This is a genomic window from Amycolatopsis cynarae (assembly GCF_026802195.1).
GTDB classification, from domain to species: Bacteria; Actinomycetota; Actinomycetes; order Mycobacteriales; family Pseudonocardiaceae; genus Amycolatopsis_E; species Amycolatopsis_E rhizosphaerae.
Genome location: NZ_CP113836.1, coordinates 4012897 through 4068333 on the forward strand (window position 1 = coordinate 4012897; position 55437 = coordinate 4068333).

At 71.0% G+C, this 55437-nt stretch carries 58 protein-coding genes (2 of these 58 cut by a window edge); 34 read left to right on the top strand and 24 right to left on the bottom strand.

The window, feature by feature from the left end; genetic code table 11:
* Both ORV05_RS19130 and ORV05_RS19135 read left to right on the top strand, forming a co-directional pair.
* On the top strand, positions 1 to 375 hold the end of the coding sequence (locus tag ORV05_RS19130) for a styrene monooxygenase/indole monooxygenase family protein (protein WP_268440859.1). The gene continues 858 nt to the left of window position 1, outside the view; only the last 375 of its 1233 coding nucleotides appear in the window; the start codon falls outside the window, past its left edge; the stop codon is at positions 373 to 375.
* A gap of 7 nt (positions 376 to 382) precedes the next feature.
* Positions 383 to 817 carry a protein-tyrosine phosphatase family protein gene (locus ORV05_RS19135; RefSeq protein WP_268440861.1) on the top strand — a complete coding sequence of 145 codons (435 nt, stop codon included), beginning with the start codon at positions 383 to 385 and terminating at the stop codon, positions 815 to 817.
* Between the two features lie 164 nt (positions 818 to 981).
* Here the strand turns inward: ORV05_RS19135 and ORV05_RS19140 are convergent, their stop codons facing one another.
* Both ORV05_RS19140 and ORV05_RS19145 read right to left on the bottom strand, forming a co-directional pair.
* On the bottom strand, positions 982 to 2199 hold the full coding sequence (locus ORV05_RS19140; protein WP_268440863.1) for an FAD-dependent monooxygenase: 1218 nt from the start codon (positions 2197 to 2199) through the stop codon (positions 982 to 984).
* Positions 2196 to 2654: a GbsR/MarR family transcriptional regulator gene (locus ORV05_RS19145; RefSeq protein ID WP_268440865.1), complete on the bottom strand. Its 459-nt coding sequence runs from the start codon at positions 2652 to 2654 to the stop codon at positions 2196 to 2198. Before ORV05_RS19145 ends, ORV05_RS19140 begins: the two co-directional genes overlap by 4 nt.
* Before the next feature lie 584 nt (positions 2655 to 3238).
* Between ORV05_RS19145 and ORV05_RS19150 the strand changes: the two genes are divergently transcribed.
* Positions 3239 to 4363, top strand: coding sequence for a S1C family serine protease (locus ORV05_RS19150; protein WP_268440867.1), 1125 nt, complete (start codon positions 3239 to 3241; stop codon positions 4361 to 4363).
* A gap of 44 nt (positions 4364 to 4407) precedes the next feature.
* On the opposite strand, the gene ORV05_RS19155 is transcribed toward ORV05_RS19150, so the two are convergent.
* Entirely contained in the window at positions 4408 to 4824 is a 417-nt protein-coding gene (locus tag ORV05_RS19155; RefSeq protein ID WP_268440869.1) for an archease, read from the bottom strand.
* Between the two features lie 138 nt (positions 4825 to 4962).
* Between ORV05_RS19155 and ORV05_RS19160 the strand changes: the two genes are divergently transcribed.
* Entirely contained in the window at positions 4963 to 6078 is a 1116-nt protein-coding gene (locus tag ORV05_RS19160; RefSeq protein ID WP_268440871.1) for a WD40/YVTN/BNR-like repeat-containing protein, read from the top strand.
* Positions 6075 to 6371, top strand: coding sequence for a MoaD/ThiS family protein (locus tag ORV05_RS19165; protein WP_268440873.1), 297 nt, complete (start codon positions 6075 to 6077; stop codon positions 6369 to 6371). The genes ORV05_RS19160 and ORV05_RS19165 overlap by 4 nt, the downstream gene beginning before the upstream one ends.
* A 14-nt stretch (positions 6372 to 6385) precedes the next feature.
* Here the strand turns inward: ORV05_RS19165 and ORV05_RS19170 are convergent, their stop codons facing one another.
* The gene (locus ORV05_RS19170; protein ID WP_268440875.1) at positions 6386 to 6790 is read right to left on the bottom strand and encodes a DUF6098 family protein; all 405 of its coding nucleotides are present in this window, start codon (positions 6788 to 6790) and stop codon (positions 6386 to 6388) included.
* Between the two features lie 190 nt (positions 6791 to 6980).
* Here ORV05_RS19170 and ORV05_RS19175 point away from each other — a divergent pair, with 190 nt between their 5' ends.
* Positions 6981 to 7196: a hypothetical protein gene (locus tag ORV05_RS19175; protein ID WP_268440877.1), complete on the top strand. Its 216-nt coding sequence runs from the start codon at positions 6981 to 6983 to the stop codon at positions 7194 to 7196.
* Between the two features lie 20 nt (positions 7197 to 7216).
* Here ORV05_RS19175 and ORV05_RS19180 read toward each other — a convergent pair whose 3' ends face one another.
* The 4 genes from ORV05_RS19180 to ORV05_RS19195 form a co-directional block, all read right to left on the bottom strand.
* Positions 7217 to 8395, bottom strand: a complete 1179-nt coding sequence (locus ORV05_RS19180) for an ROK family transcriptional regulator (RefSeq protein ID WP_268440879.1) — start codon at positions 8393 to 8395, stop codon at positions 7217 to 7219.
* Positions 8396 to 8441: 46 nt separating this feature from the next.
* Complete coding sequence (locus tag ORV05_RS19185; protein ID WP_268440881.1) at positions 8442 to 9884, bottom strand: sugar ABC transporter permease; 1443 nt, start codon at positions 9882 to 9884, stop codon at positions 8442 to 8444.
* Between the two features lie 13 nt (positions 9885 to 9897).
* Complete coding sequence (locus ORV05_RS19190; protein WP_268440883.1) at positions 9898 to 10671, bottom strand: ATP-binding cassette domain-containing protein; 774 nt, start codon at positions 10669 to 10671, stop codon at positions 9898 to 9900.
* An 86-nt stretch (positions 10672 to 10757) separates the two neighbouring features.
* A complete protein-coding gene (locus ORV05_RS19195) occupies positions 10758 to 11882 on the bottom strand; it encodes a sugar ABC transporter substrate-binding protein (protein ID WP_268440885.1) in 1125 nt (374 codons plus the stop codon).
* A gap of 225 nt (positions 11883 to 12107) precedes the next feature.
* Between ORV05_RS19195 and ORV05_RS19200 the strand changes: the two genes are divergently transcribed.
* The 4 genes from ORV05_RS19200 to ORV05_RS19215 all read left to right on the top strand — a co-directional run bounded on the left by ORV05_RS19200 (position 12108) and on the right by ORV05_RS19215 (position 16536).
* Positions 12108 to 13907, top strand: coding sequence for a gamma-glutamyltransferase family protein (locus ORV05_RS19200; RefSeq protein WP_268440887.1), 1800 nt, complete (start codon positions 12108 to 12110; stop codon positions 13905 to 13907).
* Between the two features lie 579 nt (positions 13908 to 14486).
* A complete protein-coding gene (locus tag ORV05_RS19205; RefSeq protein WP_326938069.1) occupies positions 14487 to 15509 on the top strand; it encodes a globin domain-containing protein in 1023 nt (340 codons plus the stop codon).
* 12 nt (positions 15510 to 15521) lie between these two features.
* Entirely contained in the window at positions 15522 to 16172 is a 651-nt protein-coding gene (locus tag ORV05_RS19210) for a DivIVA domain-containing protein (RefSeq protein ID WP_268440889.1), read from the top strand.
* On the top strand, positions 16156 to 16536 hold the full coding sequence (locus ORV05_RS19215; RefSeq protein WP_268440891.1) for a group I truncated hemoglobin: 381 nt from the start codon (positions 16156 to 16158) through the stop codon (positions 16534 to 16536). Before ORV05_RS19210 ends, ORV05_RS19215 begins: the two co-directional genes overlap by 17 nt.
* Positions 16537 to 16575: 39 nt before the next feature.
* On the opposite strand, the gene ORV05_RS19220 is transcribed toward ORV05_RS19215, so the two are convergent.
* Positions 16576 to 17238 (bottom strand): FadR/GntR family transcriptional regulator, encoded by a 663-nt coding sequence (locus tag ORV05_RS19220; protein WP_144592968.1) that lies wholly within the window; start codon positions 17236 to 17238, stop codon positions 16576 to 16578.
* 103 nt (positions 17239 to 17341) lie between these two features.
* Here ORV05_RS19220 and ORV05_RS19225 point away from each other — a divergent pair, with 103 nt between their 5' ends.
* The 3 genes from ORV05_RS19225 to ORV05_RS19235 all read left to right on the top strand — a co-directional run bounded on the left by ORV05_RS19225 (position 17342) and on the right by ORV05_RS19235 (position 20432).
* The gene (locus tag ORV05_RS19225) at positions 17342 to 18754 is read left to right on the top strand and encodes a sialate:H+ symport family MFS transporter (RefSeq protein ID WP_268759819.1); all 1413 of its coding nucleotides are present in this window, start codon (positions 17342 to 17344) and stop codon (positions 18752 to 18754) included.
* Between the two features lie 116 nt (positions 18755 to 18870).
* Complete coding sequence (locus tag ORV05_RS19230) at positions 18871 to 19734, top strand: SAM-dependent methyltransferase (protein WP_268440893.1); 864 nt, start codon at positions 18871 to 18873, stop codon at positions 19732 to 19734.
* Between the two features lie 83 nt (positions 19735 to 19817).
* Positions 19818 to 20432, top strand: coding sequence for an FMN-binding negative transcriptional regulator (locus ORV05_RS19235; protein ID WP_268440895.1), 615 nt, complete (start codon positions 19818 to 19820; stop codon positions 20430 to 20432).
* 516 nt (positions 20433 to 20948) lie between these two features.
* Here the strand turns inward: ORV05_RS19235 and ORV05_RS19240 are convergent.
* A complete protein-coding gene (locus ORV05_RS19240; RefSeq protein WP_268440897.1) occupies positions 20949 to 21734 on the bottom strand; it encodes a rhomboid family intramembrane serine protease in 786 nt (261 codons plus the stop codon).
* Positions 21735 to 21864: 130 nt separating this feature from the next.
* Here ORV05_RS19240 and ORV05_RS19245 point away from each other — a divergent pair, with 130 nt between their 5' ends.
* Positions 21865 to 22914 (top strand): hypothetical protein, encoded by a 1050-nt coding sequence (locus ORV05_RS19245; RefSeq protein WP_268440899.1) that lies wholly within the window; start codon positions 21865 to 21867, stop codon positions 22912 to 22914.
* 25 nt (positions 22915 to 22939) lie between these two features.
* Positions 22940 to 23881, top strand: coding sequence for a ribose-phosphate diphosphokinase (locus ORV05_RS19250; RefSeq protein ID WP_268440901.1), 942 nt, complete (start codon positions 22940 to 22942; stop codon positions 23879 to 23881).
* A 6-nt stretch (positions 23882 to 23887) separates the two neighbouring features.
* Here ORV05_RS19250 and ORV05_RS19255 read toward each other — a convergent pair whose 3' ends face one another.
* Positions 23888 to 24874, bottom strand: a complete 987-nt coding sequence (locus ORV05_RS19255; RefSeq protein WP_268440903.1) for an alpha/beta hydrolase family esterase — start codon at positions 24872 to 24874, stop codon at positions 23888 to 23890.
* Positions 24875 to 25020: 146 nt separating this feature from the next.
* On the opposite strand from ORV05_RS19255, the gene ORV05_RS19260 reads away from it, so the two are divergent.
* From ORV05_RS19260 to ORV05_RS19280, 5 genes are read left to right on the top strand one after another with little or no spacing between them, the layout of a single operon-like run.
* Positions 25021 to 26502, top strand: coding sequence for a class I adenylate-forming enzyme family protein (locus ORV05_RS19260; RefSeq protein ID WP_268440905.1), 1482 nt, complete (start codon positions 25021 to 25023; stop codon positions 26500 to 26502).
* Positions 26499 to 27665 carry an acyltransferase gene (locus tag ORV05_RS19265; RefSeq protein WP_268440907.1) on the top strand — a complete coding sequence of 389 codons (1167 nt, stop codon included), beginning with the start codon at positions 26499 to 26501 and terminating at the stop codon, positions 27663 to 27665. The genes ORV05_RS19260 and ORV05_RS19265 overlap by 4 nt, the downstream gene beginning before the upstream one ends.
* Positions 27662 to 28420 carry a phosphosulfolactate synthase gene (locus tag ORV05_RS19270; protein WP_268440909.1) on the top strand — a complete coding sequence of 253 codons (759 nt, stop codon included), beginning with the start codon at positions 27662 to 27664 and terminating at the stop codon, positions 28418 to 28420. The genes ORV05_RS19265 and ORV05_RS19270 overlap by 4 nt, the downstream gene beginning before the upstream one ends.
* A 19-nt stretch (positions 28421 to 28439) precedes the next feature.
* Complete coding sequence (locus ORV05_RS19275) at positions 28440 to 28838, top strand: VOC family protein (protein WP_268440911.1); 399 nt, start codon at positions 28440 to 28442, stop codon at positions 28836 to 28838.
* Positions 28838 to 29452: a histidine phosphatase family protein gene (locus ORV05_RS19280; RefSeq protein ID WP_268440913.1), complete on the top strand. Its 615-nt coding sequence runs from the start codon at positions 28838 to 28840 to the stop codon at positions 29450 to 29452. The genes ORV05_RS19275 and ORV05_RS19280 overlap by 1 nt, the downstream gene beginning before the upstream one ends.
* On the opposite strand, the gene ORV05_RS19285 is transcribed toward ORV05_RS19280, so the two are convergent.
* Positions 29449 to 29919, bottom strand: a complete 471-nt coding sequence (locus ORV05_RS19285; protein WP_268440915.1) for an SRPBCC family protein — start codon at positions 29917 to 29919, stop codon at positions 29449 to 29451. The genes ORV05_RS19280 and ORV05_RS19285 overlap by 4 nt on opposite strands.
* A gap of 206 nt (positions 29920 to 30125) precedes the next feature.
* Between ORV05_RS19285 and ORV05_RS19290 the strand changes: the two genes are divergently transcribed.
* A complete protein-coding gene (locus tag ORV05_RS19290; protein WP_268440917.1) occupies positions 30126 to 32372 on the top strand; it encodes a tetratricopeptide repeat protein in 2247 nt (748 codons plus the stop codon).
* Between the two features lie 119 nt (positions 32373 to 32491).
* A complete protein-coding gene (locus ORV05_RS19295) occupies positions 32492 to 33112 on the top strand; it encodes an L-threonylcarbamoyladenylate synthase (protein WP_268440919.1) in 621 nt (206 codons plus the stop codon).
* 65 nt (positions 33113 to 33177) lie between these two features.
* On the opposite strand, the gene ORV05_RS19300 is transcribed toward ORV05_RS19295, so the two are convergent.
* Positions 33178 to 33795, bottom strand: a complete 618-nt coding sequence (locus ORV05_RS19300; protein ID WP_268440921.1) for a CGNR zinc finger domain-containing protein — start codon at positions 33793 to 33795, stop codon at positions 33178 to 33180.
* A 103-nt stretch (positions 33796 to 33898) separates the two neighbouring features.
* Between ORV05_RS19300 and ORV05_RS19305 the strand changes: the two genes are divergently transcribed.
* Together ORV05_RS19305 and ORV05_RS19310 are read left to right on the top strand one after the other, a co-directional pair.
* The gene (locus ORV05_RS19305) at positions 33899 to 34309 is read left to right on the top strand and encodes a carboxymuconolactone decarboxylase family protein (protein WP_268440923.1); all 411 of its coding nucleotides are present in this window, start codon (positions 33899 to 33901) and stop codon (positions 34307 to 34309) included.
* On the top strand, positions 34306 to 35211 hold the full coding sequence (locus ORV05_RS19310) for a phosphotriesterase family protein (RefSeq protein ID WP_268440925.1): 906 nt from the start codon (positions 34306 to 34308) through the stop codon (positions 35209 to 35211). Before ORV05_RS19305 ends, ORV05_RS19310 begins: the two co-directional genes overlap by 4 nt.
* Before the next feature lie 46 nt (positions 35212 to 35257).
* Here ORV05_RS19310 and ORV05_RS19315 read toward each other — a convergent pair whose 3' ends face one another.
* Complete coding sequence (locus ORV05_RS19315) at positions 35258 to 36082, bottom strand: oxygenase MpaB family protein (protein ID WP_268440927.1); 825 nt, start codon at positions 36080 to 36082, stop codon at positions 35258 to 35260.
* 88 nt (positions 36083 to 36170) lie between these two features.
* Here ORV05_RS19315 and ORV05_RS19320 point away from each other — a divergent pair, with 88 nt between their 5' ends.
* The 4 genes from ORV05_RS19320 (at position 36171) to ORV05_RS19335 (ending at position 40943) form a co-directional block, all read left to right on the top strand.
* On the top strand, positions 36171 to 36809 hold the full coding sequence (locus ORV05_RS19320) for a TetR/AcrR family transcriptional regulator (protein ID WP_268440929.1): 639 nt from the start codon (positions 36171 to 36173) through the stop codon (positions 36807 to 36809).
* Positions 36810 to 36902: 93 nt separating this feature from the next.
* Positions 36903 to 37568: a TetR/AcrR family transcriptional regulator gene (locus ORV05_RS19325; RefSeq protein WP_268440931.1), complete on the top strand. Its 666-nt coding sequence runs from the start codon at positions 36903 to 36905 to the stop codon at positions 37566 to 37568.
* Positions 37569 to 37657: 89 nt separating this feature from the next.
* The gene (locus ORV05_RS19330) at positions 37658 to 39448 is read left to right on the top strand and encodes an acyclic terpene utilization AtuA family protein (RefSeq protein ID WP_268440933.1); all 1791 of its coding nucleotides are present in this window, start codon (positions 37658 to 37660) and stop codon (positions 39446 to 39448) included.
* Complete coding sequence (locus tag ORV05_RS19335) at positions 39435 to 40943, top strand: CoA transferase (RefSeq protein ID WP_268440935.1); 1509 nt, start codon at positions 39435 to 39437, stop codon at positions 40941 to 40943. Before ORV05_RS19330 ends, ORV05_RS19335 begins: the two co-directional genes overlap by 14 nt.
* On the opposite strand, the gene ORV05_RS36370 is transcribed toward ORV05_RS19335, so the two are convergent.
* Entirely contained in the window at positions 40933 to 41136 is a 204-nt protein-coding gene (locus ORV05_RS36370) for a hypothetical protein (RefSeq protein ID WP_326938070.1), read from the bottom strand. The genes ORV05_RS19335 and ORV05_RS36370 overlap by 11 nt on opposite strands.
* A gap of 124 nt (positions 41137 to 41260) precedes the next feature.
* Here ORV05_RS36370 and ORV05_RS19345 point away from each other — a divergent pair, with 124 nt between their 5' ends.
* Positions 41261 to 42157, top strand: coding sequence for an oxygenase MpaB family protein (locus ORV05_RS19345; RefSeq protein WP_268440937.1), 897 nt, complete (start codon positions 41261 to 41263; stop codon positions 42155 to 42157).
* A gap of 53 nt (positions 42158 to 42210) precedes the next feature.
* Here ORV05_RS19345 and ORV05_RS19350 read toward each other — a convergent pair whose 3' ends face one another.
* A complete protein-coding gene (locus ORV05_RS19350) occupies positions 42211 to 43917 on the bottom strand; it encodes an AMP-dependent synthetase/ligase (RefSeq protein ID WP_268440939.1) in 1707 nt (568 codons plus the stop codon).
* A gap of 90 nt (positions 43918 to 44007) precedes the next feature.
* On the opposite strand from ORV05_RS19350, the gene ORV05_RS19355 reads away from it, so the two are divergent.
* Positions 44008 to 44622, top strand: a complete 615-nt coding sequence (locus tag ORV05_RS19355) for a TetR/AcrR family transcriptional regulator (RefSeq protein WP_268440941.1) — start codon at positions 44008 to 44010, stop codon at positions 44620 to 44622.
* Between the two features lie 42 nt (positions 44623 to 44664).
* On the opposite strand, the gene ORV05_RS19360 is transcribed toward ORV05_RS19355, so the two are convergent.
* Entirely contained in the window at positions 44665 to 45069 is a 405-nt protein-coding gene (locus tag ORV05_RS19360) for a hypothetical protein (protein ID WP_268440943.1), read from the bottom strand.
* A gap of 154 nt (positions 45070 to 45223) precedes the next feature.
* Between ORV05_RS19360 and ORV05_RS19365 the strand changes: the two genes are divergently transcribed.
* Complete coding sequence (locus tag ORV05_RS19365; protein WP_268440945.1) at positions 45224 to 45949, top strand: GAF and ANTAR domain-containing protein; 726 nt, start codon at positions 45224 to 45226, stop codon at positions 45947 to 45949.
* A gap of 41 nt (positions 45950 to 45990) precedes the next feature.
* On the opposite strand, the gene ORV05_RS19370 is transcribed toward ORV05_RS19365, so the two are convergent.
* Positions 45991 to 46395 (bottom strand): MarR family winged helix-turn-helix transcriptional regulator, encoded by a 405-nt coding sequence (locus ORV05_RS19370; protein WP_268759820.1) that lies wholly within the window; start codon positions 46393 to 46395, stop codon positions 45991 to 45993.
* Positions 46396 to 46540: 145 nt separating this feature from the next.
* Here ORV05_RS19370 and ORV05_RS19375 point away from each other — a divergent pair, with 145 nt between their 5' ends.
* Both ORV05_RS19375 and ORV05_RS19380 read left to right on the top strand, forming a co-directional pair.
* Entirely contained in the window at positions 46541 to 47098 is a 558-nt protein-coding gene (locus tag ORV05_RS19375; RefSeq protein ID WP_268440947.1) for a YceI family protein, read from the top strand.
* Between the two features lie 60 nt (positions 47099 to 47158).
* On the top strand, positions 47159 to 47743 hold the full coding sequence (locus tag ORV05_RS19380) for an SAV_915 family protein (protein WP_268440948.1): 585 nt from the start codon (positions 47159 to 47161) through the stop codon (positions 47741 to 47743).
* An 87-nt stretch (positions 47744 to 47830) separates the two neighbouring features.
* Here ORV05_RS19380 and ORV05_RS19385 read toward each other — a convergent pair whose 3' ends face one another.
* The 4 genes from ORV05_RS19385 to ORV05_RS19400 all read right to left on the bottom strand — a co-directional run bounded on the left by ORV05_RS19385 (position 47831) and on the right by ORV05_RS19400 (position 52219).
* Complete coding sequence (locus ORV05_RS19385; RefSeq protein ID WP_268440950.1) at positions 47831 to 48640, bottom strand: FAD binding domain-containing protein; 810 nt, start codon at positions 48638 to 48640, stop codon at positions 47831 to 47833.
* Entirely contained in the window at positions 48637 to 49107 is a 471-nt protein-coding gene (locus ORV05_RS19390) for a (2Fe-2S)-binding protein (RefSeq protein WP_268440951.1), read from the bottom strand. Before ORV05_RS19390 ends, ORV05_RS19385 begins: the two co-directional genes overlap by 4 nt.
* On the bottom strand, positions 49104 to 51362 hold the full coding sequence (locus tag ORV05_RS19395; RefSeq protein ID WP_268440952.1) for a xanthine dehydrogenase family protein molybdopterin-binding subunit: 2259 nt from the start codon (positions 51360 to 51362) through the stop codon (positions 49104 to 49106). Before ORV05_RS19395 ends, ORV05_RS19390 begins: the two co-directional genes overlap by 4 nt.
* A gap of 92 nt (positions 51363 to 51454) precedes the next feature.
* On the bottom strand, positions 51455 to 52219 hold the full coding sequence (locus ORV05_RS19400) for a sulfite exporter TauE/SafE family protein (RefSeq protein WP_268440954.1): 765 nt from the start codon (positions 52217 to 52219) through the stop codon (positions 51455 to 51457).
* 185 nt (positions 52220 to 52404) lie between these two features.
* Between ORV05_RS19400 and ORV05_RS19405 the strand changes: the two genes are divergently transcribed.
* A complete protein-coding gene (locus ORV05_RS19405) occupies positions 52405 to 53280 on the top strand; it encodes an LLM class F420-dependent oxidoreductase (RefSeq protein WP_268440956.1) in 876 nt (291 codons plus the stop codon).
* Here the strand turns inward: ORV05_RS19405 and ORV05_RS19410 are convergent.
* Both ORV05_RS19410 and ORV05_RS19415 read right to left on the bottom strand, forming a co-directional pair.
* Entirely contained in the window at positions 53241 to 54677 is a 1437-nt protein-coding gene (locus ORV05_RS19410) for an ATP-binding protein (protein WP_268440958.1), read from the bottom strand. The two genes, ORV05_RS19405 and ORV05_RS19410, sit on opposite strands and share 40 nt — an antisense overlap.
* A gap of 67 nt (positions 54678 to 54744) precedes the next feature.
* On the bottom strand, positions 54745 to 55437 hold the 3' end of the coding sequence (locus ORV05_RS19415) for an FAD-dependent oxidoreductase (RefSeq protein ID WP_268440959.1). It continues 963 nt past the right edge of the window; the window shows 693 of its 1656 coding nt (coding positions 964–1656); its start codon lies beyond the right edge, outside the window; its stop codon occupies positions 54745 to 54747.

A 55437-nucleotide genomic window follows, 5' to 3' on the forward strand; every position in this document is an offset into this window, starting at 1 on the left:
TCGGGCACGTTCGTGCTCGGCATGGCGGACGTGGTGGTGGCCAACGACCCGGTGACCGGGCAGGGCGCGAACAACGCGACCAAATGCGCGCAGTCCTATTTGGACAGTATTCTGGCGCATGGAGACCGGCCGTTCGACCGCGAGTGGATGCACGGGACGTTCGAGCGCTACTGGAACTACGCCCAGCACGTCACCCGGCTGACCAACACGATGCTGCTGCCTCCGTCCGAATCCGTCATGAGGATCCTGCAGACCGCGCAGACCAACGAGGCGGTGGCCAACCGCTTCGCGCACGGCTTCAACGACCCGGCCTCGATGCAGGACTGGTTCTTCGAGGCGGAGAAGACGGACGCCTACCTGGCTTCGTTCTCCTGAGTCGGCCGTGGCGCACACCTGGGAACCGGGCACCACGGGACTGTTGCGGCTGCCTTCGGGCAGGCTGGTCCGCGGCCGGGGGCTGCGCAAGCCGTTCCCCGAAGGCCAGCGGCCGGCCTTCGCGCTCTACCTGCTCGGGCGCCGGCCGCCGGAGGTCGAATGGGAGTACCGGTGGGTGCGCTGGCCCGACTTCCGGCTCCCGGCCGATCGCGGCGCCGCGGCCGTCGCGTTCGGTGAGGCGTGGGAGCGCTGCGCGAGCGAGCGCGTCGAGGTCGCGTGCGAGGGCGGCAACGGGCGCACCGGCACGGCACTGGCCTGCATCGCCGTGCTCGACGGCGTCCCGGCGAGCGAGGCCGTCGCCTACGTCCGCGAGCACTACTCGCCGCGCGCCGTGGAGACCCTCTGGCAGCGCCGCTACGTCCGCCGCTTCGGCGCCGTCTGACCCGCACCACGGCTAGGTGATGTCTCCCAAGCGGCGGAGCCGCTTGCTGTGGGCCGCCAAGCGGCACCGCTGCGGGTTCTGACGTGGTTCCTCGCAAGAACAGCACCGCCAGCGCTTCGTGAATTGGCATTCATGAGGAGGCGATCTCACAGCGAGGGACCCCGTCAGGTTCCGCCACCCGCACCGCCACGCAAACCACTTCCAAAACAGGGTCTCGCGGGTGGGGTCCAGTCCCAGAGGCGGGCGGCCTTGCGGGCGGCGACAGCGCCACCCGCCAGCCGGGTGAGGCGGGTCATCAGGCCATACGTGAGCGGGTTGGTGGACAGGCTGATTTTCGGGTCCTGCCGGGCGGTGCGCCACACCGCCTGGCTGCGGGGACGCCGGGCCCGGTCGTAGCGGGCCAGTGCGGTGGGGATGTCGGTGGCGTGGGTGAGTTCGGCGGCGAGGACGGTCGCGTCCTCCAGTGCCTGGCAGGCGCCCTGTGCGAGGAACGGGGTCATCGCGTGGGCCGCGTCGCCGAGCAGCGCGACCCGTCCGTCCACGTAGGACGGTAGCGGTTCGAGGTCGAAGATGTCGTGGCGGAGCACGGAACCGGCCGGGGTCGCGGCGAGCAGGGCCGGGACCGGGTCGTGCCAGTCCCCGACCCGGCGGCGGACCTCGGCGAGGTCCTCGCCGTAGCGCACGCCGGGCTGGTCCTGCCGGACCGTGAGGAACCAGAACACCCGCTCCCCGGCCAGCGGGTGCGCGCCGAACCTCGCGCCGCGTCCCCAGGTCTGGAACCCACGGAATCCGTTGTCCGGCCGCACCGCCCCCGGTTCGGTCACCCCGCGCCAGCACAGGATCCGCTGGAAGACCGGCGCCGGTGTGTCCGGCCAGACCGAGCGGCGCACCGCACTGCGCATCCCGTCCGCCCCGACGAGCAGGTCGGCCCGGGCCGTACGCGGCCCGGCCGGAGTGTGGTAGCGCACGGTCACTCCACGATCGGACTGCTCGACGCCGGTCACCTCGGCGGCGGTGCGCACCACGTCGTCAGGCAGGTGCCCGGCCAGCACGCCCAGCAGGTCGGCGCGGTGGTTGGCCAGCAGCGGGGTGTCCCGCCCTGGCCGGAACCGCATCAGGTAGCCGCCGTCCGGGGTGCGCAGCGTGGCGCCTGCCTCGGTCGGCACCGAGACCGCCCGGAACCCCTCACCGACGCCCAGCGCGTCCGCCGCGCGCACCGCGTTCGGCGCGAACGACCAGCCCGCACCGGCTTCACGGAGTCCGGGTGCGCGTTCCAGCACGGTGACCGTCCACCCCGCCCGGCGCAGACCGATCGCCGCGGCGAGCCCGCCGATACCGCCACCGGCGACCAGTGCCGTGTTGTCGTTGCCCGGTGTTGTCATTGCTTCCTCCCCGCCGAAGGACGCGGCGTTTCCGCGAAGAGCCTGATCATCCAGTCATAGACGTCGTGCGCCACCCTCAGCCGTTCGGCGCGATCGCTGCCGGCCCCCGCCAGTGCCATGCCGTCGGCGGCGAGGTCGCGGAAGTCGACCAGACCGGCAAGACGCCGGCGGATCACGGTCTCCCAGGCGTCGTCGTCCACCCGGTAGTAGTGGGTCCGCTCGCCGGGACGGCTGCGCCGGCGCACGAACTTCGCGTCCGTCAGTAGCCGCATGTTCGTGGCCAGCGATGCCTTGCTCGCGCCGATCGCTGCCGCGATCTGTCCCGCGGACTGCTCCGGCGGGTCGCAGATCATCAGCCAGCCCAGGATCCGCCCGGCAATCGGCGGCACCCCGTACTCCTCCGCGCAGAACATCGCCATGCGTTCGACCCACTCGAGCACCCGCTGCTCCGCCACCCGAACCACCCTTCGCCCTTGTTCAGCAAGTTCAGTATGTACTGAACTTACTATTAACAGCAAGACAATGAGCGAGCGGGTCCCCTGCGGCTGCGGGGCGCCGTGCGTTGATGTGCCGATTGTCACAGGAGTTTTTGCTGCGCCGAGGGTGGCGTGATGCTCGTGCTACGCCTCGCACTCACCAGAAGAAGAACCGGGGGCCGGGAAAAGCCACCCTTGCCGGGTGCGTTCGTGTTCCGCGGTGAAACCGGCGTCGCGGCCGGACGCCGGAACAGGCTTCGGGCGCGAATCCCCTTGTGGTAGCGCGACGCGGCCCCGCTCCCCCTCCCACGCCACAGAGATCCCCGATCGGGTCCCCGGACGGCAGTGGCGTGGACCATGACGTCGCCCTCCGCCGCCCCTCACTTCTCCCATCCGGGTGAAGGGTCCGGTCCGGATCGTCAGGCGCGGAGAAGCGAATGTGGTGCTCCCTCCTCGTGCCCTGCGTACGGCCACCACAGCCCAGCGTGACGACCAAGACGCTTCCCGGCCGCTTCACGAAAGCTGCGCAGGCGGTTTCGGGCCGTGGGGCGTTCACTGGAACCATGAGCTATTACCAGCCGCCCTCACGGCCGGGTTCGCCCCGGCCGCTCCGGACGCTCGGTCTCGTGCTCGGTGCGGTCCTGGCGACCGTGCTGCTCGGATTCGCCTTCCTCGTCGCCGCGACGCCCCAGTCCGTTCCCGGCCATGCCCAGCTGAGCCTCGCGCAGCACAGCGGCACCGGTCAGCAGGTCGCGGCGCCGCTGAGCACCCAGGCGATCGCCAACAAGGTCAATCCGGGCCTGGTGAACATCAACACCACCCTCGGCTACCGGGGCCAGCAGGCCGCGGGTACCGGCATGGTGCTGACCCCGAACGGCGAAGTACTCACCAACAACCACGTGGTCGCCGGGGCCACCAGCATCCGGGCGACCGACGTGGGCAACGGCAGGACCTACGGGGCCACGGTCATCGGCTACGACCGCACCCGCGACGTCGCCGTGCTCAGGCTGGACGGCGCGTCCGGGCTGGCCACCGTCCCCCTCGGCGACTCGTCCCGGGTCGCGGTCGGGGACTCCATCGTGGCGCTCGGCAACGCGGGCGGCGCCGGGGGCACGCCGGTCCCCGCTCCCGGCAAGGTGAGCGCACTGAACCAGTCGGTCAGCGCCCTCGACGAGTCCACCGGCAACACCGAACAGCTCAACGGGCTGATCCAGGTCAGCGCCAACATCCAGTCCGGTGACTCGGGCGGGGCGCTGGCAGGCGGCACCGGCAGGGTGATCGGCATGACCACCGCCGCCGCCACCGGCGGGCCCGGCGGCGAAGGCGGCGGCATCGGCTATGCCATCCCCATCAACCAGGCGCTGAGCGTCGCCCGGCAGATCGTGTCCGGGGCGGCGTCGGAAACGGTGCACCTCGGGAAGTCGGCCTTCCTCGGCGTCGCGATCAGCGACTCCATCTCGGGCGCGGTGATCCAGCAGGTCGTCGCGGGCGGCCCGGCCGCACACGCGGGAATCGCCGTGGGCGACACGCTCACCACCTTCGACGGCCATGCCGTCGACTCGGCCTCCACGCTGACCGGCCTGATGGATCGCTTCCACCCGGGCGACAAGGTCGGTGTGGGCTGGCTCAACCAGGCCGGCCGCGAGCGCAGCGCCACCGTCACCCTCGCCGAAGGCCCCGTCGGCTGACGCGGGCTCCAGCGCGGTGACGTGACGGGAGGCGTGGCACGGCTTCACAGGTCGATGGTGGCGAGGCAGCGCCAGATGCCCGCCTCGTCCTCGGCGAAGCGAAGGCCGTGCCACGCCACCGCCTTCGGCGCCGGGCCGGTGATCTCGGCCTCCCGCCGGTCCACCACCGCCAGCCGCGCCTCGACCCCGGTGTCACTCCACAGCACCCGCACCCCGACCGGAAGCACGTCCTCGGTGTCGAGCCGGTAGATGATCTCGTCGAGCAGCGCGATCAGCGCCTCCTCCCCGGTGCCGACCAGCAGGTCCGCGCTGATGGTGCGGGTGGGCGCCCGGCCGGTGACGACGGCGAAGCTTTCCACCAGTGCCAGGGCCGCCTCGGCCAGGCAGTCCTCCCTGGTCGGCCCCCAGGCCTCGATCCTCAGGCCCGCGGTGCGCGGAAGGGCGCGATGCCCGGCGGTCATCCCGTCACCACCCCACGTCCGGCGAGGTACGCATGCGGCCCGGATACCCGCCCCCGGACTCCCCGAAAGCGCAAGATTGGAGAAGACGGCCTGCCGGGCGGTGCCTAGGTTGGGGGGAGGTTTCCGAAAGGAGTGGCGATGACCGGCGTACGGGTACTGGTCGGCACGCGCAAGGGCGCCTTCGTGCTGACCTCGGACGGCAAGCGCCGCGAGTGGGAGATCAGCGGCCCCCACTTCGGCGGCTGGGAGATCTACCACGTCACCGGCTCCCCGGCCGATCCGGACCGGTTGTTCGCCTCGCAGTCCAACTCCTGGTTCGGCCAGGTCGTCCAGCGCTCCGACGACGGCGGCCGCACCTGGCGGCCCATGGGCAACGAGTTCACCTACGAGGGGCAGCCGGGCACGCACCAGTGGTACGACGGCACGCCGCATCCCTGGGAATTCGCGCGGGTGTGGCACTTCGAGCCCTCCCCGGCCGATCCGGATCTGGTGTACGCGGGGGTGGAGGACGCCGCGCTGTTCCGGTCCGTCGACGGCGGCGCGTCCTGGCAGGAACTGCCGGGCCTGCGCAACCACGGCTCCGGGCCGCACTGGCAGCCCGGGGCCGGGGGCATGTGCCTGCACACGATCAAGCTGGACCCGGCCGATCCCGCGCGGATCTTCGTGGCCATCTCCGCCGCCGGCGCCTTCCGCAGCGACGACACCGGCAAGACCTGGCAGCCGATCAACCAGGGCCTTCGCTCCCAGGGCATCCCGGATCCCGACGCCGAGGTCGGGCACTGCGTCCACCGGCTCGCGCAGCACCCGGCCCGCCCGGACACGCTCTACATGCAGAAACACTGGGACGTGATGCGCTCCGACGACGCCGGGGAGCACTGGCGGGAAATCAGCGGGGACCTGCCCACCGACTTCGGCTTCGCCATCGACGTGCACGCCCACGATCCGGACACCGTCTACGTGGTGCCCATCAAGAGCGACCACGAGCACTTCCCGCCCGAAGGCAGGCTGCGCGTGTACCGCAGCCGCAGCGGCGGCGAGGAATGGGAACCGCTCACCGAGGGCCTGCCCCAGCGTGACTGCTACGTGAACGTCCTGCGTGACGCGATGGCGGTGGATTCCCTGGACGACTGCGGTGTGTACTTCGGCACCACCGGCGGCCAGGTCTACGCCTCCCCCGACGCCGGGAACACGTGGGCGCCGATCGTGCGGGACCTGCCCGCCGTGCTGTCGGTGGAGGTGCAGACGCTGCCATGATCCGGGTCGTGCTGCCGGCTCACCTGCGGATCCTGGCCCGGATCGACGGTGAGGTCCGCCTCGAACTCGACGGGGAAGTCACCCTCCAGGCGGTGCTCGACGCGCTGGAGGCGCGATACCCGATGCTGCGGGGCACGATCCGGGACCGGACCAGCAGGAAACGCCGGGCCTTCGTCCGGTTCTTCGCCTGCGAAGAGGACCTCTCCCACGAGCCACCGGACACGCCCCTGCCCGCACCGGTGGTCAGCGGGCACGAGCCGTTCCTCGTCGTGGGCGCGATGGCGGGCGGCTGAGCGGAGGGCCGGGGTCAGTGCGTGGCCCGGCCCGCGTCGAGGTTGCCCTGGTACCGCTCCCGCGCCTCGTGCAAGAGAGCGGGAGCCAGCCACGCGACGGGGTGAACGTCGTCGAGCAGGGGCTCGTTGTCGGGCCCGAAGTCGACCTCCCGGCCGGTCAGCGCCCAGGGCCGCGCGCCTTCGCGCAGTTCCCGCAGGTACTGGCAGACGCGCCGGGCCAGCCAGTCCTCCGCGGGCAGCGTCCACCATCGGGGCGGGTTCAGCGAGTTCGCCGGAATCCCCGGCAGGGGCAGGCCGCTCTCGTGATCCGTGCTCTGCCGCTGCGCGTCCGCCTCCGGACCGGACGAGTACCGCACATACAGCGTCTTTTCCGTGCTGAGCAGCTCGGCCAGTTCGGCCAGGGTGTACACGGTGAACACCGGCGAAGGGTGCCCGCCGGTACCTTCCCTAACCGCCGAAAGGGTTATGTTCTGTGAATTCCACCACCGCGCGTGGCCGCCCGGCTCTACGATGTCGTCACGGCGTCCCAGTCCCCGACCAACCCTCCGGGACAGCCGAAAGGTCGTGATTGCAGTGTCAGAGCGCATGCCGGAGCGCACGTCAGAGCGCATGTCGGAAAGTCCCTTGAAGGGCCTGCCGGAGGACACCGGCGAAAGACCCGTACCCCGGTCCGGGGATTCCTGGGAAGAGTTGCTGGAGCACTACCGGCACACCGCGGTCCAGACCCTGGCCCGCCACCTTCGCGGCGGCACGCGGTGCCGTGCCTGCGACCAGCCATGGCCCTGCCGGGCGGCCTGCGCCGCCGAAGCCACCCTCGAACTCTGAAACCGCGGGTGCGCCGGGGCTCACCAGTCGGCGAGCACGGTTTCGAAGGCCAGTTCGGCGGCGCCCAGCAGCTTCGCGTCGGAACCGAGTGAAGAGGTCACCACGCGGGTGCCGCCCACGGCACGGCTGACCAGGCTGCGCTCCCGCACCACCTGCTCGACCCGTTCGACCAGTACCGGGGGCAGCGCGGTGAACAGGTCCCCGAGGACGACGAGCTGCGGGCACAGCAGATTTACCACGTTGCCCAGGCCGAGCGCGAGCCACTCGGCGAACTCGTCCAGCCGGGCCAGTGCCTCGTCGCCGCCTGCCGTCACGGTCCGCAGTTCGGCCACGATGGTGCCCATCGGCGACTCCTCGTCGAGCCCCAGCGCCCGGCACAGGGCCCGCTCCCCCACCTCGGTCTCCCAGCAGCCGTAGGAACCGCAGTAGCAGCGCCGCCCGCGGGGCCGCACCACCATGTGCCCGACCTCGCCGATGTGGTGGCCGCCCGCGCCGCGCATGGACACCCCGTTGGAGATCACCCCGCCGCCGACGCCGACGTCCGCACTGATGTAGACCACGTCCTCGGCGTTGCGGGCGGCGCCGCGCAGGTGCTCGGCGAGCGCGCCGAGCTCCGCGTCATTGCCCACGTGAACGGGCAGTTTCAGCGAGTGGGACAGCCAGCCGCCGAACGGGACGTCGGTCCAGTGCAGGTTCGGCGCCTCGTGCACGAAGCCGTCGGTGTGGCGGACCACGCCGGGCACCGACAGCCCGATCGCGACCGGAGCGACGTGCTGCTCGGCGACCAGCGGGGCGAAGTAGTCCACGATCCGGGTGAACACCTCGACCGGTTCCCGGTTGCCCGCCCGCAGGCGCCAGCTGTCCCGGCCGAGGATCTGACCGCCGATGCCGACCAGCGCCATCGCCGCCCGGTCCACCCGGATGTCGATGGCCAGCACCACCGCCGCCTGCGGCTGCGGCAGCACCAGCAGCGACGGGCGGCCCGCCCCGCTGCGCTGGGCGGGCACCCGTTCTTCGACCACGCCGTCCTCGGCCAGGCCGTCCACCAGTGCCTTGATGGTGCTGCGGTTCAACCCGAGCGTGGTGGCCAGGCTGGCCCGGGTGGAGGGCCCGTCGACGTGCAACCGGCGCAGCAGGGCGGCACGGTTGTGGCGACGAACGTCGTCCGGGCGAGCCCCGGCTGTCGGTGTGCTCGTCACCTCGGTTTCCCTGCTCCTGCTCTGCTCACCGGGCCACGGGCCGACGTCAGCGCGCTACCGCGGCGCGCTTGCGGGACAGTGCGTCCACAGTAGCGGCCACCAGCAGCACGAGCCCGGTGATGATGTTCACTGTGGCCGCCTTGTACCCGAGCAGGCCCAGACCATTCTGGACGGTCGTGAGCACCAGGCCGCCGATGACCGCGTCCCGCATCCGGCCGCGCCCGCCGAACAGCGAGGTACCGCCGATCACCGCCGCGCCCACCGCGAACAGCAGGGTGTTGCCGTTGCCCGCGTTGCCGTCCACCGAACCGACCTTGGAGCTGTAGACGATCGCGCCGATGGCGGCCACCGCCGAGCAGATGACGAACACGCTCATCCGGATCTTGTCCACCTTGACGCCCGCGCGCCGCGCCGCTTCCCGGTTGCCGCCGACCGCGTACACGTGCCGCCCGTACCGCGTGCGGTCGAGCACGAAGGTGCCCACCACCAGCAGCACCAGGATGATCGGCACCACGTAGGGCACGCCCTGGATGGTGGTGCGGTCCGGATTGGGCGACCGGTTGAGCGTGAGCAGGTAGGTGGCCACCGCGCCGAGCACCACCACGGCGCCCACCTTGATCGAGATCAGCGTGGTGGGCTGGGCGACCAGGCCGTTGCGGAGCCGCGAGAAATGGCGGAACAGCACCACGACCGCGTAACCACCGCCGGCCACCACGAACAGGATCCAGCTGCCCAGCACGTTCAGGTTGCCGTTGGCCACGTCGAAGAGCACCTGGCTGTCGCGGATGGGGATGGTGCCGCCCTCCCCGACCAGCGCCAGCACCACGCCGTACCAGGCGATGAACAGCGCCAGCGTCACCACGAACGACGGGATGCCGATCTTGGACACCAGCGCGCCGGTGATCCCGCCGATCACGGCGCCCACGCAGACCGCCAGCAGCATCTCGACCCAGGCGTTGGGCGCCACGCCCAGCAGGAAGATCAGCATCGCGACCAGGGACAGCGCCATGCCGATCCAGATCCGCATCAGGCCGCACAGCAGCGCCGAGACCGCCGCCGCGATCACGAAGCCGAAGAACATCGTGTCGCCCATGGCACCCAGCAGGTTGCCGTGCTGGGTGAAGTGCAGCGCCAGCACCGAGGCCGCCACACCGGAGGCGGTCCCCGCCGACAGGTCGATCTCGCCGAGCAGCAGGACCGGGACGATGCCCATCGCGATGATGGTCTGGCCGCCGCCCTGCGCGAACAGGTTGGCGATGTTGTTCAGCGTCAGGAAGGTGTCGGACAGGCCGGTGAAGACCAGCACGAGCACCAGCAGGCCGAGCAGCGCTGGCACCGCGCCGAGCTCACCGCCGCGCAGACGGCGGAAGTAGTCGCCGATCGCCTCGGCTGTGCTGCGGGAAGTGGTGTCGATGCCGAAGTCCGCGATCGCGCTTTCGGCTGCCGAGGGCTCGCCGGGCTTCCCGGCCTTGGTCGGTGTTTCAGTCATGTCTCTTCCTCGCCTACACGGCCGCGACTTCGGGCCGGGCCAGGCCGAGATCGCCCGACCGGCCGGCGGTGATCAGCTCGACCACCTGGTTGTTGGTGACGTCCTTGGTCGCGACATCCGCGGCCAGCCTGCCGAGGTAGAGGACCGCGATGCGGTCGGCCACCTCGAACACGTCGTTCATGTTGTGGCTGATCAGCACTACGCCCAGGCCCTGCTCGGCAAGGCGGCGCACCAGGTCGAGCACCTGGCGGGTCTGCGCCACACCCAGTGCGGCGGTGGGCTCGTCGAGCAGCACCACCTTGCTGTTCCACAGCACGGCCTTCGCGATGGCGACGGTCTGCCGCTGCCCGCCGGACAGCGCCGAAACGGGGGTGCGCACGGACTTGACGGTGCGCACCGACAGCGAGGCCAGGGTCTTGCGGGCGGCCAGTTCCATGGACGCCTCGTCGAGCAGGCCCGCCTTGGTGCGCTCCCGGCCCAGGAACATGTTCTGCACGATGTCCAGGTTGTCGGCGAGCGCGAGGTCCTGGTAGACGACCTCGATGCCCAGGGCCGCCGCCTCGCGGGGATTGTGGATGTGCACCGGGTTGCCCTCGAAGAGGACCTCGCCGCTGTCCACCCCGTGGATCCCGGCGATGCACTTGACCAGCGTCGACTTCCCGGCGCCGTTGTCGCCGACGAGCGCGGTCACCTCACCCGGCCGCACCGACAGATCCACGTCGTGCAGTACGTGGACGGGTCCGAAACTCTTGTTCACACCGCGCAGCGCGAGGATCGGCTCGTTCACCGCGGGAACCTCCACATCGTCGGGGGCACTGCGCGGGATGCCGTCCGGCGCTGGACCGGGCCGGCATCCCGTGCGGTGCGGTTGTCTTACGAAATTCCGAGCTGGGCGCAGACCGCGGCGGCGTCGTCGGTGCAGATGTCACTGGCCTTGACGTAGCCCTGGTCGACCACGATCTTGACGTTCTGCTTGGTGACCGACTGCGGCGTGAGCAGCACGGACTTCACCGTACGGTTGCCCTTGGGGTCGTTCGCGGTCACCTTGGCGATGCCGTCGGCGGTCGCGGTGTCGTTCTTGATCAGCGCGGCGGCCAGCTGCGCGGCGGCGTCGGCCTCCTGCTGGATCGGCTTGAACACCGTCGAGTACTGGGTGCCCTGCAGGATGGCCTTGAGGCCCGCGGCGCTGGCGTCCTGCCCGGTCACCGGGACCTTGCCCGCCAGGCCGTTCTTCTGCAGCACGGTGATGATGGCACCGGCGAGGCCGTCGTTGGAAGCGAGCACGCCGTCCACCTTGCCGCCGTTGGCCGACAGCAACTGCTCGAAGGTGTTGCCGCCCTTCTGGTTGTCCCAGCCGTCGATGGCCTGGCTGGCGACCTTCTTCAGCGCGCCGGACGCGTAGAGCGGTCCGACGATGTTCTCCTGCCCGTTGTGGAACAGGGTGGCGTTGTTGTCGGTGGGCGATCCTTCGATCTCGATCACCTGGGCGCCGGGCTTGCCCGCCAGCGCGTCCTTGAGCGCGGTGCCCTGGAGTTCGCCGACCCGGGTGTTGTCGAAGCTGACGTAGTAGTCGGCGCTGCCGCCGAGGTTGAGCCGGTCGTAGTCGATGACGGGCACGCCCTGCTGCTTGGCCTTGCGCTCCACGGTGGCGCCCACGTCGCCGTCGGGGGCGGCGATGATGAGGACCTTCACGCCCTGGCTGAGCATGTTGTCCGCGTACTGCGAGAACTTCTGGTTGTCGCCCTGGGCGTTCTCGATGATCGGGTTGAGGCCCGCCTTGGTCAGCGCGGCCTGCAGCATCGGCTGGTCGAAACCCGCCCAGCGGGCTGAGGTCGCGGTCTCCGGCAGGATCACGCCGACCTTCGGCCCGGAGCCGCTGCCTCCGGCGTTCGTGCCGCCGTTGCCGGAGCCGTTCGAGCTGTTCGCCCCGCAGGCGGTCAAGGCCAGCGTGACGCCGGCGCCCGCCGCGAGCAGGGCAAGGGTCTTACTCCGCTTCATTGCGTCCCCTTGTGAGCAGGTCTGGAGGAAATGTTGTCGTGCACAACATTCGAATGTTGTGGCCGACAACATACGTCCCCGACCAGGGTGCGGGGAAGAGGACTTGACCGATCAAGAACGCGCCGCAGTTCACGTTCCGGTAACAACCGCGGTCCCCGGCGGCCGACGTCCGGGACCCGGGCAGGTCTTGGACGCCAGCCACCCTCCCCGGCGATACTCACGAACGTGTTCACCACCCGTCCCACGCTGCAGGGCACCTTCGGCATGGTGTCGTCCACCCACTGGCTCGCCTCCGCCACGGCGATGTCCGTCCTCGAAGACGGCGGCAACGCCTTCGACGCGGCGGTCGCCGCCGCGTTCGTGCTGCACGTGGTCGAACCCCACCTCAACGGCCCCGCCGGGGAGGTGCCGATCATCCTCGCCCCGGCGGGCGGCACCCCGGCGGTCCTGTGCGGACAGGGACCGGCCCCGGCAGGCGCCACCGTGGCTCACTACACCTCGCTGGGACTGGATCTGGTGCCCGGCACCGGACCGCTCGCCGCGGCGGTCCCCGGCGCGTTCGACGCCTGGATGCTCCTGCTCCGGGACCACGGAACCCGGCGACTGGCCGACGTCCTGCGCTACGCGATCGAGTACGCCGAGCACGGCCACCCCGCCGTGGAACGGATCGGCACGACCGTGGAGGCGGTGCGCGAACTGTTCGAGACCGAATGGACCAGTTCAGCGGAGATCTACCTGCCGCACGGCCGGTCCCCGGCACCGGGAGCCCTGCTGAAGAACCCGGCGCTCGCCGGAACCTGGCGGCGTCTGATCGCCGAGGCCGAGAGTTCGGGCCCGGACCGGGAAGCGCAGATCGAGGCGGCCCGGCGCGTCTGGCGCGAAGGCTTCATCGCGGAAGCGCTCGCCAAAGCCGCCGCGCTGTCCACAACGGACACGACGGGGGAACGGCACGCGGGCACCCTCACCGCCGACGACCTCGCCTCGTTTTCCGCGAGCTACGAGGAACCCGCCACGTTCACCTGGCGGGGCTGGACCATCGCCAAACCCGGGCTGTGGAGCCAGGGACCGGTGTTCCTGCAGCAACTCGCCCTGCTGCCGGACGACCTCGGCCCCGCGGACTACGCCACCCCGGGCTACTACCACACCCTCATCGAGGGCACGAAGCTCGCGATGGCCGACCGGGAGGCCTGGTACGGCGACAGCACCGACGTCCCACTGGAAGCGCTGTTGTCGCCCGGTTACAACGCGGAGCGGCGGGCCCTCATCGGCGAGCGAGCCTCCCATGAACTGCGCCCGGGGCGCCCCGGAGGGCGGACTCCGCGGCTGAGCAGGCAGGCTGAACTCGTCGTTTCAGGCGTCTCGCCGACGGCTCCCGCGGGCGCCGGCGCCGGCGAGCCCACGGTCGCGCGGGACGGGTCGACCCGCGGGGACACCTGCCACCTCGACGTGGTGGACCGGTGGGGCAACCTGATCGCCGCCACCCCCAGCGGTGGCTGGCTCCAGTCGAACCCGGTGGTGCCCGGACTCGGCTTCCCGCTCGGGACCCGCCTGCAGATGTGCTGGCTCGACGAGGGGCTGCCCAACTCGCTCGTCCCCGGCAAGCGGCCCCGCACCACGCTCACCCCGTCGCTGGCGCTGCGGGACGGGCAGGCGGTGCTGGCGTTCGGCACGCCCGGCGGAGACCAGCAGGACCAGTGGAACGCCCATTTCTTCCTCGCCGTCGCCCTGCGCGAACCGGTCCGCGGCGGACCGGACCTGCAGGGCGCCATCGACGCCCCGAACTGGCACACGGACAGCTTCCCGGGGTCGTTCTACCCGCGCGCCATGGACCCCGGCGCGGTCACGGTGGAATCGCGGATCGGCGAGGGGGTGATCGCCGGGCTCCGGCGCCGGGGGCACCGGGTCACCGTGGGCGACCCGTGGTCGGAGGGGCGGTTGTGCGCGGTGGCCCGGGACCCGGAAACGGGCATCCTCTCCGCCGCCGCGAACCCTCGCGGCATGCAGGGCTACGCCGCAGGCCGCTGACCCCCGCCCGAAGCCCTGGCGTTCTTTCCCGTGAGGGGACCCCTCGCGGCAGCACCAGCGTGGGACACGAACTGCGGGAAGTGTGCGGTGCATCACCGAGCGGAACGGAGCCGCTATCGGTAGCAGGGGCCGCGGACGATTTCATGTTCGTTTTATTCTTTTAGCGTAAACTACTCTCCGGCATTTCGACTTGCACGGACAGTGAGCAGCACCGTGCGACCGGCCGGGAAATCGTCACCGATTCCGCCCGCGTGCCCCCTTGAACACACATCACGAACGAATTAAGCTGCCGCAAGCGGGGCACTTCACTAGGCCGAATGGTCTATCGGCTTCGTCCGGTTGTCACTGGGCTATTGTTCGGCCCGTCATTTTCCGCCCGGCCAGAGAGGAAGCGTCATCATGGGGATACCGCGCGGTCCGGGATCCCGCTCACCGCGGGGAGTGCGCTGAGCGGTGGACACGGCAAGACTGAAGGAGAGCTGGGAAAGTGTGACCCGGTTCGGTGGTCAGGTCCCACTCTTCTTCTATTCGACTTTGTTTCTGACCTACCCCGCGGTTCGTGAAATGTTTCCGGCCGGGATGTCCGCCCAGCGGGACAAACTGGTCAGCGCACTCGGCCGGATCGTCGCGCATGTGGACGATTTGGACCAGGCGATGCCCTTTCTCCAGCAACTGGGCCGTGACCACCGGAAATTCGCCGTCACCCCGGAGCATTACCCGGCGGTGGGCCAGGCCCTGCTGACCACCCTGGCGCATTTCCTCGGCCAGGAATGGACGCCGGAACTCGCGGCCGACTGGACCGCCGCCTACACCCTGGTCGCCGAGGTGATGACCACCGCGGCGCGGGACAGCACGCAGAGCACTCCGCCGTGGTGGAACGCCGAGGTCATCCGGCACGAGCGGCGCACGGCCGAGATCGCCGTGCTCACCGTGCGGACCGATCACCCGCTGCACTACGCACCCGGCCAGAGCGTGTCGGTGGAAACCCATCTGCGGCCGAGGATCTGGCGGTACTACTCCCCCGCCAACGTCCCGCGCAACGACGGCGTCATCGAGTTCCACGTCCGGATGGTCGACGGCGGTGCGGTCAGCGCGGCACTGGTCCAGGCGATCCAGCCCGGTGACGTGCTCCGGCTCGGCGCCCCGGTGGGCGCCCGCCTGACCCTGGACCACAAGCAGGACATCGTGCTCATCGCGGGCGGCACCGGCCTCGCGCCGCTGAAGGCGCTGCTCGGCCAGGTGGCCGAGGAAGGGTTCCACCGCACGGCACACCTGTTCGTCGGCGCCCGCCGCGCGCACGAGCTGTACGACATGCCTTCCCTGCAGGCCTTCGCGCAGGCGGTCCCGCGGGTCCGCGTGATCCCGGCCGTGTCCCACGATCCCCGCTTCACCGGGCCCCGCGGTCTCGCCGGGCAGGTCGCGCTGGGCCACGGGCCGTGGCACGGGCACGAGATCTACGTCTGCGGCTCACCCGAGATGGTCGCGGACACCCGCGACATGGTGCTGGCGGCCGGCATCGACGCCGAACGCATCCATTGTGAGGAGTTCTCCGGATACCAGGGCCCGACGGAGAACGTGCAGAGCGTTCTGAAGAGGGGATAAGGACTTTCCAGCATGACACTGCAGGCCAACGATCAGCGGCAACCCGGACTCCGGCGGGGCCTCACGCCGGAACAGGTCCGCAGCATCACCTTCAGCAAGTCACCCCTCGGCCGGCGCGGTGTCGACCCGAACGAGGTCGAGCTGTTCCAGCGCCGGATCGCGGAGGAGATCGCGGCCGGGGAAGCGGAGAACGCCCGCCTGCGCGCCGAGATCGACCGCCTCCGCGACTGGTACCGCAGCCGCGGCGAGAACATCGACTCCGCACCCCAGAAGCCCCAGGTGGACATGATGGCCGTGCAGATGCTGTCCGAAGCGCAACTCCAGGCGGAGGCCTACATCGCGCAGGCCGAAGCCCACTGCCGTCAGCTCACCGGGGACGCCCGGCGCCAGGCGGACGCCCTGCTCGAAGAAGCCCAGCAGCGCGCCGAAGCCGCGGCGGCCGAAGCCGTCCGGCAGTACCGCGCCGATTCCGGCGCCAACCACGCCGCGGACGTCGAGGAACTGGAACGCCGGATGGCGTGGCTGCGTGCCTTCTGCCACGCCGTGCAGGTCCAGCTCCACGCCGCCTCGGACGCGTTCGCGCAGGAGGTCGACAAGCTCGCCCGCCTGCCCGAACACCTCTCCCCACCCCCGCAGAAAGGTGATTATGACCAGCATCTATGAGCAGATCGGCGGACAGGAAGCGCTGATCTCGGTCGTCGACGACTTCTACGTCCGCGTGCTGGCCGACGACGAACTGGCCCCGTACTTCACGGGTTCGAACATGAGCAGGCTCAAGGGAAGACAGGTCGAGTTCTTCGCCGCCGCACTCGGCGGCCCCGACCTCTACGACGGCCTGAGCATGCAGGAAGCGCACCGCGGCCGCGGCATCGACCAGAAGGCGTTCGACCGGGTGGCGCAACTGCTGGCCGAATCGCTCGCGGACGCGGGGGTTCCCGGCGAGACCGTGGACCAGATCATCGGCGCGATCGCCCCGCTGGCTTCGGACATCGTCGCCGGCGCGAAGCCGGCCGTCGGAAGCCTCTGACCCTCCCGCTCGGCCCCCGCCCGCTCCGGCCGGCGGGGGTCAGCCCGCCGCGATGCGGTGCCGGATCTCGTCGAAATGGTCGCTGACCGCGCGCCGGACCGCCTCCTGGTCGCAGGAGCTGATCGCGTCCACGATCTTCTGGTGCTTGGCGACCAGTGAACCGGCGTTCGACGGCGTGCCGACCAGTGATTCGGACTGGCGGTAGACGTCCCAGAACAACCGGGTGAGCTCCAGCGCGAGTTCGTTGCCCGCGGCCACGCAGATCCGCTCGTGGAACTGCCGGTCGGCCGCCGCGGCGGTGGCGGGATCCCGCATCCGCTCGATGCAGCCGGCCAGGTCGGCCAGCAGGCCGGCGTCGCCGACGACCTTCCTGGCCAGTTCGGTTTCCAGGATCTGGCGCACCTCCAGCAGATCGCGCAGGCCCCGCAGGTCGTCCTGCGACCGGGCCCGGGTGCGGAAGAGCAGCGACGGGCTCAGCGTGGTCATGCTCGCGTCGCCGACGAAGGTGCCGTAGCCGTGCCGGATCTCCACGATGCCCAGGGCCTGCAGGGTGCGCAGGGCCTCGCGCACCGAGTTGCGCGCGGCGTCGAACTCCTCCATCAGGCGTGGTTCGGGTGGGAGCGGGTCGCCCGGGCGCAGCCCGCGCCGGTCGATGAGCTCGATGATGGCGTCGACCAGTTCCTGGCTGCGGGTGGTGCGCACTCTTGCCCTCGCTTCACACTGTGAGCTACCGTCCCCCACATCATAGGACGTCCAACGTCCTATGACTTCCCCCGAACGATGGTTCCTCGACGAAGAGGTGCAGATGAACACCTCCCCCCAGCGCACCCGCTGGTACCGGCAAGTCGGTCGCGACGCCTGGAAGGCGTTCGGTGCGGCCTGGACCGGCTACCTGCTCGACGGGTTCGACTTCGTGATCATCACGCTGGTCCTGACCGAAATCCGCACCGAGTTCCACCTCTCGCTGGCTTCGGCCGCGACGCTGGTCTCGGCGGCGTTCGTGTCCCGGTGGTTCGGCGGGCTCGCGCTCGGCGCCTTCGGCGACCGGTTCGGCAGGCGTCCCGCCATGATCCTGAGCATTCTCTGCTACGCGACCGGCACCGCGCTGTGCGGGTTCGCCTGGAATTACTGGTCGCTGTTCGCCTTCCGGGCCCTCGTCGGCATCGGCATGGCCGGGGAATACGGCTCCAGCAGCACCTACGTGATGGAGAGCTGGCCCGCCTCGCTCCGCAACCGGGCCAGCGGGTTCCTGCTCTCCGCCTACCCCGTCGGCACCATCCTGGCCGCCCGCGCCTACGAGGCCGTCGTGCCGTCCTTCGGCTGGCGGTGGCTGTTCTGGCTCGGCATCCTGCCGGTGGTGGTCGCACTGTGGCTGCGCCGGGCGCTGCCCGAGGCACCGGACTGGACCGACCAGGTGGCCCGCGGCGAGGCCAGGACCAGCGCGAGCGCCCTGCTGCACGGGAGGTGGGCCGGGGCCAATGCGGTGATCACGGTGGTGGTCGCGGTCTGCCTCGTGCTCGTCTTCTCCGGGCACGCCGGCGGGTGGTACCCGCTCTGCATCGCCCTGAGCGTGGCGGGTTTCGCCGTGTTCGCCGGGCAACTGGGCGGGCGGTCCTGGCCCACCGCGCTCGGCCTGATGGCCACCGTGTTCTGCGCCTTCCTGTACTCGTGGCCGATCCAGTCGCTGCTGCCCACCTACCTCAAGACGGAACTGCACTACAACGCCGGGCAGGTGGCCAACGCGCTGACCTGGGCCGGTCTCGGCTACGCCCTCGGCTCCTGCCTCGCCGGGATCGCCGGCGACCGGTTCGGCACGCGGGCGGCCTACGTCGGCGGGCTGGTGCTGTCCCTGCTGTTCGTCTTCCCGGTGTTCGCCCTCGGTCCCGGTGGCGGCATCGTCGCCGTGTGGGGTCTGCTCTTCGCCCTGCAGGCCACCGGTTCCGGCATTTCCGGCCTGCTGCCCAAATACCTCGGCGACCACTTCCCGGTGCGGATCCGCGCCGCGAGCCTCGGCTTCACCTACAACGTCGGCGCCCTCGGCGGCGCGGTCGCGCCGCTGGCCGGTGCCCAGGTGGCCGCGCACATCGGCCTCGGCCCGGCCCTGGTGTGGCTGGCCTGCGGGCTCACCCTGGTGACCGCGCTGCTGGTGGGCTTCGACGTGCCTGCCCGGCTCACGCGGCGGAAACGCGAGGTGAGCACCGCGCCCGCGAACAGCTGAGAAAACGACTCTCCCCATGTCCGTGATCACGGAGAATTTCCCTCAGCGGGGTTCCGGCACGTCCTTCCCCTGGATAGGGTGACGCCCACGGCTGACGACGACATGGGGTACTTCCGTTGACCGAACGCGAAACCGAACCCGACCTCACCGGCCCGGCCTGGACCGTCCCCGGGGTGGATCTGGACCACCCCAACGTGTCCCGGGTCTACGACTGGTACCTCGGTGGCACCAACAACTACGCCATCGACCGGGAGTTCGGCCGCCAGGCACTGAAACTGCTGCCCCACGCCCGCGAAGTCGCCCAGCACAACCGGCAGTTCATGACCAGAGCCGTGGCGTACGCGCTCGCGCAGGGGATCGACCAGTTCCTCGACATCGGCTCGGGGATCCCCACCGTGTCACCGGTTCACGAACTGGTGCGGGCCGCGAATCCCGAGGCCACCGTGGTCTACGCCGACAACGAGGCGGTCGCGATCGCGCACGGGACGGCCATGCTCGCGGACAACCCGACGGCGGCCATGGTGGGCGGGGACTTCTACCAGCCGGACACCATCGTCGAGGCGGAAGACACCCGGCGGCTGATCGACTTCCGCCGCCCGGTATGCCTGCTGGTCGTCGCGCTGGTGCATTTCGTGCCCCCGGAGAAGGATCCCGAGCGGACCCTGAGCGAGTACTACTCCCTGCTGGCACCGGGCAGTCTCGTCGCGCTCTCGCACGCGACCGTCGACGGTCTCGACCCCGCCGACCCCGCGCAGAAGCGGGTCCGGGACTCCACACTCGCCTTCTGCGCGCACTACAGCAAGACCTCCACCCCGGACTTCGTCACGCGCACCAGGGAGGAGTTCGCCGCCCTGTTCGGCGGGCTGGAACTGGTCGAACCGGGCATCGACTACACGCAGTCCTGGCGCAACCCGGACCTGCGGCCCGGGGAGAACCCGGCGTTTTCGGTCGGCCTCGCCGGAGTGGGCCGCATGCCCTGACACTCCGGCCGCACCGGGGTGTCGTCCGGGCAACGGTGGAACGGACCTTTCGCCGGCACCCCCCGCCAGGCGAAGATCGGGGGATGTACGTTCCCGCTCACTTCGCGCCCGACGACGAAGCGGTCCAGGAACTCCTGGCCCACCACGGCGCAGCCGACCTGATCACGGCCACGCCCGACGGGCTCGTCGCCACGATGCTGCCGTTCCTCTACGACCGGGAACGGGGCGCCCTGCTGGGACACTTCGCCCGCAACAACGAACACTGGAGCCTGCCCGTGCTCGGCGAAGCCCTGGTGATCGTGCGCGGTCCCGACTCCTACGTCACGCCGTCCTGGTATGCCTCCAAGGCCGAGCACGGACGTGTCGTGCCCACGTGGAACTACCTGACCGCGCACGTGTACGGCAGCATGACCGTGCACGACGACCCCGGCTGGGTCGCCGCCCTGGTCCGGCGCCTCACCGAGCACCACGAAGCGGGCCGGCCGGATCCGTGGTCGGTCGACGACGCACCGGAGAAGTTCTTCGCCGGGCAACTGCGGGCGATCGTGGGGGTCGAAATCACCATCAACCGGATCGAGGCCAAGTTCAAGCTCAGCCAGAACCGCCCGGCGGCCGACATCGACGGAGTGATCGCGGGGCTGCGGGGGTCCGGGGAGGCGGAAATGGCCGTCCGGGTGGAAGAACACCGTCCCCGTTAGGGCCCCGGCGAAGTCCCCGACTGGGGCGGGGGCGAGCCGTGAAGGGGCCCTTCACAGCCGATTCGGCCGTGGTCCCGGCAAAGTCTGGTCGGCTCGGATCCGCCGGGGGCGAGTCCCACCCTCCGGCGCTTGTGTCCCACGCTGGTGCGCCCATGTCCCACGCTTAGGCGGGTGAGTCCCACGCTGGGGGCCGGGGCGGGGTTGAAGGTCGCCTTCAGGGTCATCAACGCCCTCAAGGCCACCTTGAGGGCACACCCCTGGTCCCCGGAGTGCCGTTCCCCGGTCGAACGACTCCCGTGAGGGGTCCCCTCACGGGAAAGAACGCCAAGATTGCGGCGCCAGCCCGATGTCCTGCTCACGCGGACCGAACGTGGAACTCAGGCCACCGAAGGTGGGACACAAGCGCACGAGGGTGGGACTCGCGCGGCGGAGCGACACGACTTTGCCGGAGCCCTGGTCGATTCGGCCGTGAAGGGTCCCGGCCAAGGGCGCGCGAGTGCGGACTCGCCTGGCTGCTTAGGGGCGCGGTGAGATCGCGCGGCGGCGGCGCGGCCCGCGCATCGTGAGCCCGAGCAGGCCACCAGCCACGAACCCGATCACGTGCGCGGCGTAGGCCACCGACCCGGCCTCCGCCGTGCCGTAGCCCGCGGCGTAGAAGGCCTGCAGGACGAACCACATCCCCAGCATGAGCCACGCCGGGACCCGCAGCGGCAGGAAGAACAGGACCGGGATCAGGCCCCACACCCGTGCCCGGGGAAAGAGCACGAGGTAGGCGCCGAGCACCCCCGCGATCGCCCCGGAGGCGCCCACCAGCGGATCGGAGGAGGACGGGTCCGTCAGCGCGAAACCGTATCCCGCGACGTAGCCGCACACGAGGTAGAACAGCAGGAACCGCACCGGGCCAAGGCGGTCTTCGATGTTGTTGCCGAAGATCGCCAGGAACAGCATGTTGCCGAGCAGGTGCGTCCAGCTGCCGTGCAGGAACATCGCGGTGAGCACCGAGACGGCCGGGATCTTGGTGTACGACGGCGGCCCGGCCAGGCAGGCCGCCCCCTGCGGGGTGGCGACCGCGTGGCCGGTGGGCACGAGCGCGGGCACCTGGTTGCGGACCATCTCCCACGGCACCGCGCCCCAGCGTTCGAAGAAGGCCTGCAGGTCGCACAGCTGGGCGAGGTTGGTGTTCCCCACCGCGGTGTGCGCGGCCGCGGGCATCGCCAGGAACACCACCACGTTCGCCGCCACCAGTGCGTAGGTGACCCAGGGCGTGCGGCGCAGCGGGTTCACGTCGTGGACGGGTATCACTCCACAGGAATACCCCAGCCGGACCACCCCCGCCGGGTGGGGGATCTGGCACAGTGATCGGATGCGGCGATTGTGGCTGGCATCACTGTTGGTGCTCCTCGCCTGTTCCGCACCCGGCCCTACCGGTGTCGTGAGCGCGGACTGGCGCGAACTGCCGCTCCCGGCCCCGGACGCGCGGGTGCTGGCGATGGCGCCGCTCGCCGCCGGAGTGCTCGTGCTCGGCTCGGTGCCCGGGAGCGAGGGCCGCGCCCCGGCCGCGTGGACCACCGCCGACGGGCGGTACTGGCGGCCGGTGCCGGTGGCACCGCACAGCGCGTACGCCTTCCAGGCCGAGCTGGCCTCGGTGGGGGTCGCCGGGGACCGGTGGACGGTGCTCGGGCAGGCCTTCGGCGGCGCACACGGCAGTCCGCGCATGACGGTGTGGAGCGGCGGGGACGCGGGCCTGGCCGAGCATCCCCAGGCGTTCGAACTGTTCGGCGGACCGCACGCGGTCGCGGTGACCAGCGCGGCCGCGCTGCCCGGGACCGGCCTGCTGGTGGGCCAGTGGGAAAACGCCATCGGACGCTCGGGGGCCGCGGTGTGGACCTCCGCGGACGGGACGCGCTGGCAGCGGAACGCCGACGACCCGGCGCTGTCCTCCGCACCGGGGGAACAGACCAGTGCCGTGCAGGCCGCGCCGGGCCCCCTCGGATTCCTCATGGCGGGCTACGACGAGCGCGAGGGCCTGCTGACCCCGCTGGCGTGGGCCTCTCCCGACGGACAGGCGTGGCGACGGCTGCCGGTGCCACCGCCCGGGGCGTCCTCGATGGCCCAGCGCGTCGCCTGCGACGGTCAGGGGTGCGTGCTCGGCGGCGCCACCGCGGGCGCCCGGTCGCGGGCGCTGTGCTGGCCGGTGGACCCGCACGGGGTGATCGGCGCCGGGCAGCCGGGTCCGGAATCGAAGCTGGTCGAGTTCTCCCAGCTGCTGCTGCGGGACACCCGCGTGTTCGCGGTGCTGCGCGTCGACGACCGGGCCCGCCTGGCGGTGCTCGGACGGGACTGCACCGGCTGGCAGGACCTCCCGTTACCGGTGGGCGCGGCCGAAGCCTGCCTGGCGCCGCTGCCGGGCGAAGTGCTGCTGGCCACCACCGATCCGGAGGGCAGCAGGCTGTGGGTGCGCGCGGACGACCGGCGGGGGTGACGCCGGGCCGGTAGCATCGCAGAGCGTGCGGGAGATCGCCGTCTTCAGCGGAAGTGCCCACCCCGGACTCGCCGCCGAGATCTGCACCCACCTCGGCGTCGAACTGCACCCGGTCCGCACCCGGCGCTTCGCCAACGACTGCCTGGAGGTGCAGTTGCGGGCCAACTGCCGGGAACGCGACGTCTTCCTGGTCCAGCCCGTCATCGCGCCCGTCCAGGAGAACCTGGTCGAACTGCTGCTGATGCTCGACGCCGCGCGGGGTGCGTCCGCGGCCAGGACCACCGTGGTGCTCCCGCATTACGCCTACGCCCGCTCCGACAAGAAGGACGCCCCGCGGATCTCCATCGCCGGGCGGCTCGTGGCGGACCTGATGGTGACCGCCGGAGCCGGCCGCGTGCTCGCGATGGCCCTGCACTCGCCCCAGGTGCACGGCTTCTTCAGCGTCCCCGTCGACCACCTGCACGCCTTGCGGGAGCTGGCCCGGCACTTCGCGCGCTACGACCTGTCCGCCACCACGGTGGTCTCCCCCGATCTCGGCTACGCCAAGCCCGCCTCGCACTTCGCGCGGCTGCTCGGCGTGCCGGTCGCCGCCGGGGCGAAGGAGCGCTTCGACGACAGGGTCACCATCAGCTCGGTCATCGGCGACGTGGCGGGACGGGATGTCATCGTGCTCGACGACGAGATCGCCAAGGGCAGCACGGTGCTGGAACTGCTGGACCGGCTGCGCGAGATCGGGGTGGGCTCGATCCGGGTGGCCTGCACGCACGGCCTGTTCGCGGCGGGCGCGCTGGAGCGCATCGCCGGGCAGCCGGACGTCGCGGAGATCGTGTGCACCAACACCGTCCCGGTGCGGCCGGAGGCGCCGGAGCCGAAACTGACCGTGCTGTCCATCGCCCCCGCCCTCGCCGAGGCGATGCGAAGGATCCACAATGGAGAGTCGGTCAGCGCCCTGTTCGACGCCCGCTGAGGGCCATCACGCCAGCGCGTGGCGGATGAGGAAGTCCCACATCACGGTGGCTGCGTCGGCCTCGGAGCCGACGGCGGTGGTGAACGGCGCGGTGACGGGAGCGGTGGCGGGCCAGCGGTGGGTGAGTCCCGTCCACAGTGCGGCGGTGACGTCGGCGCCGGTGCGGCAACCGGTCCAGCCGGTCAGCTCGAGCGGGCCCCGGGCGGTGGTGGTGCCGGGACCGTCGCAACCGTTGACGGCACGCCAGTGCGCCACGGCGTCCCGCAGCGCGGCGGCGGCGCTGGGCGCGTTGTGCTCGGTGCGCACCAGCGGGTCCTCGCTCCCGGCGCCGAGCAGTGCCGGGAGCGGCTTCGCCGCGGCGCATCCGGTCAGCGGAACCGCGCCATAAGTGGCCATCGCGGCGAAGATGCCCGGTTGCGCACAGACTTCCGCAAACGCGAGTTTCGCCCCGTTGCTGTAGCCGACGAGATAAATCCGACGTGAATCGCTTTCGAAATACTTCGCGGCGTCCCGGACCGCCTCGGCGAGAAAGGCAAGATCGGGAACGCCCTGTTTCCCGGCCGGACCGCAGCAGCCGCCGCCCGCGTTCCACGATTCACCCACCCCCACCGGATAGACGAGATCCGCGAGCCCGCGCTCGGCGTAGCCGAGGAACCCGGTGCGCGCCGACTCCTGCTGTGCGGTGACCCCGCGGCCGTGCAGCACGACCAGCAGCGGAAGGCCTGGTTTGCGGTGGGCCGGGCCGATTGCCCAGTATCCACGGGACATTCCGGACACGGTGAGTTCGCGGCGAACGGTCGTGGTGGTTTCCCGGCCCGTCACCGCCGTGGCGGCCGGTGCGCCCGAGGGGGACGAGCCCGCCACCGGCCGCACCCGGCCGGGCGTCACCGGCCCGGCGCAGGCGACCGCGAACACCAGCACGCCCAGCAGGGGCCAGAACCGTCGCAGGGACTCCCCGAACTCCGAGGCCGGGCACCGGCGCCGTGAATTCATGGCTCCCAGTCTGCCTCCCCGAACGTGCGAAAAACGTGTGAACGCGGCTGTTCTCAGCTGGCTCTCATCAACCTGCCAGCGGGCTCCTAGGAAAGCTCACCAGACTCACATCCGTGTTCGAGAAAAATCGGCCAGAAGGAATCGCGGTGAGTGTGGCACGGCTGTTGTCCGTGAGAGCCAGGGAACGGCCGGGCACGGCCGCGTTCCTGTCCGGTGAGGACGGTCGCGAGCTGAGCTGGGGCGCGCTGGCCGAGCACGCCCTAGCCTGGCGGCGCGGTGTCCGGCCGGTCAGCAGGGTGGGCCTGGTGATCGCCGACCCGCTCGCGTTCACCGCCGCCTACCTCGGCTGCCTGTCGGCCGGGCTGACCGTGGTGCCGGTCGACCCGCGGCTGCCTGCCGCCGAGGTGTCCGCCGCCCTCGCCCGGCTCAGGATCGACGTGCTCGTCACCGATCGCCCCGGTGAGGTGTCCCAGCCCGGCCTGGAAACCTGGCAAGCCGGGCTGGGCCTGCCCCGGCGCCTCCTGGGCGGCACCGCGCTTCGTCCGAGCACCGGCGTCCCGTGCCGCCCCGCGGTGCTGCTGACCAGTTCCGGGACCACCGGGCGGCCGAAGGGGATCCCGCTGAGCGAGGCGCAACTGCTGCACGCCGCTTCCCGCGTCGCGCGCCACCACGGCTTCACCCGCGCCGACCGCGGTTACACCCCGCTGCCGCTGTTCCACGTCAACGCGCAGGTGATGGGCCTGCTGGCCACCGTGGTCAGCGGGGCCTCGCTGGTGATCGACGCGCGGTTCGACGCCGGCGAGTACTGGTCCCGTGTGGAGCGCTTCTCCCCCACCTGGCTGAACGCCGTCCCGGCGGTGCTGGCCTCGCTGGCCCGGTGTCCCGCCCCACCGGCGCGGCTGGCCGGGCCGGTCCGGTTCGCCCGCTCCGCCTCGGCCCCCCTGCCGCCCGCGACCGCGCTGGCGTTCACCGAGCGGACCGGGATCGGCGTGCTGGAGACCTACGGCATGTCCGAAGCGGCCGGGCAGATCACCGCGAACCCGCTGGACCCCGCCGCGCGCCGCCCCGGCTCGGTCGGCCTGCCCGTCGGGGTGGAGCTGACCGTCGCCTTGCCGGACGGCACCCCGGCCCGCCCCGGTGAGGAGGGCCAGGTGCTGCTGCGCGGACCGAACGTCCTCGCCGAGTACCTCGAACCGTCCGAGAGCGGCCCGGAACGCACCCGCCCGGCCCGCGACGGCTCCGGCTGGCTGCCCACCGGGGACGTCGGCGTACTCGACGGAGACGGTTTCCTCCGGCTCGCCGGGCGCATGGACGACGTGATCAACCGCGGGGGCGAGAAGATCCACCCGCAGGCGGTGGAAAACGTCCTGCTCGACCACCCCGGCATCGCCGCGGCCGCGGTGGTCGGTGCCCCGCACGAACGGCTCGGGCAGGTGCCGGTCGCGTTCGTCATCCCCCGCCACCACGACACCGGCGGACTCGAGGATTCGGTGCGCGCGTGGTGCGAAACCCGGCTGGCCCGCTACCAGCGGCCTACCGTGATCGAGCTGACCGACGCCCTGCCCCTCGGCCCGACCGGCAAGGTGCTGCGGCGCGCGCTGCGGGCCGAGCCGGCAGGCGTGCGGTGACGGCCCGCGGAGGGCACCTGCACTACGTGGACCTGATCCGGGTGCTGACCGTGGGCCTGGTCATCGGCACGCACGTACTGGCCCTCGCCCCGGTCCCGCCGACCGTCCTGATGGGACTGCTGGGCACCGTCTTCCACACCAGCCGTGAGATCTTCTTCCTGCTGACCGCCTTCGTGCTGACCTACTCCACCGGACGGAAAAGGGTGCACTGGCCGCGGTTCTGGCGGCGCCGCTTGCTGCTGGTGGCGGTGCCGTATCTGCTGTGGACGGTCCTGTACTTCTTCGCCGACGGAAAACCGTTCTCCGGCAGCGCACTGGTCACCGACGTGCTCACCGGAACCGCGCGCTACCACCTGTACTTCCTACTCGTCTCCCTGCAGATCTACCTGGTGTTCCCGCTGGTGCTCCGGCTGCTGCGGGCCACCGCCGGAAGGCACGGCCCGCTGCTGGCCGCGGCCGTGCTGTTCCAACTGGCGTTCGCGGCGGCCGTGCAGTGGCAGTGGCCGCTGGGCCCGCTGTCCGGCTGGGTGCGGTCGCCGGACGCCCTGCTGCCGAGCTATCTCGGGTACGTGCTGGCCGGGGCGATCGCCGCCTGGCACCGCGACCGGCTGGTGGCCTGGACGCGGCGGCACACCCGCGTCGTGGCCCTCGGCTGCGCCGCGGCGATCGGTGCGGCGATGAACGTGTTCGTGATCCAGATGTTCGTGGCCGGGCAGCCGCCGTTGCGGGCGAGCATGGTGTTCCAGCCCGCCGTCGTGGTGGAAAGCTTCGCCATCGCAGGGGCCTTCCTCGCCGCCGGGCTGGCTTGGCAGGACTCGGGACGCCGGGGCGAGCGGCTGGTCACCGCCGCCTCCGACGCCTCGTTCGGCATCTACCTCGGCCATCCCCTGCTCCTGCAGGGCGCGCTGCTCGCCGCCGGCAGCCTCGGCCTGACCGGCTACGCGCAGACCGTGCCGAACGCGGCGGTACTCGCCGTGCTCGTGCTGGTGCTGGCACCGGCGCTCTACCTCGCTTCCGGACTGGTCACCGCGCTGGCCCGGCGCACCCCGGCCAGCCTCGCACTCACCGGCCGGACCTGGTCACGACCCGCCCCACCGCCCCGCGAGGCGGTGCGCACCGGATCGCTCGCCGAATCGCTCGCCGAATCAGGAGGAACGCGATGAGCCGCACCACCATGATGATCGACCCCGGCCTGCCGACCGGCCTGTTCACCGACATCGTCGCCAGCCACGGGCAGTTCGTCGATCTGGTCAAGTTCGGCTGGGGCACCGCGCTGGTCACCCGTGATCTGGACCGCAAGATCGCCGTGCTGCGCGAGGCCGGGATCGGGTTCTACTTCGGCGGCACGCTGTTCGAGCACCACCTGTGGCGCGGCAGGCTCGACGAGTTCCTCGCCCTGGTGGACTCCACCGGCGCCACCCACATCGAGGTGTCCAACGGCAGCATCCCGTTGGAACAGTCCGAAAAGGCCGGTTACGTCCGCAGGATGACGCGCTACCGGCCCGTGCTGTCCGAGGTCGGGTACAAGGACGCCGAACGCTCCGCGCGCCTGAAGCCCGCCGACTGGGTCGAAGCCATCCGCCAGGACCTCGACGCGGGGGCCGAACTGGTGATCACCGAGACGCGGGAAAGCGGCCGCAGCGGCATGGCGCGGCCCGACGGGCAGTTGCGCGACGACGTGCTCGCCGCGGTACTCGCCGCCGTAGCCCCGGAGCGGCTGCTGTTCGAAGCGCCCACCAAACAGTTGCAGGTCGAACTGATCCGCGCGCTGGGGCCTTCGGTGAACCTCGGCAACGTCGCCCCGTCCGACGTGCTCGCGGTGGAAACGCTGCGGCGCGGCCTGCGCGGCGACACCCTGCTCCAGCTGGTCCCCGCGGCCGGAGAACTTCCCCAGCCACGCACGATCTCCGTGGCCTGACCGTCCGAAAAGGAGTGCAATGCGATCCACCCACGATGCCTGCCACGTCGCGATCCCGGCCCGGGACCTGGACGAGGCGGTCGAGTTCTACGTCTTCGGCCTCGGTGCGAAACTGGCCCGCCGCTACGACGACCGGGTCACCTTCGACTTCTTCGGCGACCAGCTGGTGTGCCACCTGTGCGAGGACGTGCCCGCGGAGGCGGTGGCCTATCCCCGGCACTTCGGGGTGAGCTTCGCGCGGGCGGAGGACTTCGACCGGCTGGTGCGGCTGGTCGAGTTCCGGAAGCTGCGCACCCTGTCGGGCCCGTCGATCCGGTTCGAGGGCACCGCCGAGCAGCACCGCACGATCTTCCTGGCCGATCCGTCCAACAACGTGATCGAGTTCAAGAACTACGACGACCCGCGTCTGCAGTACTGATGGGCACGCTGCTTTTGGTGCGGCACGGCGAAAGCGAGTGGAACCTGGCCGGCCGTGTGCAGGGGCAGTCCCCCGCCGCCGGGGGTCTGACGGAACGGGGGCGCGCACAGGCGGCCAGGACCGCGGCGCGGCTCGCGCGGGAACACCCGGACGCCGGCGCCGTCTTTACCAGCGATCTGCCCCGCGCCAGGGAGACGGCCGAGATCATCGCCGGCACGCTGGGCCTGCCACTGGCCGAGGACCCGTTGCTGCGCGAGCAGTACCTCGGCGAGCTGGAGGGCCGGGCCTTCGACGAACCCGAGGACGGGGGCACCGTCCGCGACCTGATCGAACGACTCTGGCGGCGGCCCGATGAGCGGCCGCCGGGCGGGGAAAGCATCACCGGGCTCTACCTGCGGGTGCACGGGGTGCTGGCGGACTACGTGGTCCGGCGGCCCGGCAAGCTGATCCTCATCGCCCACGGCGGGCCGGTCCGCGTCGCCACCACCGCGGCCGACCCGCTGTGCGGCGAACCGGTGCCGCGCAGCGAGGTCGGCAATGCCTCGATCACCCAGGTGGCACCGGAACGGTTGATCGTCCTGCGGGACACCCTGTGTCCCGCGGCGAAAGGCTAGCGCTCGGCTGCGGACTTGAGGCGCCGCAGGGTGGCCTCGATGTTGGCCCGGTTGTGGTCCGCACGCTGCCAGACACCGGTGACCAGCGAACTGGGCGAACGGAACCAGGCGGGCCGGCGGTCCCAGGTGCTCTCGACGACCACACACCCGTCGCCGTCGGGCTCCAGGTCGTACTGCCACCGTGAGACGGGGATGCCGAACGAGGAGACCTCGAAGGCGAAACGCTTTCCCGGCACTGCGTCGGTGATGGTGGACACCGTGTTCCAGCGGCGCAGCCCGCGCTTGTTGGTGCCCCGGAAACGCGCGCCCACCCCGGCCGAGGTGGCGCCGCCGAGCCAGCGGTACCCGCTGTATTCCTCGGCGCACCCGGCGAGCGCACCGGGGTCGCTGACCAACTCGTACACGCGCTCGGCGGAGGCGGAGACCGCGATACGGCCGGTGGCATCGGGGAGGACTTCAGAGGACATGCGCACCTCGCGGCGTTGCGGGGACAGCTGACATACCAACAGTATGTACGAATCACCGGCCCCGCTCAAGGCCGTCCCCGGCACCGCCGTTCCGGCCGGACTTTGCCGGAACCCTGGGGATTTTCCCGTGAGGGGACCCCTCACGGCCGCCGCCCCTTCACGGCACTCCCCCATCGGCGGAAGCGGTTGTGGGAGAGTAGGCCGCGATGCCGGTCGACTCGGGAAACAGAACGAAGCTGCTGCTCGGTGGGGCGCTGGTGGTCGTCCTCGCCGTGCTCACCGCGATCCTCACCCTGCTCGGGGTGCTGCCCGCCGCGCTGGGCTGGACGCTCGTCGTCGTGGCGGCCGGGGGCCTCGCGGCTTCCGTCCTCCTCCGCGAGCGTCGCGGTTCCGCTCCCCGCGAGGAGGCGCCTCCTCCCGACGTCCTCGACGCGCTGCGTGCGACAGGGGCGGTGCAGGTGCTCCCGGTGCACGAACTCGACCCGGTCCGGCTCGGCGTGCATCCGGCCCGCGCGGTCCCCGGCCTCGCCCCGCTGCCCCCGTACCTGCCGCGCACCGCCGACGCCGAACTGGACGGTGCGCTGCCGCGCGGCGGGCTCGTGCTCCTCGAAGGGGATTCGGCCAGCGGCAAGAGCCGCACCGCGGTGGAGGCGATCTGCCGCAACGCCCGGAAACTCGGCTGGCAGCGGGTGCTGCTCCCCCGGGACACCGCCGCGCTCCGCGAACTCGCGGCCCACCCCTCGGCGCTCGCGAACACCGTCGTCTGGCTCGACGATCTCGACCGGTACCTGACCACGGAAAGCCACGACGAGCCGCTGCTGGCCGCACTGCGGCCGGCGAAACGCGCCGGTGCGGTACTGCTGGCCACCCTGCGGACCGAGGCGCGCGGCGCACTCGGTTCCGAAAACCCGAAGGCGCGCCCGGTGCTCGCCGGAGCCCCGCCGGTCCGGCTCGACCGGCACCTGGACCAGACGGAACGCGCCACCGCGGCGGGGTATCGCGACGATCCGCGGATCGGCGCGGCCCTGGACAGCGCGGAGGGTTTCGCCGAGTACCTGTGCGCGGGACCGGCCGCACTCGCGCGCTGGCACGCCGGACGGTCGGGGGCGAACGAACCGGGTGCCGCCCTGGTCAGCGCCGCGGTCGACCTGCGCCGCGCCGGGTTCGCCGAGGACATCCCCTTCGAGTGGCTGGCCCGGTTGCACGGCGTCTACCTGTCCGGCGACTTCCGCGCCCGCGGCGGGACCGACCCCGGCGGCGGGCTCGTCTGGGCGGCCACCCCGGTGCACGGCGCCGGGCCCGCGCTGCGGCCGTCGGGCCGGAACCACTTCCGCCCCTTCGACTATCTGGTGGACCGGACCATTCTCGACGAGGCGGCCCCTCCGGTGCCGGAACCGGTGTGGCGGTGGCTACTGGAGATGCGCGGGCTCGGTGCCGACCAGTCGTTCCGGCTGGCGCGCGCCGCGGCCCGCGCCGGGCGGCACGAGGACGCGATGCGGGTGTGGTCCGCCTTGGCAGGCACCGGCAACCCGCATGCGCTGCTCGCCCTCGGCCGCGCGGAGCAGGCACGCGGCGACGAGTCCTCGGCGGAACACTGGTACCGCCGCGCCGCCGACGCCGGGAACAGCTGGGCCATGACCAGCCTCGGCACCCTGGCCGAACGCCGCCGTGACACCGAGACCGCCGAGCGCTGGTATCGCAGCGCCGGCGAGGCGGGCGACCCCAAGGGCCTGATCAACCTGGGCGGCCTGCTCGCACAGCAGGGCCGGATCAGCGAGGCCCGGTCGGCCTACCGGCGGGCGGCGGGCAGCGGCGATCCCGACGGCCTGCGCAAGGAGGCCGTGCTCGAGATCCTGCACGGCGACCGGCGGCGCGGCACCGCGCTGCTGCGGCAGGTCGCCCTGTCCGGCGATCCGGCCGCGGTGCGCCTGATGGGCCTGCTGGCGCCGACCGGCGACGCCGCCGAGCAGCGCTCGGAGATCGATGCGCTGCGCAGCCTCGCCGCGGAGACCGGGGACACGGAGGCGGCGCTGGAACTGGCCCGCAACCTCTGGAACCAGGGGGATCTCGACGCCGCCGAAAGCTGGTTCACCCGGGCGGCGGAGTCGGGAGACAGCGGGGTCGCCGAGTTCGGCCTGGCGGTGCTGCTGGAGCAGCGCGGCAGACCGGCCGAAGCCGAACCGTGGTACCGCCGGGCCGCCGCACGCGGCCTGCCGGAGGCGATGCTCAACCTCGGCACGCTGTTGCAGGACCGCGGCGAGGCCCAGAAGGCAGAACACTGGTACCACCGCGCGCTGGCGGCCGGGCACCTCGCGGCGGAGGTGAACCTCGGCGCGCTGCACTGGCACCTCGGGAACTTCGCCGAGGGCCAGCGCTGGTACCAGCGCGCCGCGGCACGCGGTGACGAACTGGCGAAACGGGCCCTCACCGGACCGGGCACGCCCTCCTCCTGAAAGGCCGCGCGAGTCCCATACTCGCGCCGCGAGGGTGGGACACAAACGCGCGAGCGTGGGACTCACCGCCGCGAAGGCGCCGTCGGGCCCTGCCCGGTCCGGGCCTCTAAGCTCGGCCCATGGCGAAGTACTTCGACGTGCATCCGGACAATCCGCAGCGGCGCTCGATCGATCAGGTGGTCGGCATCGTGCGCGAGGGCGGCCTGATCGCCTACCCGACGGACTCGTGCTTCGCGCTCGGCTGCCAGCTGGGGAACAAGGACGGGCTGGACCGGATCCGGAGCATCCGCCATCTCGACGAGCGCCACCACTTCACCCTGGTGTGCCGGGACTTCGCCCAGCTCGGCCAGTTCGTCGTGATCAACAACGCCGTGTTCCGCGCGATCAAGGCCGCCACCCCCGGCAGCTACACGTTCATCCTCCCCGCCACTCGCGAGGTGCCGCGGCGCCTGCTCAACCCGAAGAAGAAGACGGTGGGCGTGCGCATCCCCGACCACGTGGTGGTGCAGGCGCTGCTCGACGCGCTCGGGGAACCCCTGGTGTCGAGCACGCTGCTGCTGCCCGACCACGAGGAACCGCTGACCCAGGGCTGGATGATCAAGGACGAACTCGACCACGTGCTCGACGCGGTGATCGACTCCGGCGAGTGCGGCACCGAACCCACCACGGTCATCGACTTCTCCGACACCGAACCGGAAATCGTCCGCTACGGCGCCGGAGACCCCAGCCGCTTCGAGTGATCCCGGACAGGCACTACCGAAAACCTCGGGTGGATTCTCGGGGAAACTTCACGAACGCTCACGGGTCACGAGCCGGGGCTTGCTTCTTGACCTGAAGCATCCTGCGGATTCGTCGGGCCGGGGGTGGCGGCACTGCGGCGGGCGCGGAGTGCGCGGACCCTGCCTCGACTGGCGCACGCCGGGGACGGGCACCAGCGCCGCCGGCCCGGCGGGTCGGTGAAGACACCCCGGCAGTCGTATTCCGGGCAGCTCTTCAGCGCGAGCCGGTCGGCGCCGGTCAGTTGGTCCACCGCCTGACGGCCGATCCGGGCGAGGGCGACCGCGGTCGTCGCTGGTGGTTTGCGTCGCAATCGGTCGTCCGCGGTCAGCTGGATCGGGTCATCGTGTTCGGCTAGGAACGCGGCCAGATCCGCCACGGCGCCGGCAGGTGGCGGCTCCTCGTCCACGGTGGCCAGTGCGATGACGCGCAGCGTCTCCCGCACCGTCTGCGCCTGGCGTAAGTCGTCGTGATCGGGAGGCCGAACCGGGTTGAGTTCGCACTGTTTCAGCCATTCGGTGAGCCGTCCGGGCGTGGCGAGCCGCTCGACGGGGTTCGCGCTGAACGTACGGCCCTTGGTGGCAAGCAGGTTCAACCAAGTGGTGCCGCAGTCGAAGCGGAACGCGAGCGCGTCCTCCTTGACCATGAAAAGAGTGTAACGCTTCGAGCGTTACGTACGCTAGTTTGGTAACGCCCAACGCGTTACAAGAGCCGAAAGTGGGGACACGACCGTGACGAGAAGCCACAACTTGTCCGAGCAGCTGACGCCGGCACGGCTGGACCGCGATGAGGGATACCGGGTGCTGGACGTACTCCAGGACGCGGGGACGCAGCAGGCGACACTGCCCGGTCTTGAGCAGCTCGCCCCGGGTTTCGCCGACTGGATCATCACTACCCTGTTTGGTGGCACCTACCTGCGCGAGGGGTTGTCGCTACGCGACCGGCAACTGGTCAACCTGGCGGCACTGACCGCGCTGGGCGGGGTGGACCCCCAGCTTGCCGGTCACGTCAAGACCTCGTTGCGGGTCGGCATGACCCATCAGCAAGTCGTCGAGGTCTTCGTCCACCTGGCTCCCTATATCGGCGTGCCCAAGGCGCTGGCTGGGCTCCGTATTGCCGCGACCGCGCTCGCCGACAGGGAACAGGAGGCCGCGCGATGACGGCCGTGATTCGGACCGTGCTCGGGGACATCGCGCCCGAGGAACTGGGAGTCTGCGATGCCCACGACCACCTGTTCGTCCGCACCCCGGCGTTGCCGGGACAGGAACTGGACGACGACGAAGCCGCGCTTGCCGAGTTGACCGCCTTCGCCGCGCTCGGCGGGCGCGCGGTAGTGCAATGGACGCCCTGGGGAATGGGACCACGAACCGAAGACTTGCCCGGTCTGTCCCGGCGGTCGGGCGTCCACATCATTTCCGCGACCGGAATGCACCAGGCCAGGCACTACGCCCGGGGCGGGTTGGAGCGCGTTTACGACGGGCTGGCCGGACTGTTCATCCGCGAGCTGACCGAAGGCCGGGTAAGGGCAGGAATGATCAAGGTGGCCGGGGCGTACCACAGGCTCGACGACCATGCCCGGCACGTCATGACCGCCGCGGCCGAAGCGCATCACGCCACCGACGCACCCATCGGCGTCCACCTGGAAGCCGGGACCGCCGCACCGGACGTACTCCACTTTCTGTGTGACACGCAGGGCGTTCCCGCACAGCGGGTAATCCTTGGGCACCTCCATCGATTCCCCGACCCGAGAATCCACCAGCAGGCCGCTGAAGCGGGTGTCTTCCTTGCATTCGACGGCCCGTCCCGGGTGCACCACGCCGCCGACTCGCACTTGCTGGACAGCCTCGCCGCACTCGCCGACACCGGCCACGCCGAACAGATCCTCCTCGGCGGCGACACCGTCACCCCCGCGGCCAGGTCAGCTGCCGACGGCCCAGGCATACCGTTCCTGCTCGGCGGCCTACGACCTCGGATCGAACGCGAACTAGGCCCGGACATCGCATCCGCGATCTTCACCGACAACCCCGCCCGCGCATTCGCCGCACACTGGCAGCGGCCATGACCGGCACCGGATCGAACGGCCCGCCGCTTACACGGCAAGACCGCGGCTAGACCAGGGGGCGGCCTGCGGCGAGGCGGCGCCGCAGGTCCCAGAGGTAGAAGTTGTACGGGAACTCCCGCACCACCCGGGGCGAGTTCCGGGCCGCCGTCCCGATCACCCGCATGAGCCGGTCGAACCGCTCCTGCCGCCGCGGCGACCAGGACAGCCGCATCTCCTCCCGGAAGCGCGGCGGCAGGAAACCCGTGGTCACGAAGAGGTTGAAGTGCGCGAAGGGGGCGCGCACGGGCGCGGGCAGGAACTTCAGGGTCGCGATGTCGTACAGGTGCTCGCGCACCGTGTCGTCGATCGAGACCTTCTCCAGCGCGGCGTGCCAGTACTCCTCGAAGGCCGCCCGGTCGGCGGGCCACATCTCCTCGCGCACCTGAAGGGTGGTGCCGAGGGTGGCCGAGGCGCGGTAGACCTCTTCGAGGGTCTGTTCGTCGAACGGGCCGAGGAACACGGTGCAGGTGTCCTCGAAGCCCCGGTACAGGCAGGCGGCGACCCACAACTGGAGTTCGGGGTCGAAGGCGTTGTACCGCACGGGACTGGATGCGGTGGAGCGCACCTGCGCGTGCTGCTTGTTCACCGCCTTGCGGTAGGCCTTGCGCTCCTCGTCGGTGCCGAGCACGGCCACCGCGAGATAGGTGAGGGTGGTGCGGGTGCGCTTGACGGGATGATCGAACAGCCGTCCGCTCGCCACCCGGCTTTCCACCACGCCGTAGCCGACGCCCGGATGCGCCAGCTGCATGATCACGTTGGCCGCGCCCGCCAGCAGGCCCGCGCCGAGCATCGTTTCGTCCAGTTTCGCCGAGCGAGAATCCGCGACCGTCATTGTCCGTCCCCTCACGCCTGAGCACATCTGATCACAGCCGTTAGCAGATATGCAACGCCAGGCCGTACCGCCTGTCAAGATGGTGGGCATGGACACGACCCCGGAGGCACCTTCGGCACCCCTGCGGACCTACGGCGGTGTCGCGGGTGAAGACCGCCAGGCCGGGCGCCGCGCCCAGCTGGTCGAAGCGGGCCTGAACCTGCTCGGCGCGGCCGACGGTCCGCAGGAGTTCACCGTGCGCGGTGTCTGCCGCGAAGCCGGCCTCGCCGCACGGTACTTCTACGAGAACTTCGCCGACCGGGACGCGCTCGCGATCGCCGTCCACGACCACGTGGTCACCGACATCGCCACCAGCACCCTCGCCGCCGTCCGCGCCACGCCCGGGGACGCCCGCGCCCGGACCCAAGCGGGCCTGCGGAACCTGGTGCGCAAGATCGCCGAGGACCCCCGGCGGGGCCGCCTGCTGTTCTCCCCTGCCCTCGGACACACCGTGCTGGCGCAGCGCCGCGTCGAATCCACCCGCTGGTTCGTGCACCTGCTCGGCCTGCAGGCACGCGAGTTCTACGGCCTCGGCGAGAGCACCCGGGTGGAACTCATCGCCCAGATGCTGGTCGGCGGGCTCGCCCAGGCACTCACCTCGTGGCTGGACGGCACCCTGCGGGTGGACGAGGCCGGTCTGGTCGAACTGGCGACGGAGATCTTCGTCAAGGTGGCGGACCTGGTCTGACCCTCGCCGCCGTGCTTTAACGATCGGTAAGTAAGGACCGGTGGTGTAGCCTGTGGACGTAGGTTTTTCCGGGTCTGACGATGGGTGTGGGCCGTGGCGGCAGGCAGGACGGTGGGCAAGGCGGCCGGGCAGGACTGGCGCCACTACGAGCCACTGGACCTGCCGCCCATCCTGACGCACGCCCTGGATGCCTTCTACGAGCAGGGTTTCCACGGCACGGCCGTGCGCGACATAGCCCGCCGCGTCGGCGTCACCGTGCCCGCGCTGTACTACTACTACGAGAACAAGGAAGCCATCCTCGTCGCCCTGCTGGAAACGGCGACCAACGACGTGGCCTCCCGCGCGTTCGCGGCCGCGGAAGAGGGCGGTGACCGGCCCGAGGTGCGGTTCGCCAACGTCATCGAGGCGGTCGTGCTGCACATGACGCACCGGGTCCGGCTGGCGGCGCTGGACTCCGAGCTGCGCTACCTGCAGCCCGCCAACCGCAAGCACTACGCGGCCACCCGCAAGAAGCTGGAGAACCTGCTCACCGGCATCATCACCGACGGCGTGCGGGCGAAGGTCTTCACCGTCGCGGAGCCCGCGGAAACGAGCCGGGCCCTGCTGGGCATGTGCCAGGCCGTCGCCACCTGGTTCCGCGACGACGGCCCGCTGCGGCCCGAAAAGCTCGCCGCCCGCTATGTCGCCATCGCGCTGATGACCGTGGGTGCCCAGCCCGGATCCCGGCGCGCCCGGCCCCGCCCGGGCGGGACCCGCTGAATCCGGCCGGGACTTACTGAGCGCTCGTTCAAGAGCGGAAACCACGGTATGGTCGGGGAAACTTCCGCGACCGCAGTGAGGTGCCGAGGATGTCCCGCCCGATCCGCATCGCCAACTTCTCCGGCTATCTCGGCGACCGCTACACCGCCGTGGACGAGGTCATGGCGGGCGACCCGGTCGACGTCCTGGTCGGCGACTACCTCGCCGAGGTCACCCTCGCCGCCCTGGCCTCCCGCCACCGCGCGGACCCTTCCCGCGGCTACGTCGAGTACTTCCTGGACCAGATCACTCCGCACCTGCCCGCACTGGCCGCACGGGGCATGAAGGTGGTGACCAACGCGGGCGGCTTCCACCCGGCGGGGCTGGCGGCCGCGCTGCGCGAACGCATCGAAGCGGCCGGGGCCGGGCTCACGGTGGCCTGCGTCGAGGGCGACAACGTGCTCTCCCGGCTGCCCGAGTACGCACAGGCCGGGCACGCGCTGGAAAACCTCGACACGGGCGCTCCCCTGTCGTCGTGGGGCGTGGTGCCGCTGGCGGCGAACGCCTACCTCGGCGGCCGGGGCATCGCCACCGCGCTGGCCGAGGGCGCCGACATCGTGGTCTGCGGCCGGGTCACCGACGCGTCGCTGACCGCGGGCCCCGCGGCCTGGTGGCATGACTGGGCCTGGGACGACTGGGACGCGCTGGCGGGCGCGGTGACCGCCGGGCACATCATCGAATGCGGCCCGCAGGCGGTGGGCGGGAACTTCTCCGGGTTCACCCGGATCGCGAACATGCTGCTGCCGGGCTTCCCGATCGCCGAGATCGCCGCCGACGGCGGCAGCGTGATCACCAAGCATGCCCGCGACGGCGGCGAGGTCACCGTGGACACGGTGACCGCCCAGCTCGTCTACGAAATCCAGGGTCCGCGCTATCTCAACCCGGACGTCACGGTGCATCTGGACACCGTCCGCGTCACGGCGGCGGGCAAGGACCGGGTCGCCCTTTCCGGCGCGACCGGCTCACCGCCTCCACCGTCCACAAAGGTCGCGGTGTTCGGGCAACTCGGCTTCAGCACCGTCAACACCGTCTACGTCACCGCCCCGGACGTCGACGCCAAGATCGAACTGCTGCGCGCGCAGATCTCCCGCGAACTGCCCGAGGGGGTGGACGCGCTGGAGATCACCCGGATCGGCACCGCGGCCACCGACCCGGAGACGCAGTGGGACGCGACAGTGGCCCTGCGGGTGATGGCCACCTCCCGCGAGCGCGAAGCACTGACCGAACTGAACCTCGCCCAGCGGCTGCTGAGCCTGTACCTGCAGAGCATTCCCGGCTTCTACCACGACGGCGGCGCCGCCTTCGGCGGCTCTCCCCGCCCGCGCATCGACTACTGGCCCGCGCTGCTGCCGATGGCGGCCGTCGGGCACCGGGTGGTGTTCGCCGACGGCCGCGTGCTCGACATCGCACCCCCGTCCGAGACCGCGACGGTGGCCCAGCCGGTGCATCCGGAACCGGGACCCGCCGAGGACACCGGCCCGCTGCGGCGCGCGCCGCTCGGTTCGGTCGCCTACGCCCGCAGCGGGGACAAGGGCGGCAACGCGAACGTGGGGATCTGGGTGCCCGACGAACGCGCCTGGCCGTGGCTGCGCGATCACCTGTCCACAGCGGAGCTTCGCAGGCTGGTGCCGGAGGTCAAGGACCTGCCGGTCGTGCGGCACGAGTTCCCCCGGCTGAAGGCCGTGCACTTCGTGCTGCGCGGGCTGCTCGGGACCGGCGGCTCCTCGAACCTGCGGGTGGACCAGGTCGGCAAGGCGGTCGGCGAATACCTGCGCGCCAAGCACGTGCTCATTCCCGAGGAACTGCTGACGAGGAGGGAAAACGGCGATGTCGCTGACTGAGCGGGTGGCCAAGGCGGTGGCGAACCCGGCGTCGGACGACGCGTTCGACGCGCACGCCGAACTCACCGAGGTGCTCGCGGGGATCGGCATGAGCCCGGACGAGACCGGCGGCACCATCACCTTCCTCGGCGCGGACCCGGTGGTGCCCAGCACGCTGCGGCTCGGGGGCGCGGCCGCGATCGCGCTGGCCGCGAAATCCGCCGCGCTGGCCAAGCTGTGGCGGCTGCGCGGCGGCGAGGGCCAGGACATCGTGGCGGACCTGCGGGTGGCACCGCACCGGCTGTGCCCGTTCTACGACCGCAAATGGGAGCTGCTCAACGGTTATCCCGGCAACACGGCCGCCAACGCGAGCCAGGCGCTGGGTTTCCGCTTCTACCGCACCGCCGACGACCGGTGGATGATGCCGCTCAACCCCTACCCCCGGATCAAGCTCGCCGCCCAGCGGCTGCTCGGCGTGCCCGAGGATGGCGAGGCGGTGGCCGCGGCGATCGCCCGCTGGCGGGGCCGGGACCTCGAACAGGCGGGGGCCGAGGCCGGGACCGTGCTGCCGATGCTGCGCACCGCCGAGGAACTGCTCGGCGAAGAGCACTATCGCGAGGTGCTGGCGGAGATGCCGCTGGTGGAGATCACCAGGATCGGCGACAGCGAACCCGAGCCGCTGCCCTCGGGCGGCGGCAATCCGCTGTCGGGCCTGCGGGCACTGGGCATGGGGCACGTGATCGCCGGGGCCGGGGTGGGCCGGGCGCTCGCCCTGCACGGCGCGGACGTGCTGAACCTGTGGCGCCCCGACGAACTCGAGCACGACGTGACCTATCTCAGCGCCAACGTGGGGGTGCGCTCGGCCACGGTGGACCCGCACCGCGACGGCGGCCGGATCGGCGCGCTGCTGGCCGGTGCCGACGTGTTCTTCGCCAACCGGCGGCCAGGATATCTGGCCAGAATCGGCCTGTCGGCCGAGGAGGCGGCCGCGATCCGGCCCGGGATCGTGCACGCCACCGCCTCGCTCAACGGCGAGCGCGGCCCGTGGGCCGGGCGCGTGGGCTTCGACCAGACCGCGGGCAGCCTGGTCGGCATGATGCACCTCGAAGGCGGCGAGCGCGGCCCGGCGCTGCCGCCGATCCTCGTGGTCAACGACTACATCGTTTCGTGGCTGCTGACCGCGGGCATCGTGGCGGCGCTGATCCGGCGTGCCGAGCGGGGCGGCAGCTACCGCGTGCACGTCTCGCTCACCCGGGCGGCGCTGTGGATCCTGAGCCTGGGCGTGTTCGACCCCGGCTACGCCCGCGAGATCGCCGGCACCGGCGAACTGCACGCCTACCTCGATCCCGAGACGTTCACCGCGGACACGCCGCTGGGCCGCTACCAGGGCGTGACCGAGCAGGTGCTGATGTCGGCCACCCCGGGCCGGTACCCGTTCGCGCTCGTGCCCCGCGGCTCCTGCCGTCCGGAATGGACGGCAGCGCCCCGGCAAGGCGGGGGAAGAATCATCCGGTGAGCACGGCGATCCGGCGGGGGACTCCCGCCTGGCGGTAGTTGGGCGACTTCCGCACGTCCCTGTTCGCCGGGCAGGTGCTCGCCCCGCGGATCGCCCACTCCGTGGTGGCCGCCGGGGTGTCCGGGACCACTCCACCCGCACCGAGGATCCCTGGCCGCGCCTGATGCGCACCGCCGCTTCGCCGTCGGTCCACCTCTGCCCTCGAATCGCGCAGGAACACCACATCCAGCGGAAATCGGCGGTGGGATCGACCGCCGGTGGAATTCTATTCCTTCGATAACTCATATACGATAATCAGAGCACACGAGGAGGTGTCGATGAGCGGATACTGGCTCCGCCGGATCGAACGGCTCGATCCCGTGCGGGATCACCAGGAGATCTACCGGATATCGATCGGTTTCGAATTCCCCTGGGACTACCAGCGGGCACTGGAATTCGCGCTGTTCCGGACCTACTGCGTGCCCAGCATCTCCCAGTTGCTGGCCGCGACCGGTGAATTCGAACACCGCCCGCAGCGTCGTTACGACGACACCGCGCTCCTCATGGCGGAACTGGCGGAACACGGCTACGACTCACCTCGCGGCCGGGCCGCCCTCGGTGTGGTGAACCGGATGCACGGCCGTTACCGGATCAGTAACGACGACATGCTCTACGTGCTGTCCACTTTCGTCTACGACCCGATCGACTGGATCGACCGGTGGGGTTGGCGCAGGCTGCACGAAAACGAGCGGCTCGCCGCCTACCACTATTTCCGCGAGGTCGGCCGCCGGATGGGGATCAAGGACATTCCCGGTGGCTTCGCGGAGTTCCGCCGGTGGAAACTGGACTACGAGCTCCGGCATTTCCGGTATTCCGCGGACAACCACCGGATCGGCACCTACACGCTGGACCTGTTCTGTTCGTGGTTCCCCTCGCCGCTGCGCCCGCTGGTCTCCGCCGGTGCCCGCAGCCTGCTGGATCCGCTGATGCTGGAGGCGTTCGGTTTCCGTCCCGCACCCCGCTGGCTGGGCAAGGCGGTCCGGGGGGCGCTGCGGGCCCGGGCCATCGCCGTGCGGCCGCTCCCCCGCCGCCGCCGGTCGAAGCTGCTCCGCCCGGGCGCGACCCGCAGCTATCCCACATACCCCGTCGGCCAGACGCCGGAGGACCTGGGCGCCCCGCCGCCCCCGTCCGGCATCGACCCGGCACTGCTGAAGCGCCGCACCCCCACCGCCTGACCGCCTCGGCGGGTGCCGCACTTCCCGTGAAGTGCGGCACCCCGGCGGGACAGTCAGTCGTAGAGGGCGGCGATGTCGGGCGAGTAGCGGTCGTGGATGATCCGCCGGCGCAGTTTCAGGGTGGGCGTGAGCTCACCGGTCTCCGGTGACCACGCCGAGGGCAGCACCCGGTACCTCTTGATCTGCTCGGCCCGGGCCAGTTTGCCGTTGACCTCCTCCACGAGCGCGTCGAGTTCGGCGCGGACGGCCGGATGCGCGGCGAGTCCGGCCGCCGGCCCGGTGATTCCCCGCGCCGCGGCCCAGCCCGGCGCGGTCTCCTCGTCGAGCGTGATCAGCGCCGTCAGGTAGGGCCGGTTGTCCCCCACCGCGAGCGCGTACCCCACCAGCGGGTGGGCGCGGAGCAGCCCCTCGATCTTGGTGGGGGCGACGTTCTTCCCGCTCGAGGTGATGAGCAGTTCCTTCTTGCGGTCGGTGATGGTGAGGAAGCCGTCCTCGTCGAGGGTGCCGATGTCACCGGTGGCCAGCCATCCGTCCTCGTCGGTTTCCTTCCGGACCGTGCCGTCGGGCTGCAGGTAGCCGAGGAACACGATCGGCCCGCGGACGAAGATCTCGCCGTCTTCGGCGATCCGCACCTCCACCCCGGGCAGCGGCCTGCCGACCGTGCCGGGCTTGGCGTCGCCCGGGGTGTTGGCCGTGGCGCACCCGGTGGTCTCGCTCATCCCCCACACCTCGAGCACGTCGATCCCGGCGGAGGCGAGGAACTCGCGAACCGGTGCGGGCAGCGGGGCGGATCCGCTGACCGGCCAGGTGATCTGGTCCAGCCCGAGCTGGTGCACGATCACCGGCAGCGCCCCGGCCCGATCGCCTTCGGGCATCGACGCGAGCGCGGCCCTCAGGCCGCCCGCGATCTTCTCCCACACCCGCGGCACGCCGAAGAACGACGTCGGCCGGACCGCAGCGAGGGTGCCCACGACCTGCCCCGGATCCGCGCAGATGTAGATGTGGGTGGCCTCGTACAGCGCCCGGTAGATGGCCAGCTCGCGCTCGGCGATGTGCGCGAGCGGCAGATAGGCGATGGCGGGCTGGTGCTTGTCCACGGGGACGGCGCGGTTGAGCGCCACGGCCTCGTACAGCACGTTGTAGTGGCTGAGGACCACCGCCTTCGGATCGCCGGTGGTGCCCGAGGTGTACATCATCGCGACGGGCTGGTGCGGCTCGATGGCGTCGGTCAGCTTCTCCAGCACGGCCGGGTCCTGCTCGTGCAGGCGCGCGCCCCGTTCCCGCAGCCGCTCCCAGGACAGGAAGCGCTCGTCGTCCGGCAGCGGCACGTCGTCGACCACCACGACGTGGCGGATCGACGGGGTACCGGCCAGCGCCTGCCCCCACCGCTCGAGTTCGCCCGCCCCCTCCAGCACGACCACGGACGCGGCGGAATGCCGCGCCACGTAGGCGATCTGTTCGGGGCTGAGCGTGTGGTAGGCGGTGCACGAGATGGCCTGCACGTGGGCGGCGGCCAGATCGGCGATCCAGTGCTCGAACCGGCCGCCCATCATGATCAGCAGCCGCTCTCCCGGGGCCAGTCCGAGGGCCTGGAGCCCACGGGCCATCCCGGCGACCTGTTCGCGCAGTTCCGCCCAGCTCAGCGTCCGCGTCCCCGCGGTCAGCGCTCCCGCGCCGGGATACGACTCGGCGTTGCGCCGCAACAGCCCGGGCACCGTCAGCTGGGCGGCCTCGGCCGCGCATTCCGCCGCAAGGTTCATACTTGCTCCCTCTCGATCTACTCCGATCGTCAGAACGAGTGTTACGTATCATGGGTTACGTAACAAGGGTTATGAAAAAGGTGGGACACGATGTCACGGCGGGTACGCGATCCCCAGTCACGGGAACAGCTCGTGGAGGCCGCGTGGCGGCTGGTCGCCCTCCGCGGCCCGGCGGCGACCACGCTGCGCGCGGTGGCCGCCGAAGCCGGTGTCACAACCGGCGCCGTGACGCACTACTTCGAGGACAAGGCCGAACTGATGGCCGCGGTCCTGCGGCACAACAGCACGATCGCCACCGAGCGGGTACTGGCCGCGATCGAGGGCCGTCGCGGGCTGGCCGCGGCCGAACGCGCCACGCTCGCCCTGCTGCCGCTCGACGAGGTCCGGTTCCGCTGCTGGCAGGTGTGGCTCGCGTTCTGGTCACAGGCCCCCGGGCAGGTCCGGGGCGGGAGTTTCCTGGAGGGGTACCGGGAATGGGCCGACCACGTGGCCCGGCACCTGGCCGAGGCCATCGAGGACGGCGAACTGCCCGAGGGACTCGACCTGCGGTACGAGATCAACGTCCTGGGCACACTCGTGGCGGGTACCGGCCTGCTGGCCGGATCGGACGAGGCCGGGCGCAGCCAGATGCAGCGCCGCGCACGGCGGATCTTCGGCGAGCACTTCGCCGCGCTGAAGGGAAAATCGACCCTGCCGGGCGGTTGAGCGCCACGGTGTTCGACGGTGTGCCACGCACCGCCGCAGGTGCTAGTTGAGCGATGGGTCGCGCGGCTCGGCGGTGAGCAGGCGCGACCAGCGCCCGCCCGCGCGGCCGGGCGCGGGCAGGGCCAGATACGCCCACGCGGTCATGCCGTGCTCCTCGCGGATGATGCCCCAGGCGGAGGAGTCCTGCCCCTCGCCGCGCACGAAACCGGGGCGGTGGGGCGTGAGCAGTTCGGCGGCGCTGACGTCCAGCCGCAGGTAGTGCGGATCGCCTGCCCGCAGGAAGCACACCGTCACCGGCTCGGCTCCCAGCTCGAATGCCCCCACGCACAGTTCGTCGACGAACATCAGCACGCTCACCACCGTCTCCGGCTCGCAGTCGGAGAGCAGTCCACACACCACGTCCCGGACCCACCCGAGCTCGTCCCGGCCGGCAAGGCGCCGCCACACGATACGTTCCCCGCAAGGGAATTCGCTTCCCATCGCGCACCTCCATCGGCCGCTCGACGAGCGGTGCCTGTCGGTATACCCGCGGTGGCCGACGGTGAAACCCCTCGCCGGAACGACCTGGCGGGACCCACCGCATTGGGCAAGACTGGAGGACATGACGGAGCAGACGGCACCCCCGGCCGAGCACCCCGGCCCCGATGGCATGGCGCTGACCGAGGTCCTGAGCTCCGTGGTCCGCACCCTCGAGCCCGAACCGAGTGTCACGCGCACCGTGGAACACATCGTGCGCGCGGTCGCCGCCACGGTGCCGGGCACCGAGTTCGCCGGGGTCTGCCTGCTGGAATCGGGCCGGATCCGCTCGGTGGCGCCCACCAGTGAACTCGTGGCCCGCTTGGACGAGCTCCAGCAGGAACTCCAGGAGGGTCCCTGCCTCGACGCGGTGTTCGACGAGACCGTCTACCGCACCGGCGACATCGGCCGCGATCCCCGCTGGCCCAAGTACGGTCTCGCGGCCGCCGGGCTCGGCATCCGGTCCATGCTCGGCATCCGCCTGTTCACCAGCTCGACCAACCTGGGTGCGCTGAACCTGTTCTCGACCGCGACGGATGCCTTCGACACCGGCGCCGAACAGGTGACGGACCTGTTCGCCGCGCACGCGGCGGTGGCGCTCGCCGGCTCCCGGCGGCAGGAACAGCTCAGGCACGCGCTCAACACCCGCGACACCATCTCGATGGCCAAGGGCATCCTGATGGAGCGTCACCACGTCGACGCCGACCGCGCTTTCGGCCTGCTGGTGCAGGCCTCGCAGCGCGCCAACCGCAAGCTCCACGACATCGCGCAATGGCTCGTCCACGAGGCCAACGAAGGCCGCGGCGACTGACGCCGCCCGGCGTGGGCCCCGCACGCGGCGGAGCCGACCGCCTAGCGTTCCTCGGCCGCAAGGCGCTCGAGGACCCGGTCCGAGAGGGCGGCCAGGGTCTCCACCTGTTCGGGGGTCAGGGCGTCGAAGACCAGCCGCCGGACGGTTTCCACGTGCTTCGGCGCGGCGCCCTCGATGGCCTCGCTCCCGGCGGAGGTGAGCACGACGAAGGCGCCGCGCGCATCGGATCGGCACTCTTCGCGGGCGACGAGCCCCCGTTTCTGCATCCGGGCCAGGTGGTGGGACAGCCGGCTCTTCTCCCACTGCAGCTCCCGCGCCAGTTCGAAGATCCGGACTCGCCCGTCGGGCACGTCGGTCAGCGCGACCAGCACCGCGAAATCGGAGTAGGACAGCTCGGAATCGGCCTGCAGTTGCCGGTTGAGGCGGGCGGTGAGCTGGGCCTGCATCGCGATATAGCCGCGCCAGGCACGCTGTTCGGGCTCGGTGAGCCACCGGGGCTGGGTCGTCACCTCCGCAGTGTACGCGGAATAGTTGATACATCATCCATGTTGTAGGTGAGTAGATGACACATCAACCAGCAAGGAGGTCCCCATGACCGCCACCACCGAGTACCCCCGGCTGACCGGCACCTACGAGCTGGACCCCGCCCACACTCGTCTCGGCTTCGTCGCCCGGCACGCGATGATCACCAAGGTGCGCGGCGCGTTCAACGAGTTCACCGGGACCGCCAGGATCGACGGCGACCACCCGGAGCAGTCGGGCGCCACGGTGACCATCAAGGCCACCAGCATCGACACCCGCAACGCCGACCGCGATGCCCACCTGCGCAGCAACGACTTCCTGAAGATGGACGAGTACCCGGAGATCACCTTCCGGTCGACGAAGATCGAGCAGACCGGCGACGACACGTTCGACGTGACCGGTGAGCTCACCATCCGCGGCGTCACCCGCCCGGTGACCGTGCCGTTGACCTACGAGGGCAGCGCACAGGACCCGTTCGGCAACACCCGGATCGGCTTCGAGGGTTCGGCCACGATCAACCGGAAGGACTTCGGCATCACCTGGAACGCCGCGCTGGAGACCGGCGGCGTGCTGGTCGGCGACAAGGTGGTCCTGGAGTTCGAGATCTCGGCCATCAAGCAGGCCTGACCCGGGCGCACTACAGTCCGCATCCGGAAAGGCACGAGTTCGGCGACGGAGGCGGGTGCGATGAACGGATGGCGGGCCGGAGGCTTCCTCTCCGCGGATGAGCTGGCGGACCGGCTGCCGGAGCGGGTGTTCGTGCTGACCCTGCCCGCCCACGCCCCCACCGCACCCGGGATCGAGATCTGGGCGAGCAGGCGCGGTGACCGCATCCTGCTCGCCTTCTCCTCGCTCGAGGTCCTCACCGCCGCCTGTGGCTCCGGGCAGCCCTGGACCAGGCTGTCCCGTGACGAGCTGAGCCGCCTGGCGGCCGCGATGGACGCCAACCTGGTGGGCCTGGACGTGGCACCCCCGGAAGGCCATCGCTATCCCGGACCGGGCGGCACCGGCAACGCCGGCACCGTGCCCGGACCACCGTCGGTGCTCTACCTCGCCTCCCGCCCGATGCGCGCGGCCGGCGACCAGGTCGAACTCGAACTGCAGCGGGATCCGGAAGGCCGGTTGATGGTGCTCGCCTACACCTCCACCGACGAACTGGTCCGGGGCGCCGGAGCCGGGCAGGGCTGGGTGGCCATCCCGGCGCACCAACTGGGCGAAGCCGTCGCCGCCGCGAAGGCCTACGGCGTCCTCTTCAACCCGGCCCTGCCCTGACCCCCCGTGGGAGGGGTTGGGGTGAGTCGTGCAGGGACCCTTCACGGCCAAATCGGCTGTGAAGGGACCCTTCACGGCCAACGCCCCTTAGGCGGCGGTTTCCAGGGCACGGGCGGTGAGGACGCGGGCCAGGTGCGCCCGGTACTCGGCGGTGGCGTGCGGTTCGCTCACCGGGCTGGTGCCCTCGGCGGCCAGCGCCGCCGCGTCCGCGATCGACGCTCCGCCGGCCAGCGCCTCCTCGGTGGCCGTGGCCCGGACGGGGGTGCCCGCCATGTTGATCAGGCCGACCGCCCCGCCCACCACGGCGACCCCGGCGATGGCCCAGTCGATGGCCCGGCGGGTGAACTTCTCGAAGCCCCAGCCGACCCCGGCCCGCGCGGGCACCCGGATTTCCGTGAGCAGTTCGTCCGGTTCGAGCGGCGTGGTGAACGGCCCGAGGAAGAACTCTGCGGCCGGGATCTCCCGCTGCCCGGACGGACCGCGGGCCACCAGGACGCCGTCGGCGGCCAGGATCGCGGCGGGCAGGTCGGCCGCCGCGTCCGCGTGGGCCAGCGAGCCGCCGATCGTGCCGCGGTGCCGCACCTGCTGGTCGCCCACCACGCCCGCGACGTGCGCCAGCAAGGGCGCGTGCTCGCGCAGCACGCCGTCGTGGTTCAGGTCGTGGTAACGCGACAGCGCGCCGATGGCGACCGTGTCGCCTTCGAGCCGGACGTAGCGCAGCTCGTCGATCGGGGCGATGTCGACCAGCACCTCGGGGACGGCGAGCCGCAGTTTCATCAGCGGCAGCAGCGAATGCCCGCCCGCCAGCAGCTTCGCGTCGTCGCCGTGCTCGCCCAGCAGTGCCAGCGCTTCGTCCACAGTGGACGCACGACGGTAGGTGAACTGTGCGGGGATCACCGGTCGACCTCCTGCCCCGACGCGTCGATCACGGCGCTGACGATGTTGTGGTAACCCGTGCAGCGGCACAGGTTCCCCTCCAGCCCGACCCGGACCTCCTCGCGCGTCGGCTTCGGGTTGTGCTTCAGCAGCGAAACCGAGGCCATGATCATGCCCGGGGTGCAGAACCCGCACTGCAGGCCGTGCTGTTCGCGGAACGCGCGCTGCACCGGGTGCAACTCGCCGTCCTCGCCGTTCAGCCCCTCCAGCGTGGTGACCTGGTGCCCGTCGGCCTGCGCCGCGAGCACGGTGCAGGACTTCACCGATTCGCCGTCGAGCAGGACGGTGCAGGCGCCGCAGGAGGTGGTGTCACACCCGATGTTGGTCGCGGTCAGCCCCGCGGTCTCCCGCAGGAAGTGCACCAGCAGGGTGCGGTCCTCGACCTCCTCGGACACGGTGCGCCCGTTGACCTCGATCGTGACCTTCACTTGAGTTCACCTTTCGCTTCCGCCAGCGCTTCCCACACTCGCAGCGGGGTCGTCGGCATGTCGAGATGGCGCACCCCGAGGTGCGCCAGGGCATCCACCACCGCGTTGTGCACCGCGGGGGTCGAGCCGATGGTCGCGGCCTCGCCGATGCCCTTGACCCCCAGGGGGTTCAGGGTGGTCGGGGTGACCGAGTCGACCAGTTCGAAGTCCGGCAGCTCGGTGGCCGTGATGAACGAGTAGTCGGCCAGCGTGGCCGTGGTGGGGTTGCCGTCGGGGTCGTAGTTCATGACCTCGAGCAGCGCCTGCCCGATGCCCTGGCCCAGCCCGCCGTGCCGCTGGCCCCGGAACGTCAGCGGGTTGATCACCGGTCCGGCGTCGTCGGCGGCGATGATCCGCTTGACCGTCACCTTGCCCGTTTCGGTGTCCACTTCGACCACCGCGAGGTGGGACCCGAAGGGGAAGGTCGGGGCGCCGTCACCGAACCACACGTCGGAGGACAACGCCCCCTCTTCGGCGTGCGCGGCGAGCTGCGCCCAGCTGATCGTGCCGCTGGACGGGGCGCCCTTGACCTGCCACACGCCCTCGTCCGCGTTCAGCTCGAGGTCGTCGGGCGAGGCCTCCAGCAGGTCCGCGGCGATCTCGCGGGCCTGGGCGATCACGTTGTCGGCGGCCCTGCGCACCGCGGAGCCGCCCAGCTGCAGCGAACGGGACCCGAAGGTGCCGATCGCCTTGGGCACCTCGTCGGTGTCGCCGTGGCGGATGGTGATCTTCTCCATCGGGATGCCGAGCTGGTCGGACAGCAGCATCGCCAGCGAGGTGTCCAGCCCCTGCCCGTGCGGGGAACTGCCGGTGTAGGCGGTCACCGAGCCGTCCGGGTTGATGTCCACCCGGCCGCTCTCGCCGCCGTTGTCGCCACCGGTGATCTCGACGTAGCTGGCGATTCCCAAGCCGAGCGCGACCTTCTCGCCCGCTTCGCGGCGGCGGCGCTGCTCGGCCCGCAGCTCGTCGTAGCCCGCGGCTTCGAGCACCTTGTCCAGTGCCTGCTCGTACTGGCCGCTGTCGTAGTTCGCACCGGTGGGAGTCCGGTAGGGGAACTCCTCGGGGCGGATGAAGTTGATCCGCCGGACCTCGGCCGGGTCGAGCCCGATTTCGGCCGCGAAGAGGTCGATCCCCCGCTCGATCGCCGCGGTGGCCTCCGGCCTGCCCGCGCCGCGGTAGGCCGCGATCGGCGTCGTCGTGGTGACCACGGCGCGGCTGGCCGCCTCCACCTTCGGGAAGTGGTACACCCCGGACGCCATCAGCTCGGTCAGCGTCGGCAGGAACGTCGCGCGCGGATAGGCGCCCGCGTCCTGCACGACCTCCAGCCGCACCACCTCGATCGTGCCGTCCCGGCGCCCGCCGAGGGTGATCGTGTTCTGCTGGGCCCGGCCGTGGGTCATGCTGGTGAGGTTCTCGCTGCGGGTCTCCGCCCAGCGGACCGGCCGTCCGCACCGCTTCGACGCCCAGCCGAGCACCACCGGCTCGGGATCCGCGCCGATCTTCGCCCCGAAACCGCCTCCCACGTCGGGGGTGATCACGCGGACCAGTGCCTTGTCCACCCCCAGTCCGGCGGCGATGGCGGTGCGGCCGATCTGCGCGTTCTGGGTGGACAGCCAGACCGTCAGCCTGCCGTCGTCCCCCCACGCGCACGCCGCCCCGCGCACCTCCAGCGGCGCGGGCGCGACCCGCTGGTTGACGATGGTCTGTGAGACCACGACCTCGCAGCCGTCGAACGCGTGCTCATCGAGCGTGGCGCCGTGCACCTGCACGAGGTTGCTGCCGTGGTCCGGGAAGAGCAGCGTCTCGTCCGAGAGCGCCGCGTCGATGCTGGCGACCGCGTCCAGCGGGTCGTAGTCGATGTCGATCAGCTCGGCCGCGTCGTCGAGCTGGTACCGGTGCTCGGTGAGCACCAGCGCGACCGGTTCCCCGACGTAGCGCACCACCTCACCGGCGAGCCACGGCTCGCTGACGGGAGGGACCGCCCTCGGGGCGAGGTCGAGATCGGTGGCGGTGTACACCGCCACCACTCCGGGCGCCTCCAGCGCCGCGGAGGTGTCGATCGAGGTGATCCGCGCGTGCGCGATGGGGCTGCGCACGAACATCGCGTGCACGGCGCCGGTGAGCGCCTCTTCACGCAGATCCTCGACGTAGGTACCGCCCGTCGTGATCAGCTTCTGGTCCTCGATCCGGACCACCCTGGTGCCGACGATACTCAATCTGGCCTCCAACTCCGGCTACTCGCCAGATCATGCCTTCATCGGCCACCGTACGTCCCGGTGGGTGGTTTTTGTTCTCTGGGGCCGGTTTTTCAGGAGTGGAAAGATCGCCAGGCCAGTGTGGCCGCCAGGCCGAGACCGGCCAGCCCGATCGCGACGCGCAACGGTGTGGCGGGCAGCCTGCGCACGATCGCGGGCCCGATCCAGGAACCGGCGACGGAACCGAGGCACAGCACCGCGGCGGCGGCCCAGTCCACCTTGCCGGTGAAGGCGAACACGACGGCGGCGATGAAGTTGGCCGCGCCGGTGGCGATGTTCTTCGCCGCGTTGGAGCGGGCCAGCGACTGGGCCCAGACCGTCGACAGCAGCGCCAGCATCAGCACGCCCGCCGCGGCCCCGAAGTAGCCGCCGTACACCGCGACGGCGAACGCGGCGAGGCCCGCGGCCGGGCCGAGCCCGTGCGCCTCGGTCCGCGTGGACAGCCTCCGCAGGCGCGGTCCGAGGAACAGCAGCACCGAAGCGCCGGCGATGAGGAAGGGCACGATCGCGGTGAACGCGCCGGAAGGGGTGAGCAGCAGCAGCGCCGCGCCGACGGCCCCACCGGTCGCGGTGATCACGCACAGCGCCTTGAGCCGGGCGCGCTGCCCGGCCAGTTCGGGGCGAGAACCCGCCGCCGCGCCGACGGTGGTGCCGAGCAGGGCGACGGTGTTGGTGACGTTGGCCGTCACGGGGGCGAGCCCGACCGCCAGCAGGGCGGGATAGGACACCAGCGAGGCCAGTCCCGCGATCGACCCGGTCAGTCCGGCACCGATTCCGGCGAACAGGAGGAAGAGCAGGGTCAGCGGTTCGACGGTCATGATCCGTCGAGTATCGCCACCGCCGCACCGTTTGACGCACCCTCTGTGCCCGAAACCACTGACGGCGCGCGGGGCTCGCGCCGGTTCCCGTGAGGGGACCCCTCACGGGACCGCGCTGTCCGCGCGGGGCCTTCACGCGCGGGAGTAGAACGTGTTCTACTGGAGGGATGGCGAGGAGGTTTTCCGTGCGGTTTGGCATCGTGTTGTTCACCAGCGATCGCGGCATCTCCCCGGCCGCCGCCGCCCAGGCGGCCGAGGCTGCCGGGTTCACGTCCTTCAGCGTGCCCGAACACACCCACATCCCGGTCAGGCGCGAATCCGCGCATCCCCGCACCGGCGACGCGACCCTGCCCGACGACCGGTACCTGCGCACCCTCGACCCCTGGGTCGCGCTGGCCACCGCCGCCTCGGTGACCAGCACCATCCGGCTGTCCACCGCGGTCGCCCTGCCGGTCGAGCACGACCCGATCACGCTGGCGAAGACGATCGCCTCCCTCGACCACCTCTCCGGCGGCCGGGTCACCCTCGGCGTGGGATTCGGCTGGAACGTCGACGAGATGACCGACCATGGGGTGCCGCCGGGCCGCCGCCGCACCATGCTGCGCGAGTACCTGGCCTCGATGCGGGCACTGTGGACCGAGGAAGAGGCCGCCTACGAAGGCGAGTTCGTCCGTTTCGGACCGTCCTGGGCCTGGCCGAAACCCGTGGGCGCGGTACCCGTGCTGCTCGGCGCCGCCGGTACCGGCAAGAACTTCGCCTGGATCGCGCGCTCGGCGGACGGCTGGCTCACCACGCCCGTGGAAGCCGATCTGCCGCCGAAGATCCGGCGGCTGCACGAGCAGTGGGACCAGGCGGGCCGCGACGGCAGCCCCGAAATCGTGGTTTTGGCGGGCAAACCGGACCCCGAAGCCCTCGCCGCCTGGGAGGACCTCGGGGTCACCGAGGTGGTGTTCGGGCTACCCGACCGGTCCGAAGAGGAGGTCCGCGCCTACCTGGAACGCCTGGCGGGCAAGCTCGGCCTTCACTCCGCCGCCCCCTCGGTCAACGGAAGCAGGACCTGAAACCGGGTGTCGCCGGGCTCGGACTCGACGCGCAGATCGCCCTGGTGGCGCCCCACCACGATCCGCCACGAGATGTCGAGGCCGAGCCCCGTGCCCTTGCCGACGGGCTTGGTGGTGAAGAACGGCTCGAAGATCCGCTGCCGGTGCTCGGCGGTGATCCCGGGGCCGGTGTCGCCGATCTCCACCAGCAACCGGTCGCCGGACATCCCCGTGCGCACGGTGAGCCTGCCGTGCCCCTCCATGGCGCCCACCGCGTTGTCGATCAGATTGGTCCAGACCTGGTTGAGCTCTCCGGCATAGGCGGGCACGGACGGCAGCGAACGGTCGTAGTCCTTGACGACCTCGATCCCGTCCCCGATCTTGCCGCCGAGCATGACCAGAGTGGAATCCAGGCCCTCGTGCACGTCGATCCACTGGTGCGGCGCGCGGTCCATCTGGGAGTACTGCTTCGCCGCGCCCACCAGCGCCGAGATCCGGGTCGTCGAATCCTCGATCTCGCCCATCAGCATCTCGGTCTCCAGCGCGTAGGCCAGCCAGCGCACCGCGCCGTCGATGAGCGACTCGCCCACCGAGTCGAGCACCTGGTCGAGGCTGTCCGCGGTGAGCCCGGCGGCCACGAAGATCGGTGCCAGGTCCCAGCCCTGCTCCAGCCCGTGGCCGGTGAGCCAGTCGGAGATCTCGTCCTCGCGGTCGGCCTGCTGCATCGCGGTCAGCTGCGGGGCCGAGGTCACCTGCTTGACCAGGCTCTCCTGCACGTCGATCAACTGTTCCAGCAGATCCGGGTCGATGTCCTTCTTCGCCAGGGCGGCGAGCTTGTGGCGCATCCCCGCGACCCGCTCCCGCAGGGCCGCCGTGGCGCGCACGGCCGCGGCGGCGGGATTGTTGAGCTCGTGGGTCAGGCCCGCCGACAACTCCCCCAGCGCGAGCAGACGCCGCCGCGCGCCGATGAGCGCGTCGGTGTTGCGCCAGCCCAGGTACGAGCCCTGCAGCAGGTGCGTCGCCATCGGGAACCAGCTGCGGAACCGCTCGGCGAACTCCTTGGCGGGCAAGGCGAGGAAGGTCAGTTCGCTCACCGCGTCCACGCTGGCCGCGTAGAACTGCTGGTTCTGCGCGTAGAAGAACTGCGTGGCACCGCAGTACGCGCCGCGCTGGTCCGAGCGCAGCATCTCGACCTCACCGCCGGCGCCGTCCTGTTTGGTCATCCGCAGGGCACCGGAGAGCAGGACGTAGAAGCAGGTCGCCGGATCGCCTTCACGGACGATCCGCGTGCCACCCTGGTAATGCTCGACGACCGCGTGCTCGAGGATCCAGTCGAGCTGGGCGTCGGACAGTTCGGCGAACAGGAACAGTTCCCGCAGGGACTCGCGGGTCGGCCTCGTCTCGGCAGCCTCACTCATCGCTTCTCCAGTGTCTTGCGGGACACCCGCACCCGGTCGGCCCGATGATCAGCTGCGCGATTGTCGATCATCGGGCCTCCAGGTAACGATGCACGAGCGTAACGGCCATGGCCCCTTCGCCGACGGCCGAGGCGACCCGCTTCACCGACTGGGACCGCACGTCTCCGGCCACGAACACGCCCGGGATCGACGACTCCAGATGGTAGGGATCCCGATCCAGCGGCCACCCCGGCGGGCGGCGCCCGTCGACGAGTAGATCAGGGCCTGTGCGGACGAAACCGTGCTCGTCCCGCACCACGGCGTCGCCCAGCCAGTCGGTGCGCGGGGCCGCGCCGATGAAGACGAACAGGTGGCTGGCTGGCACGGTCTCGAAATGCCCCTGCCCGTCACACAGGGTCAGCTGTTCCAGGTGCTCCTCGCCGTGGGCGCGGACCACCGTGGTGTGCGTGCGGACGTGCACGTTGTCGATCGCTTCGAGCTGCTCGATCAGATAGTGCGACATCGACGCCTGCAGTGACTCGCCCCGCACGACGAGGGTGACGTCCCTGGCGTAGCGGGAGAAGAACACCGCCGCCTGGCCCGCGGAGTTGGCGCCGCCGACGATGTAGACGTGCCGGTCCTCGCACTCCGGCGCCTCCGTGGCCGCCGAGCCGTAGTAGACGCCGCGCCCGGTGAGTTCGGCGACGCCTTCGGCCTCCAGCGCCCGGTAGGACACGCCGCTGGCGAGCACCACCGCGTGGGAGGCGATCTCGGTGCCGTC

Bases quoted from the DNA above. Each gene is read 5' to 3' on its own strand.
- ORV05_RS19140 (WP_268440863.1), bottom strand. From the start codon at position 2,199: ATGACAACACCGGGCAACGACAACACGGCACTGGTCGCCGGTGGCGGT.
- ORV05_RS19150 (WP_268440867.1), top strand. From the start codon at position 3,239: ATGAGCTATTACCAGCCGCCCTCACGGCCGGGTTCGCCCCGGCCGCTC.
- ORV05_RS19155 (WP_268440869.1), bottom strand. From the start codon at position 4,824: ATGACCGCCGGGCATCGCGCCCTTCCGCGCACCGCGGGCCTGAGGATC.
- ORV05_RS19160 (WP_268440871.1), top strand. From the start codon at position 4,963: ATGACCGGCGTACGGGTACTGGTCGGCACGCGCAAGGGCGCCTTCGTG.
- ORV05_RS19165 (WP_268440873.1), top strand. From the start codon at position 6,075: ATGATCCGGGTCGTGCTGCCGGCTCACCTGCGGATCCTGGCCCGGATC.
- ORV05_RS19175 (WP_268440877.1), top strand. From the start codon at position 6,981: ATGTCGGAAAGTCCCTTGAAGGGCCTGCCGGAGGACACCGGCGAAAGA.
- ORV05_RS19185 (WP_268440881.1), bottom strand. From the start codon at position 9,884: ATGACTGAAACACCGACCAAGGCCGGGAAGCCCGGCGAGCCCTCGGCA.
- ORV05_RS19195 (WP_268440885.1), bottom strand. From the start codon at position 11,882: ATGAAGCGGAGTAAGACCCTTGCCCTGCTCGCGGCGGGCGCCGGCGTC.
- ORV05_RS19205 (WP_326938069.1), top strand. From the start codon at position 14,487: ATGTCCGCCCAGCGGGACAAACTGGTCAGCGCACTCGGCCGGATCGTC.
- ORV05_RS19210 (WP_268440889.1), top strand. From the start codon at position 15,522: ATGACACTGCAGGCCAACGATCAGCGGCAACCCGGACTCCGGCGGGGC.
- ORV05_RS19215 (WP_268440891.1), top strand. From the start codon at position 16,156: ATGACCAGCATCTATGAGCAGATCGGCGGACAGGAAGCGCTGATCTCG.
- ORV05_RS19225 (WP_268759819.1), top strand. From the start codon at position 17,342: ATGAACACCTCCCCCCAGCGCACCCGCTGGTACCGGCAAGTCGGTCGC.
- ORV05_RS19235 (WP_268440895.1), top strand. From the start codon at position 19,818: ATGTACGTTCCCGCTCACTTCGCGCCCGACGACGAAGCGGTCCAGGAA.
- ORV05_RS19255 (WP_268440903.1), bottom strand. From the start codon at position 24,874: ATGAATTCACGGCGCCGGTGCCCGGCCTCGGAGTTCGGGGAGTCCCTG.
- ORV05_RS19270 (WP_268440909.1), top strand. From the start codon at position 27,662: ATGAGCCGCACCACCATGATGATCGACCCCGGCCTGCCGACCGGCCTG.
- ORV05_RS19275 (WP_268440911.1), top strand. From the start codon at position 28,440: ATGCGATCCACCCACGATGCCTGCCACGTCGCGATCCCGGCCCGGGAC.
- ORV05_RS19280 (WP_268440913.1), top strand. From the start codon at position 28,838: ATGGGCACGCTGCTTTTGGTGCGGCACGGCGAAAGCGAGTGGAACCTG.
- ORV05_RS19285 (WP_268440915.1), bottom strand. From the start codon at position 29,919: ATGTCCTCTGAAGTCCTCCCCGATGCCACCGGCCGTATCGCGGTCTCC.
- ORV05_RS19290 (WP_268440917.1), top strand. From the start codon at position 30,126: ATGCCGGTCGACTCGGGAAACAGAACGAAGCTGCTGCTCGGTGGGGCG.
- ORV05_RS19295 (WP_268440919.1), top strand. From the start codon at position 32,492: ATGGCGAAGTACTTCGACGTGCATCCGGACAATCCGCAGCGGCGCTCG.
- ORV05_RS19300 (WP_268440921.1), bottom strand. From the start codon at position 33,795: ATGGTCAAGGAGGACGCGCTCGCGTTCCGCTTCGACTGCGGCACCACT.
- ORV05_RS19310 (WP_268440925.1), top strand. From the start codon at position 34,306: ATGACGGCCGTGATTCGGACCGTGCTCGGGGACATCGCGCCCGAGGAA.
- ORV05_RS19315 (WP_268440927.1), bottom strand. From the start codon at position 36,082: ATGACGGTCGCGGATTCTCGCTCGGCGAAACTGGACGAAACGATGCTC.
- ORV05_RS19320 (WP_268440929.1), top strand. From the start codon at position 36,171: ATGGACACGACCCCGGAGGCACCTTCGGCACCCCTGCGGACCTACGGC.
- ORV05_RS19330 (WP_268440933.1), top strand. From the start codon at position 37,658: ATGTCCCGCCCGATCCGCATCGCCAACTTCTCCGGCTATCTCGGCGAC.
- ORV05_RS19335 (WP_268440935.1), top strand. From the start codon at position 39,435: ATGTCGCTGACTGAGCGGGTGGCCAAGGCGGTGGCGAACCCGGCGTCG.
- ORV05_RS19345 (WP_268440937.1), top strand. From the start codon at position 41,261: ATGAGCGGATACTGGCTCCGCCGGATCGAACGGCTCGATCCCGTGCGG.
- ORV05_RS19350 (WP_268440939.1), bottom strand. From the start codon at position 43,917: ATGAACCTTGCGGCGGAATGCGCGGCCGAGGCCGCCCAGCTGACGGTG.
- ORV05_RS19355 (WP_268440941.1), top strand. From the start codon at position 44,008: ATGTCACGGCGGGTACGCGATCCCCAGTCACGGGAACAGCTCGTGGAG.
- ORV05_RS19365 (WP_268440945.1), top strand. From the start codon at position 45,224: ATGACGGAGCAGACGGCACCCCCGGCCGAGCACCCCGGCCCCGATGGC.
- ORV05_RS19370 (WP_268759820.1), bottom strand. From the start codon at position 46,395: ATGCAGGCCCAGCTCACCGCCCGCCTCAACCGGCAACTGCAGGCCGAT.
- ORV05_RS19375 (WP_268440947.1), top strand. From the start codon at position 46,541: ATGACCGCCACCACCGAGTACCCCCGGCTGACCGGCACCTACGAGCTG.
- ORV05_RS19380 (WP_268440948.1), top strand. From the start codon at position 47,159: ATGAACGGATGGCGGGCCGGAGGCTTCCTCTCCGCGGATGAGCTGGCG.
- ORV05_RS19400 (WP_268440954.1), bottom strand. From the start codon at position 52,219: ATGACCGTCGAACCGCTGACCCTGCTCTTCCTCCTGTTCGCCGGAATC.
- ORV05_RS19410 (WP_268440958.1), bottom strand. From the start codon at position 54,677: ATGAGTGAGGCTGCCGAGACGAGGCCGACCCGCGAGTCCCTGCGGGAA.